The sequence below is a fragment of the Enterococcus sp. DIV0213h genome (assembly GCF_051711285.1).
Lineage (GTDB): Bacteria > Bacillota > Bacilli > Lactobacillales > Enterococcaceae > Enterococcus_D > Enterococcus_D casseliflavus.
In genome coordinates this window covers 3,685,685-3,727,500 of record NZ_JBIOMH010000001.1, presented here as the reverse complement: position 1 = coordinate 3,727,500, position 41,816 = coordinate 3,685,685, and the positions used below count along the sequence as shown (strand labels likewise).

Below are 41,816 nucleotides of genomic sequence, written 5' to 3'. Positions count from 1 at the left end.
TCGTTATAAGAATTACGTGCAATTTTTAGAAGAGATTGAAAACCGACGTCCGGTTTATAAAAAGAAGAAAAAGTGAGGGAAAAGCATGATAAAACTAGCACCATCTATTTTAAGTGCCGATTTTGCAAATCTTCAAAGAGACATTGAGCTGGTAGAGCGCCATGGCGCAGATTATATTCACGTAGACGTGATGGACGGTCATTTCGTCCCTAATATTACCTTAGGCCCAAACATCGTTAAAGCGATTCGCCCAGTTACCAAACTGCCGTTGGATGTTCACCTAATGATCACCGAACCAGAAAAGTATATCCATGCCTTCGCAGAAGCTGGGGCAGATATCATTGGGATCCACGCGGAAGCAACACCTCATATCCATCGTGCGATCCAAATGATTGTGGCAGAAAATGTCAAAGCAGAAATCGTCATCAACCCAGGCACACCAGTATCAGCCATTGAACATGTTTTATCCATGTGTGATCAAGTGTTAGTCATGACGGTCAATCCAGGGTTTGGTGGGCAATCCTTTATTGAAGAATCACTAGAAAAAATTGCGGTACTGGCTGCTTTAAAAGAAGAAAAAGGCTACCATTATGATATCGAGGTAGATGGCGGGATCGTTCCTGAGACAGCCAAACGTTGCTTGGAAGCAGGTGCAAATGTCTTCGTAGCAGGAAGCTATATTTACGATGCCGATGAACCTGCAGCACAAATCAGAGCCTTGAAAGAAGCTTTGCAATAAATGAAGATTTTGTTAGCAGCAGGGGGGCGCCCTGAAAATTGGCCACCGCTGATGACGTATGACAAATACATTGGGATTGATCGCGGGGCACTGTTTTTGCTTCAGCACCAACGGCCAGTCGATCTAGCGATTGGTGATTTTGACTCTTTGACCGCAGGCGAACTGCAAGCAGTCAAACAACAAGTCAACACAGTGATCCAAGCGCCTGCTGAAAAAGATGATACAGATACCCAATTGGCATTGGTGGAGACGTTGCGTCGCTATCCAGAAGCGCAAATCGACTTGATTGGTGCAACAGGAGGACGTCTCGACCATCTTTTAGCCAATCTATGGCTGCCTTTGGAAGATCGGTTTCGTCCATTTGCCCCAAATCTGCGTTTTTTAGATCGTCAAAATGTCGTTCAGTTCTTTTTACCAGGCACCTATCAATTGGAAAAAGAACCCGAGATGCAGTATTTGGCGTATTGCTGTTTGACGCCGGTAACAGATTTGACGTTGACAGGTAGCAAGTATTTATTAGAAAACGTCCAAGTGCCGTACCCAACTTCTTATGCCAGCAATGAATTTCTGACACAAACAGCAGGTTTTTCCTTTAGCAGCGGGATGATAGCAGTCATTCAAAGTTGTGATTAAGAGACGGAACGTCTCTTTTTTTTGTTGAAAATTTCAGAAACTTAATTACAAAAAAAACATTAAGACGGTCAACTTAGCTTTTGTTTGCAGGGTATTAATGGTAAAATTGGAACTACAGTTTGGAATTATTTGAGGTGTCTTTGTGAAAAAGTTTAATCCTAATAAAAATATTATCATCACATTGATTATTGTGATTTTAGTTGTCACCGTATTAAGCGTGACGATCGCCCGCAGAGCTGCGGGAAACTCCACCAGTGTTGTGCAATCAACGGTCAATGACTCCGTTGGCTTTATCGATAAAGTGATTACGGCGCCTTTTCGTTGGATCGAAAATGGTGCGAATTCAGTCAAAAACTTGTTTGTGACGTATGAAGAAAATGAACGTTTAAAAGAGAAATTGGACAGTTTTGATGAATTGGAACAAGCGAAGGACAATGCGCAAAGAGAAATCGATGCCTTGAAAGAAGAGCTAGAGCTGAATGCGACCTTGACGAATTATGAACGGATCTCCGCCAATGTCATCAATCGGTCACCTGATACTTGGCAAGATATGCTGATCGTGGATCGAGGCTCAAGAGACGGCGTTGAGGTCAACATGGCGGTCATGTCGCAAAAAGGCTTGATTGGTCGTGTGATAGAAGTCAATGCAGCTTCTTCTAAAATTGAACTTTTGACTTCTGAAAACCAGAATTCTAACCACTATCCGGTTCGGATCAGCGGCGAAGATGGGTCAAACTTTGGGATTCTAAGTAGTTACGATCAAAAAGAACGTTCCTTGGTCATTACCCAGTTGACAGGGGACAATGAGCTGAAGGAAGGCGATGTCGTGCAGACCTCTGGATTAGGAGGAAACTCGCCTGCCGACTTAGCGATCGGAACAGTGATCCGTACCACCAAAGATGAGTTTGGTCTTGACACCCAAGTGTTTGTAAAACCGTATGCCCAAATGTATGATATTCAAGCAGTAACGATTATCAAACGCTTGGCAGGTGAGGAATAGCCATGAAAAAGCATGACTACATCAAATACCTGGCAGCGGGCGTCTTCTTTTTGATGATGTTGGCAGATGGACAACTGACGCGTTTTTTAGAAAAATGGACCCAAGACAATTATATCGCCAGTGCGCATCTTTTATTGATCGCCCTTTTATGTGGCGCGAAGTATTTGCCGAAAAACTTTTTGATCACAACGGGGCTTGTGATCGGTTGCCTTTATGACGTGTATTATGTCGGTGTGATCGGCATCTACACGGTGGCGTTTCCCTTGATCGTGTGGATCATGTATATTTTGAAAAATACGCTTTATCAAAATGTATTTACCATGTTTTTCGGAATGATCATCTTTGTTACAAGCTTAGAAGTTGTGACGTTGGGCGTCCAGTTGCTATTTAAGATCGCCTCAGTTAGCACGTCATTCTTTGTTTCCCGCTTTTTAGCACCAACGCTTTTATTGAACATCATTTTGTTTATCCTTTTAGTCGTTCCATTCATGAAGCTATTCAAAGACGAATAGCTTCATTTTTTTTGCGTTTGACTGTATAAAAATAACAGCGATTGAAATGTTTTTGTAATATTCCTTTTATCTCTCTGACATACGGCTGTGTTACAATCACACTATCGTGAAGGACTTTAGGTATTCTTAAGCATTTATACATAAAAAAACCATATTAGGGGAAGCAACAGCCGGAGGAATGAAGAGTGAAAAAGCGAATTTTATCTTTATTGTTAGTAAGTTCAATTGTTCTTACTTCTGCAGCAGCACCGACACTTGTCTTTGCATCAGATTTTGACAATAAAATTGAAGAAAAAAATAAAGAGATCTCTGACTTGCAAAACCAGCAAGCGAGCATCAAGTCACAAGTAGCAGCACTTGAAAGCGACGTGGCAGCAATCAATGAAAAAGCCCAAACTTTGTTGCAACAACAAGGTGATTTGCGTGCGGATTCTGAAAAGTTGAAGCAAGAAATTGCTGATTTGAAAGTCAGAATCGAAAAGCGTGAAGAAGCGATCCAAAAACAAGCCCGTGACGTTCAAGTCAATGGTCAAAGCACGAACTTTATTGATGCAGTATTAGAAGCTGACTCTTTAACAGATGCTATTGGCCGTGTGCAAGCAATGACGACGATCGTCAATGCTAACAAAGATCTTGTGGATCAACAAAAGGCAGACCAAGAAGCAGTTGAAGCGAAAAAAGCGGAAAACGACGATAAATTGGCAGAAATCGCAGCGAACCAATTTGAGCTAGAAACACAATTAGGGGATCTACAAGCCAAACAAGCCGATTTAAATGTTTTGCAAGCGGAATTGGCTGTTCAACAAGCATCTAAAGAAGATGAAAAAGCTGATTTAGAAAAACAAAAAGAAGAATACGAAGCAGAACAAGCACGCATCGCTGCAGAAGAAGCGGCGGCGGCAGCAGCTCGTGAACAAGCAGCACAAGAAGCAGCGGCTCAAGAAGCGGCAGCAGCTGAAGCAGCTACTCAGGAAGCAGCATCAAGCGAGTCTTCAACGTCGAATTCAACGACATCAAACTCAACAACAAATTCTAGTACGACGACTGATACTACGCAAGGCAGTTCATCACAAGGTGGCGGTTCAACAAATACGACACCATCGACTCCTGCCAACAATAACAATAGCAATAACAACCAAGGATCGAACAATAGCGGCAATGGTGCAAGCAATACTCCTGCACCCGCACAAACGGTCAACGGTTCAGCAATCGTAGCAGAAGCAATGAAATACATTGGTACTCCTTATGTATGGGGTGGTACGACACCAGACGGCTTTGACTGTTCTGGCTTTACACAATATGTATTTGCTAAAGTTGGGATCTCATTACCACGGGTAACTTACGCACAAGAATTTTCTGGTACGGTGATTTCGATCAATGAAGCAAAAGCTGGTGACTTGTTATTCTGGGGTAGCCGCGGAAGCACACACCACGTGGCGATCGCTATGGGTAACGGACAATACGTTCATGCACCAACACCAGGTCAAAATGTTTCTGTTAGCAGTTACTCTTATTATTCACCAGATTTCGCGGTACGCGTAAACTAAATCAATTGAAGCTATTTCAAAAGCTGGCGTTTTACGTCAGCTTTTTTTGATTTCTGTTTTAAAAAACGTATGCTTTTTTTGTTTTCAGTCTTGCCAGAACATCTTATAATAGAGAAGAGAAAGGAAGCGGATAAAATGAACAAGACCTCGTCTTCCAGAGAAAAAATGATAACGGTTAAGTTTTATACGAATTATCTTTCTCGCATGATGATGCCGAATTTAAGTATTTTTATTGCGTGGATGCTGATTTCATTCCTGCTGCCTTTTTTCTCAGTCGATCAACAAGTGATCCAGCAAATGGAACAAGGGGTCTTGACTGTGCTGCTGCCCCTCATGATCGCCTATACAGGTGGGCAGATGTTGGCGCCTGAACGAGGTGGGGTCGTAGGAGCAGTGGCGGTCTTAGGGGCTATTCTCGCAACGGATATTCCCCAGGTCTTTGGGGCGATGCTGCTGGGGCCGCTAGCGGGCTGGCTATTGTACCGCAGTGATTCGATCGTGAGCAAAGTCAAAAGTGGCTATGAGATGCTGGTGCGCAATTTTATTGCAGGTGCGTTTGGCGGACTCCTCTTTTTAGGCAGTTACTTCCTATTGGCGCCGCTTTTTAATTGGTTCAGTCTCGGCAGCTATCAGCTTGTTGATTATTTTGTTCAGCAAAACGTTTTGCCCTTTATTCATATCATTGTAGAACCATTGAAGGTTTTGTTTTTTAATAATATTGTCAACCATGGTCTATTTACACCGCTAGGGATCGAAGCAGCGGCACTCAATGGTCAGTCGGTTTTATTTTTGATCGAGGCCAACCCCGGTCCAGGATTAGGGGTCTTAGCGGCGTATCTTTTTTTTGGTTCAAAGCGAAACCGAACGAATGCCGCAGCATCCGTTTTTGTGCAGGCTATTGGTGGGATTCATGAAGTGTATTTCCCGTTTGTTCTGCTCGATCCTTGGGTGTTGCTCGGTCCGATCATTGGTGGTTTCAGTGGCACGCTGATCTTCCAATTTTTAGGGGTAGGCTTAAGAGCGCCTGCGTCTCCGGGCTCGATCTTAGCGATTTTACTCAATACACCGCCGTCTATGATCCTAGGTGTCTTAGCTGGGATTGTCGTCAGTACGGTCGTATCGTTTGCGATCGCTAGTGTGCTGTTAAAACGGAAGTCCAATACAGAAAATGAGGAGCGTAAGATGCCGAAAATGAAGAAAGTCACGGAGATCGTCGTGGCCTGTGACGCAGGGATGGGGTCCAGTGCGATTGGTGCCAGCATACTAAAAAAACAGTTACAAGAAGCCCAGCTAACGTTTCCTGTCCGCTATCAATCGATTTATCGTGTGATCGATGATCCCGCGCTTTTGGTGATCACCCAACGGGAATTAGCAGCTATTGCCCAAAAGCAGACACCACACGCACAGCATTATGTGTTAGATAATTTTTTGGCGGCTGATGAGTATGCCCCGCTGATCCTAGAATTACAAAGAAGAGAACAGGGTCCGCAAAAATCGCTGCAAACCGAGGCAGCAAGTTCGTTAGGATTTTCAACGATCATCTTTTTGTATACTGGAAAAAAACGCGGTTCACAAACGATGGCAGTGGAGATACTAAGCAAAATGGCCCGCCAACAAGCGCTGTCTTTGACCATCAAAAAAATGGCGTATGAAGGACAAGCTCTTGACCCTACGGCAGTCTATATCCTCCCGAAAGAACTTGCAGAAAAGTGCCCGATCCCAGATGTTCCTTTGCTGGTGGTGGATGATTTATTGACGACAGATGCGTATCGTCAGTTACTGACAGAAGGAGTCGACTATGTTTTTGACCAATCGTGAAACACTTTTATTAACGGAATTGATGAATAGTACCGGTCCAGTTTCTTTAGATCGCATGATGCAAGTCTTAAAAGTCAGTAAACGAACGGTGTACCGTGAACTGGCTAATCTAGAAAAATCGCTGGAAACAGTAGGAGCTACCTTAGAGAAGGTCGGTCGTGGTCATTTCCAAATTTTTGCATCAGAAACGAGCATTCGCCAATTGCAAGAAGCCATTATGGCAGATACCGATCAAGAATTCGCAGCTAGTGAGCGACAACATCGTATTTTGCTGCAATTGACTACCGCCACGAAGCCTGTATCTAGTCATTTCTTCTTGGATCGCTACCAAATCAGCAATACGACGTTTTTTTCAGATATCAAACAGCTAGAAGAAAGTCTCGCACGGCTGCCGTTAAGGATCGTGCGCAATCAAGGGTATGAGATCGAAGGCTCCGAAAAATATCGGCGGTTGATCACAGCCAATACACTAGTGATGGAGATCAATGAGTACCAATTTTTCCATTTACTGGAAACCGATGATGAAGCCCCGTTTATTTTTCAATTTCTGTCCCGTGACCATCTATTGCTAGCCCAGCGGCTGATTCGAGAAACCATCGAGCCGCAGTTCAAGGAACTTAGTGACCGCAAATTGGCGTTTATCGTCTTGATGCTGGCGCTAGCCATGGATCGGGTAGCTTTGGGCTACACGGTGGAAGAAGAGACGTACCCGAGTCAGATCAACAAAGACTTGCTGAAGGTGGCGAAAAAAATTTTTGCTCAGATCGCCGAAAAGACGAAACTGCTTTATTCCATTAACGAAATCGTCTTTTTTGCCGTGTTACTAGGTGATTTTGCCAATTCCTTTGATCGTGATTTTTTTGATGACAATTTTGATACTGACTTGGCTTATCGTGTGAAACGCTTGATCGAATTGGTCAGTGAGCAAACGGAAGTGGCGTTTTATGAAGATACGAACTTGTATAAAATGCTGCTGACCCATATCTCAGGAGTGATGACGCGGGCGATTTTAGAAGAAGATCATTTGAACAACCCTATCCTAGAAAAAATCATGAACCAGTATGTCGAGATCGCCAGCGGGATTCGTAATCATCTGCCGCAGGTCTTTCCGCAGCAGCAGTTCTCGGAAGAAGAAATCGCCTATATGGTCCTGCATTTTGCCAATTCGTTGGAAAAAAATCCGAAAGTGTTAGAAGTCAATATTGCAGGGATCTCTCCTAGCGGATTAGCCTCCATCAGTTTATTAGAGATGCAGCTGCGGAAACATTTTCCCTTTATCAATCAAATCACCTTCTTTCGAGTGGGAGATGTCAAACGGGAAAATATCGAGGAGACCTATGACTTGGTGATCTCGACTTCCTTGCTGCCAGGGTATCAAGGAGAGTACAAACTCGTTTCACCGATCCTGCTAGAAGAAGATATTCAAGAGTTGAAGAAGGCCTTCCAAGCCATTAGTCAGAAAAAACGTTCCGCAAAAAAGGCACCCTCTGCTTTGGTCAAAGAGGAATCCTATGAAGCGGTCTTGGCTTTTATCGAAGCCATTAACCAGCTATTGGCGCTGTTTCAAGTGCAAGCCATTGATAACCCAGCGGACTTGGAAGAAACGTTACAGCTGGTACTGACGTCTTTTGATGAACATGTTGTTTTGGATCGTGAGAAAGTCGTTGATCGTCTCTTACGGCGCTACTTCCAAGCGCCAGTGGGCATTCCTGACACTCACTTTGCCTTGTTTCACGCGGCGAGCTCGGCGATCCTGCAACCAGTTTTTCGTATTTTCGACTTGAAACAACCTTTGCCTCTTTTAGCGATGGATAAAAAAGAAATCGCTGTTACCCGTTTATTAGTCATGCTTGCGCCGTATCCTATCAATGAAACAAGCTCTCAGATGTTAGGAAAAATCAGTGGTTCGATCATTATGAATGATCTAAATACGGAGATTTTTAATTCGGGCAATGATTCGATTATTTATCAGTTACTCTCTTCGCTCTTGATTGAAGAAGTAAAACAATAGGAGGGATCAGCGATGTATATTCCACAGGAGCGTATTTTGTTGGATCAACACTTTACCGATGCCACAGAGGCCCTGAAAAAAATTGGCGAGTACTTAGTCAACCAGGAGATCGTTTCCTTGCCCTATGTCAAAAGCCTTTTGCGGCGCCATCAAAAAACAGGTGTTTACATCGGCAACTTTGTGGCATTGCCCCATGCGGAAGAAGAAGCCCAGCAATGGATCAAGGAAGAAGGACTCTTTTTGATCCAAGTGCCTGATGGCGTCGACTTCGGCACGAAGGAGCAGGCTAAAATCGCTACGATCCTTTTCGTAGTCGTCCTAAAAGAGCAGCAATTAGCTGTTTTGCAAGAAATCGCCTTTTTTTGTTCTGATATGCAGAATGTTCGGGTGCTTAGTGATGCCGAATCGGTTGAAGAGATCCAACAGATTTTGTTAGCAGAAGAATAAGCGATCAGCAGCAGACTGGCTTGCAACAAGAGCAGCGAACGAAATAGATGAATGAGCTGCCTCCGTGTACTTGCTCTTTCTACCTTGTGTAGAAGGAGCGGGTACACGTTTTTTTTGTGTTTTGGCAAAATCCAAAAAAATGCTTCACGTGAAACATAACGAAAATAAGCGAGTGCAGGGGCTGCTCGCCTTTTTTTGTTCTATCCGTTTGGCTACAAGTTTTGGCACAGTTTTTTGTGCCAAAGTACGACTTTCGAGCTTTTTGGGAAGCGCCTACAATAAGGGTGTAAGCAGACGAGAGGAGAGAAAGAAATGGAACAGACACAAAAAGCAGCCAAATCATCAGTCAAAGCAAAAGTTCAAAAATTAGGCAGTACGTTGTCGAGTATGGTGATGCCGAATATCGGCGCATTGATTGCATGGGGTGTATTAACGGCATTATTTATTCCAGATGGGTATTTACCAAATGAAGCCTTTGCAACGATGGTCGGTCCAATGCTAACGTATTTGATCCCAATCTTGATCGGGTATACTGGCGGGAAAGTGATTGCTGGTGACCGCGGAGCCGTGGTTGGGGCGATCGCAACGATGGGGGTCATCGTCGGAACGGATATCCCAATGCTATTGGGTGCGATGATCATGGGTCCTTTAGGCGGTTGGGTCATCAAGAAATTTGACGAGATCTTCCAAGACAAAGTTCGCGCTGGCTTTGAAATGTTGGTCAACAACTTTTCATCAGGTTTGATCGGTTTTGCCTTAGCATTACTGGGCTTTGTAGCAATCGGGCCAGTTGTGAACACCTTGACAGAAGCAATGGCAGCAGGGGTCGAAGTGATCGTCAATGCCCACTTGATTCCATTAGCCAATATCTTTATTGAACCAGCAAAAATCTTATTCTTAAACAATGCTATCAACCATGGAATTTTGACACCATTAGGTACTGAGCAAGTCAGCGAATTTGGGAAATCGATCCTTTACTTATTAGAAGCCAATCCTGGACCTGGTTTAGGAGTCTTGCTAGCCTTCACTTTCTTCGGAAAAGGAGCAGCGAAATCTTCGGCACCTGGAGCGATCATCATTCACTTTATCGGTGGGATCCATGAGATCTACTTCCCATACGTCATGATGAAACCATTGATGTTCTTAGCCGTGATTGCCGGCGGTGTATCAGGAAGCTTTACCTTCCAATTGCTAGGTGCAGGCTTACGGGCACCTGCTTCACCAGGTTCGATCATTGCGATCTTAGCAATGACGCCATTCAACTCAGTGATGAGTGTCGTTTCTGTCTTAGCCGGAATTGCCGTAGGAGCAGGCGTATCCTTTATCGTCGCTGCCGCGATCTTGAAAGCGGATGCGAAGGATACGGTGGATAATTTTGAAGAAAAAGTACAACAAACGCAAGCAGCAAAACTTAGCTCAAAAGGCTTGGCGGCTCAACCAATGACTGGCATCAATCGTATCATCTTCGCATGTGATGCAGGCATGGGCTCCAGTGCTATGGGGGCATCGATCTTACGTAAAAAAGTCAAAGAAGCGGGTCTTCCACAAAATGTTTCTAATTCCGCCATCAACAATTTGACGGACGATGCCAATACGCTGATCGTCACTCAAGAAGAATTGCAAGAACGTGCCAAACAAAAAGCGCCAAATGCGACCTTTGTCGCGGTTGAGAATTTCCTGAACTCTCCACGGTACGATGAAATCGTAGCCACATTGTCAGGGACTAAGACAGCGGGGGAGTCAGCAAAAAAGTCTGAAGCAGGCAACCAGGTAGATGTTCCTTCCGCCAATGACCTTAAGCAAGTCAGCGAAATCATTTTGGCCCACGATGATCGCAAAGGTTCGGCAACGATGGCTCAGAAAGTCTTCCAAGATCTTTTAGCCAAAGAAGCTCTGACGATGCCGATCAGAAAAAGCCATATCAATGATCTCCATGCCAACGCCTCTTCACTGGTGATCACAAAAGAAGCCCTAACGCCGCAAGCGCAAACGTCAGCGCCAGAAGCGATCCACCTATCTGTCAATAATTTGATGGGAACGACGAACTATCAACGGATCGTGGCATCGATCAAAGCAGCAAATTAAGAAAGGATGAGCCGAATGCAAGTATTAGAAAAAGACATGATTGAATTGAACAAACAATTTGCGACCAAAGAAGAAGCCATTCGTTACTGTGGTGAAAAATTGCTGGCGGCAGGTTGTGTGGAAAAAGAATACGTCGATGCCATGCTTGAGCGTGACGAGATGCTCTCAGTCTATATGGGGAACTTTATTGCGATTCCTCACGGCACGGATGAAGCCAAAAAATACGTCAAAAAATCAGGTATCTGTATCGTGCAAGTACCTGATGGCGTGAATTTCGGTACAGCGGACGAAGAAAAAATCGTCACCGTCCTTTTCGGCATCGCGGGCAAAGGGGAAAATCATCTGCAATTGGTCCAACAAATCGCCCTCTTTTGCAGCGATATCGATAACGTTGTCGAATTGGCGGATGCCTTAGATAAAGAAGAAATCGCCCAAAGTTTGACCGTAGCATAAGGATTTAAGGAGGAGACAAGACATGAAGGCAGTTCACTTTGGTGCAGGTAATATTGGTCGCGGCTTTATCGGCGAGATATTGGCTGCCAACAACTTTGAAATCACATTTATTGATGTCAATGAAACGATCATTGACGCCTTAAAAGCAAGACAAGGGTATACCATCGAATTAGCCGATGAGTCCCAAGAACAGATCCACATCGAGCATGTGACGGGATTGAACAATGCCAAAGAACCAGAAGCGGTGATCCAAGCGATCGCCGAGGCAGACATCCTTACGACCGCCATTGGTCCCAACATTTTGCCGCATATCGCTGAGCTGATCGCCAAAGGCTTAGAAGCACGTCAGCAACACCCAGACAAGCCAGCCATTGATGTGATCGCTTGTGAGAATATGATCGGCGGATCGACCTTTTTAAAAAGCGAAGTGCAAAAATACGTTGCGGATTGGTCAGCATTGGAAGCGACGGTTGGTTTTCCAGATGCAGCGGTGGACCGTATCGTACCGCTGCAGCACCATGAAGATCCTTTATTCGTTCAAGTAGAACCTTTTTGCGAATGGGTGATCCAAGAGTCAGGGATGAAATCCTCGATCCATCTGCAAGGGGTCCATTATGTGGCGGACCTGGAACCGTATATTGAACGGAAATTATTCAGTGTCAATACGGGTCATGCCACGGTAGCGTACACAGGCGCCCTCCAAGGCTATCAGACGATCGATGAAGCGATGCAGGACCATTTAGTGGTGATCCAATTAAAATCCGTTCTCGAAGAAACTGGGCGGCTTTTAATTGAGAAGTGGGCTTTTGATCCTGAAGAACATGAACGGTATATCGAAAAAATCATCCAACGCTTTAAAAACAAACACATTTCCGATGCTATCACACGGGTGGCACGGACACCTGTCCGCAAATTAGGAACTGAAGAACGCTTTATCCGACCAGTCCTTGAGTTAGAAAAACGCAACATGCAGCCAGATCATCTCTATGAAACGATCGGCATGATCTTCAACTACAAAGACCCTGAAGATGAGCAAAGCCAACAGTTACAAGCACTTTTGGATGAAAAATCACTACCGGAAGTTATTGCAGAAATCACTGGCTTACAAGATGAAGACATGATTGAAACGATCCGACAAAACATTGAAAAATATGCGTATGTTGCCGCATAAAAACGAGTAACACACAGAACAAGCAGATAAATTGCCGCATCCGTAAAAGCTAGCCCAACAAGCGAGCTTTTGCGGATGTGGCAATTTCTTTCAACGCTTGTTCTGTGTTTTTTTGCTCACCGATTGACCTTTGTTGCTAACTTGACGATAATAAGAAAAGAAATGAGGGAGAGCGATGGAACGATGGTTTGAAGAAGCCCAGCTTCAAGTAATTGAGTTGCCGATCGAATGGCTGGAAAACCGCCCCGTCTATCGGGCCTTTATCCGTGAATTGCCGACGATCCAAGGGGAAGGAACTTCGCGGCAAGCTGTTTATCGGCAGTTGGCAGAAGCCTACGCGGCTTACCTTGCCCAACTTCGAGAGGCCAATGAGGCACAGGAAGAAATGACGTCTTCCTTATTATCGACGGAAGAGTTATTGCGCTATTACGATGGCGAGACTTTCGATGGCTTTGAGTTGCCCTCTGACGAGTAACGGGAAACGAGCTATTCACTGAAAACTGAAAAGCTACGCAAGAAAAAACCGCTCAGCTGCAGCTCGATCGATACGAAGGATCAAACGCTGCAATTGGCGGCTTTTTTTCTCTAAGAAACCAAGTCTTATTCGTGGTTAGTTCAATGCCTCGGTAATGGCTTGATTGAAGGCATCTAAGTCATCTGGGTTTCGGCTGGTGATCAACCGATAGGTTTCGTCGATCACGACAGGCTCATCTTTGACGGTGGCACCTGCGTAGGCTAAATCTGGTCGCACAGAATCATAAGCCGTCAAGGTCAAATCTTTTGTCAGTCCTGTTTGGATAAACAGTTGTGGGCCGTGGCAAATGGCAAAGACGGGACGATCAGATGTCAAAAAGTCTTTCGTCAATGACACATAGCGCTCATCGGTCCGTAATTGGTCAGGGGAGAAACCGCCTGGGATCAACAAAGCATCAAAACTTGCAGGATCGATCGTATCAATGGCCGCATCGACGGTAAATGTTCCACCTTGTTTGCCTTCGACGGTCTCGGCGCCTTCATTACTAATAACGACTACTTCGTGTCCAGCCGCTTCCAGTGCTTCTTTTGGTGACGTCAACTCAACATCTTCAACTAGATCAGTGACAATAACAGCAACTTTACTCATTCGATCTCCTCCTTATTACTTGATGAACAATTTGTTCACCTGCTATTATTTATGCTAACGAAGATTTTCGCTGTTGACAAATCATCTGTTTGTCCGCAGCTTGAAAAAGAAAGAAGGCAACGCCATGGCAACGATCCAACTATTTATCTCTGATACCCCCCTTTGCTTTGAAAAAGCGGAATTCACTTTTATGGAAGAATCATTTGTCATCGAGAAACAGCAATTATTTGAAAAAGTTGATGCAGTGATGCATCAAGAGGTATCCTCGGCCTTGGTTTCATTGGTAGAAAAAGCCCTTTTGACGCTAGAAGCGATCGGGGAAGAAGAGGATTATTTCGACCTGCTTTATTTGACCTATGAGAATACCCGCCATTCCCTCAGCGGACAGCAATTACTCGCGCAGCCGTTTCCAGCTGTAGAAGCAGCCTTGCAGCCAGTCTTTGATGAGTTGGCAGAACCGATCGTAGAAAAGTTTTATGAGGAGCTGACCAATCAGCTAGAAGAAGTTGCTGATGATGAACTGTTTAGTTCTTATTATCTGGATGAGGAAGAAGCGGTGATCCAAATCGATGCCCCGATCCAACATGAAGAAGTGATCGCTTTGCCTACCCTTTTACGGGATTACCATGGCACGTTGCGGCTGACCTTTGAAAAGTTTTATGAATACCTTGTGTAGCGGCGGCAACTGCCGTCGTTGTTTTTTTGTGAAAACAGTTACATGTTTAGTTTTTTTTTAAATCCTGCGACAGAAGCCTCTGGAATCTTGACCCTTTTGTCAGAAACGATTATAAAGGTAAGAAGAGGCTGAAGGAACCGAGGCTGCCAATGGGCAACACCGGGTAAGAAAAGGATGAGAATCATGCGAAAAGTCCCGCCTATTTTAAAACCAATTGCACTTTTAACGATATCAACGATCATTGCCACTGCTACCGGCGTGGTGAATTCAGGCAGCTACCGCCAACCAAGTCGTGCGACGGAAACAACAGAGACGACGGAAACGACCGAACAAGCACCAAGTGAAAGCACACCCTCTTCGATGACAGAAGACAGTCAAAATCAGACACCTGCTAGCACGGACTCACAACCGACGAACGATGATCAGCAGACAACACCGTCATCCAGCAGTGAACCAACAACACCAGCAACGACTCCGTCTTCTTCGGTGCCTGCAGAAACGACGCCATCAAGCGATGCCAATGTTTCACCAGCACCATCGGAAAACAATCAGGAAACACCTTCTTCAAGTGAAGAGACCACGCCAGATCCACAAGGGATCATGGATGAGAATCAAGGAAATGAGTAGGTGAGAAAATGACGCTTATTTTAGATTTAATCAACGGCATCCATAAATTTTTGGGCTATCTCGATATCAGTCCTAAATACTTGAACCGTGCCTATACCATCCTCAGTATCATTCCAACGGCGTATATTTTGCGGATCGTCTACGGGATGTTTGCGAACCAAAACTATTTTCAAGCGATCCTTTATACGGTCGGCTTTTTGGTCTTAGTCTACTTCTGGGTACTGAATATCTTCTATTATTTCTTAAACAAAAATATGAAGTTCGATGTCACTCAGGCCTTTGTCAAAGTTTTACCAGACGAAGTCTTCAATATTGAAGGAGAAACCATCAGCACCACCGACATTGATCGTTTGACGACTGAAAAAGCGGTGATCCATTTTGAAGAAGACTATCAGCTGGTATTGGCGAATCATTTGCAGACCTTGATCGCTCAAGAAGAATTGGCGATCAAACCGTCATCCAACGGCTTTACGATCCCGAAAAACACCTTGTATCCTTACTATTTTGTCAAACAGCAAGGGGAAAATGAGTACGCATTGCAGATCGGTACTAGCTACACGGAGATGACGAAAGTCGGCACGATCCAATGGACAGGCAAACAGCCCTTAGAGCCAGTGGGCTTATTTATCACTGGCGGTGATTTTATCAAAAATGATGTGAAATACCATGAACCATACAGTTTGAAATTGTACGTCAAAAAAGAGATTTCTGAAGAAGAACCACAGACCTCAAGACAGGCGTATCGACGACAAGCACGCAAATAAGAAAAGGCAGTTCCCCCAGAGCGTTCTCTGAAGGGACTGCCTTTTTGGTATCTCGGTTATTCGATCGGGATATTTTTTGCGGGTGCATCTTTGTAGCTGGCTTTTGGTAACGTCAGGGTCAATACGCCGTCTTCAAACACTGCTTTAATGGACTCGTCATCAATGTCTGTGATGGTGAAGGTCCGTTGATAGGCACTGCTAGAGCGTTCTTTGCGCAAATAATGTCCGAAATCCTCCTCGGTTTCCGTGGTCTCTGTTTGAGCCGCTGAAATCGTCAGCGTGTTGTTGACGTAACTGACGCGGATGTTTTCTTTCTTGATGCCGGGTAAATCTGCTTGAACGAGATACTTGTCTTCGTACTCTTTAATGTCCGTATTCATTTGCCGTTCTTGCCAAAAACTGTTCATTAATTTGCCTAATAGTTCTTCGCCGCCTGCGAAATCTCTTGGAATCAAATTTGCCATGTGGTTCCCCCGCTTTCTTTTATCTATTGAGTTGGTACTTCTATTTTACGAGGAACCAAGCCAAAGGGCAACCAAAATGGCAACAATCATAAAAACAAGAGAAATCACTCAACTATCTTATAAGAATCTGCTATGATAGAACTAAATAACTATCAGATGATTGGATGAATGAAGATGGAGATTATTGAAAAAGCGCCAGCTAAGATCAACCTCGGTCTCGATGTGTTAGAGAAAAGAACAGACGGCTACCATGAGTTGGAAATGGTGATGTCTAGTGTTGATCTAGCCGACCGTCTGATAATGGAAGAGATAACAGAAGATAAGATCATTATAGAAACCAACAAAGCCTTTTTGCCGATCGACAAACGCAATAATGTCTATCAAGCCGCCAGTATCTTAAAAAAACGCTACGGCATAAAAAAAGGCATCCGTATCCGCATCACCAAGAATATCCCGGTGGCAGCTGGGTTAGGTGGGGGCAGTACGGATTGTGCGGCAGCGCTGCGGGGGATGGTTCGCCTCTGGCATTTAGACCTTTCCATGGCAGAGCTGATCGATATTGGTATGGAAGTCGGCACCGATGTTCCCTATTGTCTTTATGGGACCACTTCCCACATTGCAGGAAAAGGGGAGCTGGTGACGCCGCTGCGGCCGATGCCGCAATGTTGGGTCATCTTGGTTAAACCTCGTTTGAGTGTTTCAACGGGGAAAATCTTTCAAGAAGTTGAGCTAGACCAACTGCACCATCCAGATATCGCGGCATTGTCGGCCGCCGTCTTAGCCGAAGATTATCCAGCAATGATCGCTGCCATGGGCAATAGCCTAGAAGCCATCACGATCCCGAAGTATCCGATCGTCCAACAGATCAAAGATCGCATGATGAAATACGGCGCAGATGTTGCCTTGATGACCGGCAGCGGACCGACTGTCTTTGCTCTTTGTCAAAAATATTCGCGGGCACAGCGGGTCTATAATGCCTTAAAAGGATTCTGCGATGAGGTTTATCTTGTACGTACATTGAAATGAATGAGTCAAGGACACAGGCTGAATTCGCCTGTGTTTTTTTGTATGCCTTCTATTTCAATAGTAAAGAAAAAGGCAGCTGAAGTGGGGAAGGAAGCATCTAGAAGCTGCCCTACAAAAAAGTCCCCGACGAAAATAAGGCGTCGGGGTCTGATTCTTTACGTAAAGCAAAGGCTATTCTTTTTGGTGCTGCTTCTTTGCGGATTTTTTCTTTTTGTCTTCTTCATACAATGGTTTGTCGATCGTTTTGCGGATTTCTTCGGTTTGCTGCGATGCAGGATCTTCTGGTAAGACGATTCGAGTCAACAAGTCGCTGTTGTTTACAGTTGGCGGCACAGTTACAAATTCGTTCATCTTCGTTTCCTCCAAGTGCTTTTAGGTTATTATCCTACATACTCTCTAATTTTTCAAGCTGGTACAGCAGGGGCGCATGGCGAATGGCGTAAAATATGGCTAAGTTCCTGAGAGAAGAAGCCGCTTCAAATGAACGTTTTCTCCTATGTTTTCCGATTTATCTCGAAATAAAAGTTTTAAATCGTAAAACGTACGATTTGTCTTGACGAACCGGAAATCATTTGATAGAGTAACTTTTGCTAACAAAACGGAGTTGTTCCGTTTTAAAATAAAAAGAAGAGCCAGCAAATGGAAGGGGAAAGCCCGATGAAAAAAATCTTACTTACTACAGCACTCCTTTTAGGGGGCGTGCTTCTTGGCGCTTGTGGGCAGCAAGAAGCGACAAGTCAATCGAGTGACACAGAGAAGCTGTCGATCGTCACGACGTTTTATCCAATGTACGAATTTACGAAAGAAGTCGTAGGCGACGCAGCAGAGGTCTCCTTGTTGATCCCTGCAGGAACTGAACCCCATGACTATGAGCCAAGTGCCAAAGATATGACCAAAATCATGGATGCAGATGCCTTTGTCTACAATAGTCCTGAGCTAGAAACTTGGGTCGCTAGTTTGACGGATTCCGTCGATCCTGAGCAAATAGCCGTGATCGAAGCGGCCAAAAACATTCAGTTGGTGGAAGGCACAGAGGAGGAAGATCATGACGCGCATGATCACGAAAGCGAAGACAGCCATGAAGGCCATGATCATACGTACGATCCTCATGTTTGGACCGACCCAGTCTTAGCGATCCAAGAAGTAGAAACGATCCGCGATGACTTGATTGCGAAGTTTCCTGAGCAAAAGGCAACTTTCACGGAAAATGCAGCTGCCTATATCGAAAAGCTTTCTGCTTTAGATGAAGCCTACCAAGCGGCGTTAAAGGATGCGACCCAACGAACCTTCGTTACGCAGCACGCAGCCTTTGGCTATTTGGCACGGCAGTATGATTTAGTCGAAGAATCGATTTCGGGCATTTCACCCGATCAAGAACCAACGCCAAGTCGGTTGGCTGAGCTGAAAGAATATGTAGAAGAAAAACAAGTCAAAGTTATCTATTTTGAAGAAAACGCGTCATCGAAGGTGGCTGAGACCTTAGCGTCTGAAACAGGAGTGGAACTGGCGGTCTTGAATCCATTAGAAAGCTTGACGCAAGAGCAGATGGATAACGGCGAAACATACCTGTCTGTAATGGAAGACAATTTGGCAGCATTACAAAAAAGTATTCACTAAGGAGGCGCCTGCGTGCGTTATATCGATGTAAAAGATTTGACCTTTTATTATGATGATGAGCCCGTCTTGGAAGACATTTCCTACTTTGTCGAAGACGGCGAATTCGTGATTTTGACTGGCGAAAATGGGGCGGCAAAATCTACTTTGATCAAAGCAACCCTTGGTTTGTTGAAACCTTCTAAAGGAGCAGTCACCTTGGCGACCAAAAATGCTGCTGGTGAAAAATTAAGCATCGGCTACATTCCTCAGCAGATTGCTTCCTTTAACGTCGGGTTCCCCAGCACCGTTTTGGAATTGGTCCAATCGGGCCGCTACCCAAGAGATCGCTGGTTCAAGCGCTTGACGAAACGAGACCATGAGCATGTCCGCCGTGCATTAGATGCCGTCGGGATGTGGGACGTGCGTCATAAACGGATCGGCGAGTTGTCCGGTGGCCAAAAGCAGCGGATCAGCTTGGCACGGGTCTTTGCCACGGACCCTGATTTATTTATTTTAGATGAACCGACTACGGGGATGGATGAACAATCCCGCAATCTGTTTTATGAACTGCTACGGCACAATGCTCATGACCACGGCAAGTCGATTTTGATGATCACCCATGATCACGAAGATATCAAAGAATACGCGGACCGTCAGATCCGTTTAGTGCGGAAGGAGGATTCACCATGGCGCTGCTTTCATATGAATTCATGAGAAGAGCTTTTCTTGCGGCGATTTTTATTGCTGGTATCGCACCGATGCTGGGGGTCTTTCTAGTGATTCGGCGACAGTCATTGATGGCTGATACGCTGTCCCATGTCTCTTTAGCAGGGGTGGCACTAGGCTTCTTTCTAAATCTAAATCCGAGTTTGACGACGCTATTGATCGTAGTCATTGCCGCAATCATTTTGGAATACTTGCGAACACTGTACCGCAGTTATTCAGAGATCTCGATCGCCATTTTGATGTCTGGCGGCTTAGCGTTAGCCCTCGTCTTGATGAACCTTAGCGGGGGGAACTCCGCAACGAGTATCCAATCGTATTTGTTTGGGTCGATCGTTACGATCACACAAGAACAAGTCTGGATCTTAGGCTTTTTGTTTTTAGCCGTTTTTGCTTTATTCTTCTTATTCAAACGGCCCATGTACATTTTGACCTTTGATGAAGATACCGCTCATGTCGATGGCTTGCCTGTGCGAGTGATGTCGATGCTCTTTAATGTCTTGACGGGGGTGGCAATCGCCATGATGATCCCGATTGCGGGTGCATTGTTGATCTCTGCGATCATGGTTTTACCAGCTGCCATCAGTATGCGTTTAGGCAAGAGCTTCAATGCCGTGATTTTGATCAGTGTCGTGATCGGCATGATTGGGATGATGTCTGGTTTGACCAGTTCCTTTTATTTGGACACACCACCGGGAGCGACGATCACGCTGGTTTTTATCGCTCTTTTCTTAGTGATCAATTTGATCAAACGCATCGTGATCCTCGTGCAACGAAAACAACGCCTAAAATAAAGGGCTTTATGAAAAAGAAACGAAGAATTTTCGTTTCTTTTTTTTAAACTCTAATCAAAACCGAACAATATAAGCAATATTTTAGATAATGCTCGCATTTATCCCGAAAAAGCCTTATAATAAGGCGAATAAACTAAAGGAGTTGTCCGGTGTGAAAATACGTCGAAGTGAACGACTGATCGATATGACACATTACTTGTTGAATCATCCCCATGAATTGATTTCATTGTCCTTCTTTTCTAAACGATATGCCTCTGCAAAATCATCGATTAGCGAAGATTTATCTATTATCAAAAAGACCTTTAAAGAACGAGGAACAGGCATTCTTGATACCGTGCCAGGCGCTGCTGGCGGTGTTTTTTTTGTGCCTGAAATTTCTGAAGAAGAAGCGTATGCGTACGTCGAAGGGCTGGCAGAACGCTTGTCTGAGCAAGACCGTTTGTTGCCTGGCGGCTATGTTTATCTATCTGACTTATTAGGCGAACCGGAATTGCTGCGCCAAGTCGGCCGCATCATCGCTTCCAAATATTTAGGCGAACAAATCGATGCGGTGATGACCGTTGCTACTAAAGGAGTGCCGATCGCTCAAGCAGTCTCTTACTACTTGAATGTTCCCTTCGTGATCGTGCGTCGTGATTCCAAGATCACTGAAGGCTCGACCGTGAGTGTCAATTATGTCTCTGGTTCTTCAGAGCGCATCGAAAAAATGGAATTATCCAAGCGCAGCTTAAAGCGCGGCTCTAGAGTATTGGTGGTCGATGACTTTATGAAAGGCGGCGGCACGGTCAATGGGATGAAGAGCTTGATTGAAGAATTTGAAGCCGAATTAGTCGGTATTACGGTTTTTGCCGAAACGAAATTCAAAGGCAAGCGGGCCATCAGCGATTACAGTTCTCTGCTGTATGTTGAAGATGTCGATACCCAGACCAAAACGATCTCGGTAGTACCGGGAAATTACTTTGAGAAAAAAGCCTGATTTTTTGTGGCTCTTAGACTGGCGCAAGCAGCTGTTTTTTAAACGGCGGCCGCCAGTCTTTTTTTGATTGGTCTAGGTGGGGATTCCTTAAATCGTTGAAATTTACAAGTACTTGGGCTAAACTGTTTATAGGAAATTCAATGAACAAAAATCGTTCAGATTGATAGGAGTGGAATACGTGGACGCACGTTTTGCAATAATTTTAGCGGCTGGAAAAGGCACGCGCATGAAATCGAAGTTATATAAAGTGTTACATCCTGTTTGTGGCAAACCAATGGTGGAGCACATCATGAATCGAGTGGTGGAAACCAATCCTGAAGAGATCGTGACGATCGTCGGTCACGGGGCAGAAATGGTCAAAGAGCAACTGGGGGATCGCACCAACTATGCCTTACAAGCCGAACAATTGGGTACTGGCCATGCTGTCGTTCAAGCCGAATCATTTTTAAAAGGCAAAAAAGGGACGACCTTAGTGATCAGTGGGGATACACCGTTATTGACGACGGAAACCTTGAATAACTTGTTCGACTACCACCAAGGGAAAAATGCGTCGGCGACGATCTTAACGGCGCAAGCGGCAGACCCAACAGGCTATGGCCGAATCGTGCGGGATCGTGTCGGTATCGTGGAGAAAATCGTTGAGCAAAAAGATGCATCGATCGAAGAAGCGCTGATCCAAGAAATCAATACAGGGACGTATTGCTTCGACAATGAATTGTTATTTGACGCCTTGGCAAAATTAGATACGGACAATGCCCAAGGGGAGTACTACTTGACTGATATCATCGAGATCTTAAAGGAAGACGGCAAAATCATCGCTGCTTATCAAACCGAAGATTTTCATGAATCATTAGGAGTCAATGACCGCATCGCCTTAGCCGAAGCCAATCGCTTGATGCGTCAGCGGATCAATCGTCAGCACATGCAAAATGGCGTGACCTTGATCGATCCGGCAACGACTTATATCGACGAAGGTGTTGTGATCGGCTCAGATACTCTGATCGAAGCCGGTGTCACCATCAAAGGGAAGACGACGATCGGAGAAGACTGTGTCATTACGGCAGCTTCTGAAATAGAAGACAGCAAGATCGGCAACCAAGTGACGATCAAGGCATCGACGATCGAGGAGAGCATCATTCATGATGGCGCCGATGTCGGTCCCAATGCCCATCTTCGTCCTAATGCGGAAATTTTGGCCCATGCCCATATCGGGAACTTTGTGGAGGTCAAAAATGCGACGATTGGTGAAGGCACCAAAGTCGGACACTTGTCTTATGTTGGCGATGCGACCTTAGGCAAAAACATCAATGTCGGTTGCGGCGTAGTCTTTGTTAATTATGACGGCAAGAGCAAATTCAAAACGACTGTCGGCGACAATTGCTTTATCGGCTCTGGCTCCAATCTAGTTGCACCATTGACCATCGAAGAGGAAACGATGATCGCTGCTGGCTCAACGATCACCAAAGATATTCCTAAACACAGTATGGCGATTGCCCGCGCCCGTCAGGAAAATAAAGCGGATTACGCGAAAAAGTTGCCTTATCTAAATTAGAAATAGCGAAATGACTTGATTTCTTAAGGAAAAATGACTACTATTTATTAGGAAGAAGATTCTAGTAAAAGGAGTCATTTTTTTCTAGATGAACGCAAAGAAAGTGGAGGTTCTCATGTCAAATCATTATTTTGATCCAAGATTGAAGATTTTTTCTCTGAACTCAAATCGTCCTTTGGCGGAAAAAATCGCAGCTGCAGTAGGTGTTGAATTAGGTAAGTGTTCAGTCAAACAATTTAGCGATGGTGAAATCCAAGTGAATATTGAAGAAAGTATTCGTGGTGCCCACGTCTACGTGATTCAATCAACCAGCAGCCCTGTAAACGATAACTTAATGGAATTGCTGATCATGATCGATGCTTTGAAGCGCGCCAGTGCGAAGACGATCAATGTAGTAATGCCTTATTATGGTTATGCAAGACAAGACCGCAAAGCGCGATCAAGAGAACCAATCACCGCAAAACTTGTAGCAAACATGATCGAAAAAGCCGGTGCGAACCGCATGGTTACACTGGATTTGCATGCCTCACAGATTCAAGGGTTCTTTGATATCCCAGTTGACCACTTGATGGGTGCACCATTGATCGCCAACTACTTCTTGGAAAGAGGCATTCAAGGCGATGACGTCGTCGTCGTTTCACCAGACCACGGGGGCGTGACTCGTGCCCGTAAATTAGCTGAGTTTCTTAAGTCACCAATCGCGATCATCGACAAACGTCGTCCGAAAGCCAACGTAGCAGAAGTCATGAATATCATTGGTCATGTTGAAGGCAAAACTTGTGTCTTGATCGACGATATGATCGATACTGCTGGTACCATCACATTGGCTGCGAATGCGTTGAAACAAGCAGGTGCTAAAAGTGTTTACGCCTCATGTACCCACCCTGTCTTGTCAGGACCTGCCTTGGAACGGATCGAAGATTCTGCCATTGAGCATCTAGTTGTGACAGATTCGATTCACTTGCCAGAAGACCGCAAGTCGAAAAAAATCGATGAGATCAGTGTCGGTGCTTTGATGGGCGAAGCGATCAAACGAATCCATGAGAACAAACCAGTCAGTCCACTGTTTGAATCAAAATTATCAATTTAATCGTGTCTCATAAGCATGAGAACAACAGCCAATGGTCGGTCTTTAGCCCGTCATTGGCTGTTTTTTTCTGAGGAGTTTCAGGATGTTTTTAGAAAAAACGATCGCAGTCATGTTTCTTTTCACTAATTTATGGTATTCTTGAAAGTGACTTGCGAAATGCAAGCAAAAAATAAAATAGAATCTAATCACAAAGGGGAGTCTGCAAAGGCTGAGAATGAGAGTACTCTAAACCCTTCGTACCTGTTTCGATCATGCGAACGTAGGAATTGTGACGAGTTGAAGTGTCCAACACTTCTCCTTTGTGAATTGTGATGATTCTAAAGGAGGAGTTTTTTTTGAAACGAAAAATGTCGCTGCAGGTCTGGACGGAAGGAACGATGATCGCTGCAATTGGGGTCGTCTTGTCGTATATCCCGATCCAGACAGCCAATTCCAGTATCGACTTGTCTCTAGGTCTCGTGCCCTTGGTCTTGTATTCGTATCGTCGTGGGGTGCTGCCGGGAATGACAGCTGGATTTATGTGGGGCTTGCTGAATATCTTGATTGGTAGCGCCATGCGTAACTTTATCACCGTTCCACAGATCATCTTTGAATACCCCTTTGCCTTTGCTTTTGGCGGGATGGGCGGCTTGTTTGCTAATAAAATCCAGCAAGCGATCCGTCAAAACAGCAAAACCGTTACGTGGTATGTCGTCTTAGGGGGCATCGTGGCGGTGATCAGCCGTTGGTTTTGGCATTATTGGGCTGGGGTCTTTGTCTGGGGAATGTACGCACCGCCAGGACAAAGTCCGTATCTGTATTCCTTGATCTTCAATGGGACATCGGTCATTATCAATATCGTTTATGTAGGGGTCGTCCTAGGTCTCTTAGTCAAGGCAGCCCCGAAATTATTTGTCCCGAAAGCTTAGTTTTTTAGAAATGAAATCATAAAAAATGTCTTGATGCGCTTTGAGAAAGAGAAGCATCAAGACATTTTTTTGTCGATAAAGCCAAACGCTAGATCTTCTTGGTCGATTTCCAACGACCAGCTTTTTTTGCTGGCTGAATAGCGTAAAACAGCGATTTGATCCAGCTCTTTTTGATTGACCAGCGTGTTTTTTAAGCCAGCATCTTCTGACAGATAGATCGGGATCGTATAGGTTCTGTCGATCAATTGTTCTTGTGTCAGACAAAAGACGATGCCTTCTTGCATGATTCCCCGCAATTCTTTCAGCAAATTAAAATCGAGCTTTTCCACCGGTGTTGCTTTTTTAAAAAAGGAGAGGCGATCATTGATTTTTTCTAAGACGATGCGGGTGATCCGATCCGCCAAGATCCGATAATATTCATCTAAATAGCGATAATAAACGCGGGAACGTGCATCTTTTAAGTCAAAGAAAACAAAGTTATTTTGCAGTTTGTAAAAGAAAGGGGAGTGGAGGTGTGTCTTCATGTGGCCAAAATATAACAACTCGGAGATCTCTAAAGGCGTCAATTCTTTGACCATCTCGTAATCATTAAAATCGATCCACTTCATTTCTTCGGCAACACGACCTTTGTTGATCTGCTGAAAAAACAGTTGGACGTCTTCCATTCCGCGTATCACTTTTAAGCCCGTATGACCGTCGAATTCGCCGAAATCACTGGAAGGATCAAGCAAGAGCAAATTCTTGGGCTGATGGACAATGCTCTTGTTAAAATCTTGGGGGGCAAGCCCGCGGGTCAAGACGGCATTGCTGGTTGTATCAATATGTACGTAAATCGTGTTAGACATGCCGATCGATCCCTCCTATATACTAAGTTCATTCTACAACAAAGCGCTGAAAATTGCTTGTATCTTTTCGTTTAAAGTTATATTACAAAATAACAGAAAAAACAATTTTTAAGTTCCCTTTTTCGACAAAAAAAGGCAAATCTTGTCTTTTCGTAAAAAAACTGGCCAAAATTGGCGTCTTTATGAGGATTTTGGTATGATAAAAGAAGAAACTAATGGAGACGAAAACCTATGAGAAAAAAGAAACGCAGACTTTCAAATTGGCTGAGCAATCTCTTTTTGCTTTTGCTGTTATTGATTGGTTTAGCATTGATTTTTAATAATCAAATCAAAAATTATTTTATTAAACAAACGGGTGAAGCTTACGCAGTCGGCACCATTGATCGCAGTGATGTGGAAAAAAATATGGAAGCGGAAGCGACCTTTGATTTTGATGCCGTGGAGCCGGCGAGTTCAGAAGCAGTCTTACGGGCGCAGCTGAGCAACAAAGCCTTGCCAGTGATCGGCGGCGTGGCGGTTCCTAGTGTGGGGATCAATCTGCCGATTTTTAAAGGCTTGGCCAACGAGGCCTTGCTGTATGGTGCTGGTACGTTAAGTCCCACCCAAAAAATGGGGGAAGGCAATTACGCACTAGCCAGCCATCGCGCTCAATCGCCAGAGCTTTTGTTTACGCCATTGGATGATGTCGCCATCGGGGCGGCTATCTATGTGACCGATCTGGAAAATATTTACACGTATACCGCGACTTCTTCTGTGCGGGTCGACCCGACCGATGTCTATTTGCTTGACGAAGTGGAAGGCCGTAAAATGATCACGCTGATCACCTGTGGCGAAATGGGCGGTGTCACCCGTCGTGTGATCCAAGGTGATCTGGAATCTGTAACGCCTGTCGACGAAGCAACGGATGAGATGCTGGCGGCATTCAACATGGCACAACGAACATTTTAATCAAAAGAATAGCTCGAGTGGTACGGCAGCTGGCGTGTCATTCGTCTATTCTTTTTTGCTTGAGGAGGCGTCTTGATGAAAGTGAAAAAACTGACTTCGATCGATTTTCTTGCACAAAGGGCAGGATTTCAAGAAAGCCGACTCGTCTTTTCCTTTTTTGAGTCGCATTCAAAAGCGCGACGAGCCTTTCTAGCCGATATAGCGCAGCAGGGCTGGCAGATCGACAGCCGTTACGGACGTTTTTACCTTGCTGGGCAGTTTGATTTTGACCAAAAGACACTGACTATCACCAATCTGCTGGTGGAAGCAGCCGCCGATTTTACTTGGAAACAACTGCTAGCCGTGACAGAAAGCTTTGCCCGCAGTCGTTTTGTAGCAGCTGTCTTGTGGCAGCTTCCTCATCGAACCCCCTTGGCTGAGTGGTTTATCCAGCAAGGGTATCAGGTGATCCCTCAAGGGTATCAAAGAGCGCTAGCTTATCAGACGGCGCTGGTTTTAGGCGGTGGCGGTGCTCACGGGGCGTATCAAATCGGTGTTTGGCAAGCGCTGCAAGAACGGGGCATCACCTTTGAATGGATCACGGGAACTTCCGTCGGTGCCTTGAATGGCGCCTTGATTTTAATGAACGATGTGGAAGCGGCCGTCGATTTATGGGCAAATATCTCTAACGAGCAAGTATTGCACTACCCGCTTGCTTCGGTACGTGCCCAAACACTGCGAGATTTGATGAATCAAGCCAATTCACTGGTCCGCGAAGCGGTCAAAAGCAACGGTGCCAGTACCGAACCGTTGGCAAAGCTTTTGCAAAAGACCTTTGATCAAGAAAAATTCAGCCAAACTGCTTGTCGTTTGCTGATCTGTACGACTCGTCTGCCCGATTTCAAGGAGACGGTTTATGCCTTTGATCCATCCGCAGTAGAGGAAAATCTGCATTGGTTGTTGGCATCCGCTTCATTTTATCCAGCGATGCAGGCGCAAAAAATTAACGACGCTTATTACATCGATGGCGGCTATCGCAACAACCTGCCCATCGATGTCGCTGTCCAGCAAGGGGCAACGGAATGTATCACCGTGGATGTCCAAGGACCTGGCATCAATAAAAGGACGGTTGTGACGGAAGAAACTGCGCAGCTTTCGTTGGGGTCTCCTTGGTCCTTAGGCAGCTTTTTGGTTTTTGATGCCCAGCGTTCGCTGGATAATATGACCTTAGGCTATTTGGAAACCTTGAAAGTGTTCGGCAAATACCAAGGCCATTGGTATACCTTTGAAAGGACGGTTGATTTTCAGCCGTTATGGCGGGGCTTTTTGAAAGAGCTGCGCCAGACAGACCCGCTGCTTTATCAGGAACTAAAGAAAAAAGAATTTTGGAAAAAAATGCGTAAATTCTATCAACAGGATGTGCCATTTGAGCAGTGGGGGCGTATACTGATAGAGTGTACCGCGAAAGTATTGTATCTAGCGCCTACAGTGATTTATGAGCAGGAAACGATTCTAACGGCTTTAGCTGAAAAAATTGCGCTAAAGGCAGTGGAAGAAGCCGATGCCTGGTCGATCACCGAGTGGCTGAGCTATTATCGCGACCGTTTTTTTGTCTTGTCCGAGCAAAACCGCTTTTTCTTTTTTTATCGGACGCAGCAATTGAATCTGCCCGCCCTTCAGCAGATTCGGCGGCGTTACCCGCTGACTGCTTTAATGGCAGCGTATAGTCACTATCTTTTGAAAGGAGCAGAAAATGGATAAATTTTCGTATGAAATCGTTGAAGAGATCGCCGTGCTTTCGGAAAATCAAAGAGGCTGGCGCAAAGAATTGAATTTGGTGAGCTGGAATGGGCGTCCGCCAAAATTTGATCTGAGAGATTGGGGCCCAGAGCACGAGAAGATGGGCAAAGGCGTGACCTTATCCAATGAAGAATTTGCAGAACTTAAAAAAGCCCTGCTTTCCATGTAAGAAAGCAAAACGGTGAGGAGTGATCAAATGAAAAGTATGACTGGTTTTGGCAAAGGCAGTGCAGAAACGCCAGATGTGCAGATCGAAATTGAGATCAAAAGTGTCAATCAGCGCTTTTTGGACCTGCAGCTGCGAATGCCCAAACAATTGAATCCTCTTGAAGGTGCTTTACGGCAGTCGATCAAGCAGACCCTCCAGCGAGGACGAATCGAATTGTATGTGACGTTAAAAGAAAAAACCACAAATACGAAACAGATCGAGATCCAATGGGACTTGCTGGAACGTTTCATGCAGGAGATCGATACCGAAGCCAAAGACCGTTTTGACCTAGCAGAGCTGCCCAAAGCAGCATTGCTGGAACAATTCCTGCTCCATGAGGCCTTTCTAACGATCTCTGATCAAGAGCCAGAAGAAAGCACCTTGGCCGATGGCGTGATGGAAGCATTAGATCAAGCGCTGGCAGCGATCGATCAAAGCCGCTGGGTGGAAGGGCAAGGTATTCTGCAGATCTTGCAAGAAAACCAGCGACAGCTGCAGGAAAAGCTGACAGAACTCAAACAATTCGTGGCCCTCTATGAGGCGGACTACCAAGAACGCTTTGAAAAGAAACTGACTGCTTATTTAGGGGAAGAAGTCGATCGCGATCGTTTACTGACAGAGTTGGCGATTTTATTAGAACGCGGCGATATCCACGAAGAACTGGATCGTTTAAGTATCCATTTAACGACGATGACGGAGCTGCTGGCAGCTGAGACACCGATAGGTCGAGAGCTGGATTTCTTGATCCAAGAGATGAACCGAGAAGTCAATACGATTGGCTCAAAATCAAGTCCGATCCAAATCAAAAACAGTGTCGTCCAAATGAAGACGATCATTGAAAAAATCAGAGAACAAGTTCAAAACATCGAGTAGGAGGAATGAACCAATGAAATATTACGATATCACCTTTCACGAACTAAGCGGAAAAAATGTCATCAAGCGCAGTATTCCTTCTGACAAAGAGAATTTCTCTGCGTGGGAAGATGCTTGCGTAGCCATCGAGCCAGATTTTCTCCATCTATTAGTTGATGGCGTAGCTGTTTCTTTAAATCGTCGGTACATCGTACGTATCGATTGCCAAGAAGTGACGGATCCTACTGAAAAAGCGATCACCGCTAAAGACGAATTGGCAGGGGTCATCAATACCTTAAGCAACATGGGCTTTTAAGAAAGCGACCGAAGTGTAGACTAGCAATTTCATGAAATTCCCATTATAATAAAGTAGTTCTTGAAAGTTGCTGAAAAAAAGTGCAAAATAGACGTTAAGCAAATGTCAGTGAAAGGACGTCATTATGTCAGAGCGAGGATTACTTATAGTTTTATCAGGACCTTCCGGAGTAGGGAAAGGGACCGTGCGCAAAGCAATTTTTGAGAGTGACGACAACGATTTTCAATATTCCGTTTCAATGACCACTCGTCAAAAACGCGAGGGGGAAGTGGAAGGGGTCGATTACTATTTCCGCACGCGTGAAGAATTTGAAGCCTTGATCGAAGCCGGTGAAATGCTGGAATACGCCGAATATGTCGGCAATTATTATGGAACCCCATTATCTTATGTCCAACAGACACTGGATCAAGGAAAAGATGTGTTTTTAGAGATCGAAGTGCAAGGGGCAAAACAAGTAAAAGACAAAGTTCCCGATGGTGTGTTTATTTTTCTGACGCCACCTGATCTGGCAGAATTACGCTCTCGTATTACAGGAAGAGGAACCGACTCTGCCGAAGTGATCGATGAACGGATGCGTGTCGCCCGTGAAGAAATCGAAATGATGGCTTTGTATGATTATGCCGTTGTCAATGATGAAGTACCTAAGGCAGTCCAACGAATTCGCGAAATTATTTCGAGTGAACATTTTCGCGTTGACCGAGTGATCGGAACCTATATCAAAATGTTAGAGGAGCTGTAAGAAATATGATGTTAAAACCTTCAATCGATTCTTTGTTGGATCGTGTCAATTCAAAATATTCATTAGTGATCTTAGCAAGCAAACGGGCGCATGAACTTGATGCCGGTGCGCAAGCAACACTAGAAAACTTTGATTCAGTGAAAAGCGTGGGTCAAGCACTTGAAGAAATCGAAGCGGAATTAGTCGTTAATGATCCGCATCCAGAAATCAAGCGTGCCCGCTTGAAAATGGAACAAGAAGAGCGCAAAGCGCAAAAAGACCAAGAACAAAAAGAATTAGAAGCGCGTATCCGCGACGAACAAAAGCTATAGACAAAAGCAAGCTAGAGCACGCCTGTGTTCTGGCTTTTTCTTTTGAATGATGATGGTTAAATTTTTGTAAGGGGTACAGACAAACCCCCACCCATTTAGTAAAATAGAACCTAAAAGGAGGAGAAGAAATGGCGTACATAGCAGAAGTGATCGTGGATGTTCCCACGATGCAGACCGATCAGCCTTTTACCTATCTGATCCCATCAGAATTACAAGCCGCCATTGAGACAGGGATGCGGGTCGAAGTGCCATTTGGAAAGGGCGACCGCCATATCCAAGGGTTCGTCGTCGGCCTTTCAGAAGTTGCCGAACCGCAGCAGACCTTAAAACCAATCGTTCGTTTGTTGGATTTGTCGCCTGTCGTCAATGAAGAACTTCTCCAATTAGCCGACTACATGAAGGAAACGACCTTTGCCTTTAAGATCACTTGCTTGCAGACGATGCTGCCTAGTGTGATGAAAGCCGAGTACCAAAAGCAGATCGTTTTGCTGGAAGGAAATCATCCCATCAAAGAATATTTTCCCGAAAACGGCATCCTCAGCTGGCAAGACGCCGAAAGTGCAGGGCTGTTGCCGCAGTTGAAGCCTTTGCGGGAAGCCGCAGTAGTTGAATTGCAGTATCTCGTGAAAAATAAAAACAAAGCGAAAATGACCCGTTACATTGAACGCAAGATCGATCCAGCAGAAATCCCCGCCGTCCAGCAACAGCTGCGCAAAGGAGCCAAACGCAAGCTGGAAATCTTACAGATTTTGACAGAGGAAGCCCGCTTGCCGGTTTCCTTTTTTACCGAACAAGGGATTTCCACCGCGGCTTTGAACCAAGCGCAAGAAGCTGGTTGGCTGACCTTTACGGAAGTTGAAGCCTACCGTGATCCTTACAAAGACCGTCAATTTCAAAAAACGGTCCCGCTTGAATTAAATGAAGAACAGGCAGCTGCAGTAGCGCAAATCACTGCTTGTGCGGATGACCAAGAGGCACAGACTTTTTTACTGGAAGGGATCACCGGCAGTGGAAAAACAGAAGTCTACCTGCAAGCGATCGCCCAATTGCTGAAACAAGGCAAAACCGCGATCATGCTCGTGCCAGAGATCGCGTTGACCCCGCAAATGGTCGAACGCTTTAAAAGCCGCCTCGGCGACGCAGTGGCTGTTTTACACAGCGGCTTGTCCCAAGGTGAAAAATACGATGAATGGCGTAAGATCGAACGTGGGGAGGCGCAGGTGGTGGTTGGCGCCCGCTCGGCGATTTTTGCTCCGTTGAAAAACATCGGGGTCATCATCGTCGATGAGGAGCACGAAGCCTCCTACAAGCAAGATGAAGCCCCTCGTTACCATGCGAGAGATTTAGCGATTTGGCGCAGCCAGTACCATCACTGTCCAGTGGTGTTAGGCAGTGCGACGCCGTCATTGGAATCTCGTGCCCGGGCGCAAAAAGAAGTCTACCGCTTATTGAAATTGAATCAGCGGGCAAAAACCAGTGCGCAATTACCGCAGATCGAAGTCGTGGATATGCGTACCGAATTTGCCAATAAAAAGTATCAAACCTTTTCTCGTCCGTTACAGGAAAAAATTACAGACCGCTTGGCCCGCAAAGAACAGATCGTCTTGCTGCTGAATCGGCGCGGCTACTCTTCCTTCGTGATGTGCCGCGATTGTGGGTATGTTTTGCCTTGCCCAAATTGCGACATCTCCTTGACGCTGCATATGGATACCAAAACGATGCGCTGTCATTATTGCGGACATGAAGAACACATCCCCCATCGTTGCCCCAACTGCAATGCAGACAAGATTCGGTATTACGGAACGGGCACGCAAAAAGTGGAAGAAGAGTTGAAAGAACTGTTTCCCGAAGCGCGGGTCTTACGGATGGATGTCGATACCACCCGCAAAAAAGGCGCCCATGAAAAAATCTTGACCTTGTTTGGGGAGAAAAAAGCGGATATTTTGTTAGGGACTCAAATGATCGCCAAAGGCTTGGATTTCCCTGATATCACACTGGTAGGGGTCTTGAATGCCGATACAGCCTTGAATTTGCCAGATTTTCGTTCAAGTGAACGGACGTTCCAGCTGTTGACTCAGGTCAGTGGTCGGGCAGGTCGGGCGGAAAAAACCGGCGAAGTGGTGATCCAAACATTCAACCCTGAGCACTACGCCATCCAATTGGCGCAGTCGCAAGATTACGAAGATTTCTATCAAAAAGAGATGTGGATGCGGCACCAAAGCGGCTATCCACCGTATTATTTCACCGTCAAAATCACCTGCAGTCATCCCGAAGAGCAAGTCGCAGCTCAGAAGATGTTTGCGATCGCGCGGGATCTGCAGCAGGAGCTGTCACCGCAGAGTATTTTGTTGGGGCCGGCACCCAGTGCGATTTTGCGGGTGAAAAACCGTTATTACTACCAATTGATCATTAAATACAAAAATGAACCGCAGCTACCTGCTTTGTTGACCCGTCTGTTGGATCAAAGTCAAATCGATCAGCGCAAAGGATTGTACGTGTCGATTGACCAAGAGCCGTTGAATTTTATTTAGAGGAGAAAATATGCGTTATCCTATTATTATCACCCCCGATGAACGTCTTCGTCGGCAAGCAAAACCCGTCAAAGTTATTACCGATGAGCTCGTTCAGCTACTAGACGACCTTTATGAAACGATGGTCGCCCACGACGGGATCGGTATTGCCGCACCGCAAGTCGGCAAAAACCTGCAAGTGGCGATCGTGGAAGTCGAAGAAGACGACCGCTTTGAAATGATCAACCCTGAGATCATCGCTTCTTCTGGTGAATCCCTTGATGTGGAAGGCTGCTTGAGTATTCCCCACACCTTTGGGACCGTCAAACGAGCAGACGAGATCACTGTCCGCTATTTCGACCGAGAAGGAGAGGAAATGGAAGTGGAAGCATTCGGCTACTTGGCGCGTGCGATGCAGCATGAGATCGATCATTTAAATGGCGTGCTGTTTGTCGACAAGCTCGTCGAACGCATTCCTGAAGAAGACTTAGAAAAGTATATGGAGGAACATGAAAATGACTAAAATCGTCTTTATGGGTACCCCGGCGTTTTCCGTCCCAATTTTAGAAGGCTTGCTTGAAGCTGGCTATGAAGTGGCAGCAGTCGTGACCCAGCCGGATCGTCCCGTCGGTCGCAAAAAAACCATCACTCCGACCCCCGTTAAAGAAGCGGCGATGAAGCATGGCTTGTTGGTTTTACAACCAGAAAAAATCAGTGGGTCACCAGAAATGGAGCAGATTCAAGCTTTAGCACCTGATCTGCTGATCACGGCAGCTTTCGGCCAATTTTTACCTAGTGCGTTACTAGAAGTACCAAAGCATGGCGCTATCAACGTTCATGCGTCCCTACTGCCGAAATACCGTGGCGGAGCACCTGTGCATTATGCCATCATGGAAGGGGAGCAAGAAACGGGTGTAACCATCATGGAAATGATCAAAAAAATGGATGCTGGCGGTATTTTTGCTCAAGCTCGCTTGCCGATCACGGCCCAAGATGATGTGGGGACGATGTTTGATAAGTTGAGCCTATTAGGCAAAGACTTGCTGCTGGAAACTGTGCCGAAAATCTTGTCGGGAGAGCTGCAGCCTGTCCCGCAAGAAGAAGCAAAAGTCACCTTTTCACCAAATATCAGCCGTGAACAAGAAGCCATCGACTGGCAGAAAACGGCGGTGCAAATCGATGCCCAAGTCCGAGGCATGCGACCATGGCCGATCGCCTTTACGACACAAAATGGCAACCGCTGGAAACTTTGGCAAGTAACACCGCTGGAGCAAACGACGACAGCCCAGCCAGGAACGATCATTGAACGGACGAAAAAAACGTTGCTGATCGCTTGTGGGGAAGGCACGGTATTGGCTATCGATGAATTGCAGCCAGCTGGAAAAGGCCGACAAGACATTGCTGCATTCTTAAACGGCAGTGGACAACAGATTCAAAAAGGGGATCAGGTAGGTACCTATGAAGCGTAATCTTGGAGACATACAATATACAGTGCGTTTTGTGGCACTAGAAGCGTTGTTGCGAATCGAAAAAGGCGGCGCTTATTCCAATCTACTGCTGCGGGAATTGATGAATCAAGGGCGTTTAAATGACAAAGACGGTCGCTTGCTGACTGAATTGGTGTACGGCACCATCAGTCGTCAGCTTTTATTGGATTATTATTTGGATCGGTTTATTAAAAATGCCCGCAAAGTCGACCCGTGGGTCAAAACGCTGCTGCGGCTTTCCTTGTATCAGATGCTGTATCTCGATAAAGTACCCGCCCATGCCATCATTCATGAAGCCGTGGATATTGCGAAAGCCAAAGGCAATCCGGGAACTGGAAAATTCGTCAATGGCGTCCTGCGCACGATCCAACGACAAGGAGTGCCAGACTTGGCATTGATCAAAGACCCAATGGAACGTTTAGCAACGGAAATCAGTTTGCCCCTGTGGCTAACGAAGAAACTAGTCAAACAAATTGGGATCGAAGAAACCAGTGAGCTGGGCTATGCCCTATTTGAACCCAATCATGCCAGTGGTCGTATCGATCTGCAGCGCATCTCGCAAGCAGCAGCGATCGAACGGCTGCAAGAAGAAGGCATCGACGCACGACCAAGTGAGCTTTCCCCCTATGGGGTTGTGGCTGACAAAGGCTTTATGGCGGGCTCGTCCCTTTACAAAGAAGGTTTACTGACGATCCAAGATGAAAGTTCGATGCTGGTTGCCCCCGTTTTACAAGTAGCCCGAGACCATCAAGTACTGGATGCCTGCGCAGCACCAGGAGGCAAAACGACCCATATCGCTGCCTTCTTGTCTGCCGCAGAGGGCGGCAAAGTGACAGCACTGGATATCCATGCCCATAAGGTTAAGCTGATTCAGCAAAATGCCCAACGTTTAGGCGTCGAAGCAGTTGTGGAGACCCGCGTGATGGATGCGCGGGAGACGGCTCAAACCTTTGCACCCGAACAATTTGATCGCATCTTAGTGGATGCCCCTTGTTCTGGATTAGGGTTGATGCGCCGTAAACCGGACATCAAATACAGCAAGACGGAAGCCGATTTCCAACGCTTGCCGCAGATTCAGCGAGAGATTTTGGAAAGTGCCGCCCCAACCCTGAAAAAATCGGGTATAATGGTCTACAGCACATGCACGATTCTAGTGGAAGAAAATCAACAAGTCGTGGCAGCGTTTCTCGCTGACCATCCTGAATTTGAGCAAATGCCTCTTGCGGTAGGACCGCTGGCAGCCGAAGCGGTTCAAGAGGATATGTTGACGATCTATCCGCAAGATTTTATGACAGATGGCTTTTTTATCAGTTGTCTACGCAAAAAGTAACGAGGTGAAAGAAATTGGAGATTCGTTTTCAAACAGATGTCGGCAAACGTCGCAACACAAACCAAGATTTTGCAGCAACCTATGTAAATAAAGCCAATGTGACATTGGCCTTGCTTGCCGATGGCATGGGGGGCCACCGGGCCGGAGATGTCGCTAGCCGTCAAGCAGTCAGTGAGATCGGCACCGCTTGGGAACAGACAGAGCTGACAGACAGTGAAAAAACTGCCCAATGGCTGATCCAAAAAATCCAAGCGGAAAGCCAAGTGATTTTCCAAAAAGGACAAGAACAAGAAGAACTTAGCGGCATGGGTACCACGATCATTGCTGTGGCCTTATTAGGCGACCAGTTTACGATCGCCAATGTCGGGGACAGCCGTGCCTATCTTTTACGCAATCAAGTGCTGACTCAAATCACAGAGGACCATTCACTGGTCAATGAATTGGTGAAGTCGGGACAAATCACGGCAGAAATGGCCTTGAATCATCCTCGCAAAAACGTTTTGACCCGCTCGATCGGTATGCCAAGCGAAGTCGAAGTCGATGTGGCGATCCACTTTATTGCAGACGGGGATTATTTGCTGCTGTGTTCAGACGGATTGACCAACATGGTCTCAGATGAAGAGATCACAGCAACGATCCAAGAAACCCCTGTGCTGGAAGAAGCAGTGCAATCATTGATCGATCAAGCCAACGAACGCGGCGGTGTCGACAATATCACGGTATTATTGATTAAAGTTGGAGGAGAGCGCCCATGATCGAAATTGGGAAGAAGATAAACGGCCGATACAAAATCATCGGCAATATCGGCAGCGGCGGAATGGCAAATGTGTTTTTGGCGCATGACTTGATCTTAGACCGTGAAGTGGCAATCAAAGTGCTTCGTTTTGACTTCCAAAACGACCAAAGTGCGATTCGGCGCTTTCAACGAGAAGCCTTGGCGGCGACTGAGCTGGTTCATCCAAACATCGTAACCGTTTATGATGTCGGCGAAGAAGACGGCATGCAGTTTTTGGTGATGGAATATGTCAAAGGGATGGATCTCAAGCGCTATATCCAAACGCACTATCCCGTACCTTATTTGCAGATCGTTGATATCATCCAACAAATTTTATCAGCGGTGGCATTGGCCCATCAGCACCGCATCATTCACCGGGACCTAAAGCCCCAGAATGTGCTGATCAATGAAGACGGCGTGGTGAAAATCACCGATTTTGGGATCGCGATCGCCTTATCAGAAACATCAATCACCCAAACCAACTCGATGCTAGGCTCGGTGCATTATCTTTCACCAGAACAAGCACGAGGCAGTATGGCGACCAATCAATCAGATATTTATGCGATTGGGATTATCCTCTATGAAATTTTAACGGGCAAAGTACCCTTTGATGGCGAATCAGCCGTAACGATCGCCTTGAAACATTTCCAAGATGAGATCCCTTCGATTCGGATCTATGACAAAAATGTTCCGCAATCGCTGGAAAACGTCGTATTGAAGGCGACCGCCAAAGAACCGGCGGATCGGTACAAAACTGCCGATGAAATGCGAGCGGACCTTGATACCGTGTTGTCTCCTGACCGACTCAATGAACCGAGATGGGAACCTCATGCCCTGATGGATGAAACGAGAGTGCTGACTCCTGTGGAAGCAGCCCAAGTCGAAACGCCGCCAGTAGAAGAACCCGTAGAAGATAAGGTTGCGGATCAAGCTGAAGAACCAGCGCAGCCGAAAAAGAAAAAACGCAAACGGTGGCTGCTGCTGCCTATCATTATGGTGATCGCACTGCTAGGCATAGGCAGTTACTTCCTATTCGGCGGTGGTCGGGGAGATGTGGCAATTCCTGAAGTCAGTGGTCAGACAGAAGCAGCTGCCCGTGCCGAGCTGGAAGCCGCCGGTTTGAAAGTAGCAGACGAGGTGGAAGAAATTGAAGACGATGAAGTCGAAGCAGGCAATGTCGTCAAAACCGATCCCCCAGAAGGCAATGAAGTCAAAAAGAATTCCGTCGTGACTCTTTATATCAGCAGCGGAACCAAGAAAATCACCCTTGATGATTATGAAGGTCGTTCCTTTGATGATGTCAAAAAAGAGTTGATCGATTTGGGCTTTGATGAAGACAGGATCAAAGAAGAGCTAGAGTCGTCAGATGATGTCGACGAAGGAGATATTATCAGTCAATCACCAGCGGCTGGGCGAGAAGTTTCCCCAGCAGAAGACGAAATCACCTTTAAGGTCAGCTCCGGACCAGATAGCTTCGCAATGGACAACTATTATGGCATGACAGAGGCAGATGCACGAGCAGCATTGACTTCTCGTGGGGTAAGCCTCTCACAAATCAATGTCACTTACGAATCCAGTAGCCAACCGGAAGGTACGATCATTGGTCAAGCACCAGCGAGTGGCGAGTCCGTTGTGACTTCCAGAACCATCATTACATTAACTGTCAGCAGCGGGCAAGAAATGGTCAATGTACCAAGAATCGTTGGCAAAAGCCAAGCCGATGCAGAAGCAGATTTGAATGAAGCAGGACTGCAGTATACGATAGAACAAGAATCTGATTATAACGACTCTGTGCCTACTGGAGAAGTAGTGCGCGTTACGCCCGGAGCAGGTACTTCTGTAGCAGTAGGAAGTTCTGTTACCGTGACGGTTTCCAGAGGTCCTCGACCACAGGATTCTTCTTCGTCAAGCAGCTCATCCTCCTCAAGCAGCAGCTCGTCAACGAGTGAAAGTAGTTCAGAAAGTACGCAATAAGACGAACGTTTATGTTAGAAGAACAAGCAGCTCGTCGGGGACCAAAGAATTCTCTTTTTGTTCCCCGACGAGCTGCTTGTTTCTTTTTGTAGCTAAAAAAGCTGAAGCGAGGGATAAGTGTCTTTAAAATTTCCTTTAGACCTTCCTTTTGTGCAAGCGTACATCTTTCCAAGGATTCAAAAATTGGGTATAATGAAGGTCAGAATTAGTCAAGGGAGGGAATGAATTGAGTCATCACAACACTTCCGATTTGATTGAAGCATATTTGAAGAAAATTCTTGAAGACAGTGAAACCATTGAGATTCGTCGCGCAGAAATGGCAAATTTGTTCAACTGCGTGCCCTCACAAATAAATTACGTGATCAATACCCGCTTTACCGTTCAAAGAGGCTATGCGGTTGAAAGTAAACGCGGCGGGGGCGGCTATATTCGGATCGAGAAAGTCAAAATTACTGACAGCCACCACTATTTAAAAGAAATGAATCAACTATTCGATGAAACCATCTCGGAAAAAGATGCGTATGCAATAATCCAGAAACTTTATGAGGAAGGAATCCTGTCCAAGCGAGAAGGCAATTTATTGTTGACCGTCATCGCGAAAACAGTTCTAGGACGTTCTCCTTATGAAAATAGAACACGAGCTGATTTGCTCCATGCAATTCTAGAACGATTAAGTTACGAAGACAGGAAGTGAAAGAGATGGATGAATTATTCACCCAACGCGCGAAAGCCGTTTTGGCTATCGCCCAAGAAGAAGCAAAATACTTTAAGCACCAAGCGGTAGGTTCTGAACATATTCTATTGGCACTGGTCATTGAACAAAACGGGATCGCTGGCAAAACGTTACGGGAAATGAATATCACAGAAAACGATATTCGTGAAGAAATCGAACATTTAACAGGGTATGGCACCGTTCGTCAATACCCAGAAAACGCCTATCTCGCGTATTCACCACGAGCAAAACATACATTTGCTTATGCAGGGGATGAAGCCAAGCGTTTAGGGGCACCACAGATCGGTACCGAACATCTATTATTAGGCTTATTAAGAGACGAAGACATTTTGGCTTCACGAATCATGCTGAATCTCGGCTTGAGTCTCGCGAAAATGCGTCAGCTTTTGAAGAAAAAAATGGGCTTCAATGAAAGCAAAACCAACGGAAGTGCTGGTCGTCGTCGTCCAGCCCAAGCCAAAGCGCAGCAAGGAACACCGACCTTGGATTCCTTAGCCCGTGATTTGACCAAATTAGCCCGTGAAAAACGGCTAGATCCTGTTGTCGGTCGTGCCAAAGAAGTCAAACGGCTGATCCAGATCCTTAGCCGTCGGACCAAAAACAACCCTGTTCTCGTTGGGGAACCTGGTGTTGGGAAAACCGCGATCGCCGAAGGCTTAGCCCAAAAAATCATCAATGGGGAAGTCCCAGAAGACATGCAAAACAAACGTTTGATGATGCTGGACATGGGGGCTTTAGTTGCTGGAACGAAATACCGTGGAGAATTTGAGGACCGAATGAAAAAAATCATCGATGAGATCTATCAAGATGGTCAAATCATCTTATTCATTGATGAATTGCATACACTGATTGGGGCCGGCGGAGCCGAAGGGGCGATTGATGCCTCGAATATTCTGAAACCAGCCTTAGCCCGTGGAGAATTGCAAACCATCGGTGCCACAACGCTAGATGAGTATCAAAAATACATTGAAAAAGATTCTGCGTTAGAACGCCGTTTTGCCCGAGTGCAAGTCGACGAACCAACACCAGAAGAAGCGGAAGAAATTTTGCGGGGCTTGCGTCCTCGTTATGAAGAACATCATGGGGTGGAAATTTCTGATGATGCGTTACACGCCGCTGTGCAATTGTCCGTACGTTACATCAATTCGCGCCAATTACCAGATAAAGCCATCGATTTGATGGATGAATCAGCAGCCAAAGTGCGTCTAGACAAAACCGATGAAAGTTCGGAATTGGCAGATCTACAAAACGAGATCGCTAACTTGATCGAAGAAAAAGAAGCAGCCATTCGCCAGCAAGATTTTGAAGCAGCAGCTCGTCTGCGAATCAAGGAAAAGAAATTGACCCAACAACTGACGGAAGTGGCGTTTATGGAAGTCAAAGAAGCGTCAGGCTATGCCGATAGTGTTACTGCAGAAGATGTTGCCACGGTCGTTTCCCAATGGACTGGTGTACCTTTGCAACAGATGGAGAAAAAAGAAAGCGAACGCTTGTTGGATCTTGAAAAGATCTTGCATCAACGGGTAGTTGGCCAAGAAGAAGCGGTCAAAGCAGTCGCTCGTTCGATCCGTCGTGCCCGCAGTGGGTTGAAAGACCCCAACCGCCCAATTGGTTCCTTCATGTTCTTAGGCCCGACTGGTGTCGGGAAAACCGAGCTTGCCAAAGCCTTAGCGGAAGCGATGTTTGGTAGTGAAGATGCCTTGGTTCGTGTCGATATGTCCGAATTTATGGAAAAATACAGCACGAGCCGTTTGATCGGTTCACCGCCAGGCTATGTCGGCTATGACGAAGGTGGGCAATTGACGGAAAAAATCCGTTCAAAACCTTACTCCGTCATCTTATTGGACGAGGTGGAAAAAGCCCATCCCGATGTCTTCAATATCCTCTTGCAAGTGCTAGATGATGGACATTTGACGGATGCCAAAGGTCGGAAGGTCGATTTCCGCAACACGATTTTGATCATGACTTCTAATATCGGTGCCCAACAAATCCGCGAAGAAAAAAGCGTTGGATTCAATGTCACTGATTTAACGAAAGATCACCAAGCGATGCAAAAACGGATCTTAGAAGAGCTGAAAAAAGCCTTCCGTCCAGAATTCTTGAACCGTGTGGATGAAACAGTGGTCTTCCAATCCTTAGGTGAAGGGGAGATCCACGAAATCGTGAAGATTATGAGCAAAGCGATCATCAAACGGTTAAGCAACCAAGACATCCAATTGAAGATCACGCCATCTGCCATCGATGTGATCGGTAAAGCTGGTTTTGATCCAGAAT

Annotated in this window: 43 protein-coding genes and 1 riboswitch (2 of these 44 running past the window's edge); of the genes, 39 read left to right on the top strand and 4 right to left on the bottom strand. The window is 45.7% G+C overall.

Going from position 1 to position 41,816, the window contains the following annotated elements; genetic code table 11:
• From rsgA to IGI77_RS17340, 13 genes are all read left to right on the top strand, one after another.
• A protein-coding gene (rsgA, locus tag IGI77_RS17400; protein WP_213357248.1) for a ribosome small subunit-dependent GTPase A crosses the window boundary here: on the top strand, positions 1 to 76 show its 3' end. The gene continues 809 nt to the left of window position 1, outside the view; the window shows 76 of its 885 coding nt (coding positions 810-885); the start codon falls outside the window, past its left edge; it ends in the stop codon at positions 74 to 76.
• A 9-nt stretch (positions 77 to 85) separates the two neighbouring features.
• Positions 86 to 739: a ribulose-phosphate 3-epimerase gene (gene rpe, locus IGI77_RS17395; protein WP_015510634.1), complete on the top strand. Its 654-nt coding sequence runs from the start codon at positions 86 to 88 to the stop codon at positions 737 to 739.
• Complete coding sequence (locus tag IGI77_RS17390) at positions 740 to 1,372, top strand: thiamine diphosphokinase (RefSeq protein WP_005230235.1); 633 nt, start codon at positions 740 to 742, stop codon at positions 1,370 to 1,372.
• A 142-nt stretch (positions 1,373 to 1,514) separates the two neighbouring features.
• Positions 1,515 to 2,372, top strand: coding sequence for a rod shape-determining protein MreC (gene mreC / locus IGI77_RS17385; RefSeq protein ID WP_438770471.1), 858 nt, complete (start codon positions 1,515 to 1,517; stop codon positions 2,370 to 2,372).
• A 2-nt stretch (positions 2,373 to 2,374) separates the two neighbouring features.
• Entirely contained in the window at positions 2,375 to 2,884 is a 510-nt protein-coding gene (mreD, locus tag IGI77_RS17380) for a rod shape-determining protein MreD (protein ID WP_438770470.1), read from the top strand.
• A gap of 185 nt (positions 2,885 to 3,069) precedes the next feature.
• Positions 3,070 to 4,431, top strand: coding sequence for a C40 family peptidase (locus tag IGI77_RS17375; protein ID WP_438770468.1), 1,362 nt, complete (start codon positions 3,070 to 3,072; stop codon positions 4,429 to 4,431).
• Positions 4,432 to 4,500: 69 nt separating this feature from the next.
• A complete protein-coding gene (locus IGI77_RS17370) occupies positions 4,501 to 6,249 on the top strand; it encodes a PTS sugar transporter (RefSeq protein ID WP_438770466.1) in 1,749 nt (582 codons plus the stop codon).
• Positions 6,230 to 8,260 carry a BglG family transcription antiterminator gene (locus tag IGI77_RS17365; protein ID WP_005230244.1) on the top strand — a complete coding sequence of 677 codons (2,031 nt, stop codon included), beginning with the start codon at positions 6,230 to 6,232 and terminating at the stop codon, positions 8,258 to 8,260. Before IGI77_RS17370 ends, IGI77_RS17365 begins: the two co-directional genes overlap by 20 nt.
• 12 nt (positions 8,261 to 8,272) lie before the next feature.
• On the top strand, positions 8,273 to 8,707 hold the full coding sequence (locus IGI77_RS17360) for a PTS sugar transporter subunit IIA (protein ID WP_438770464.1): 435 nt from the start codon (positions 8,273 to 8,275) through the stop codon (positions 8,705 to 8,707).
• 312 nt (positions 8,708 to 9,019) lie between these two features.
• On the top strand, positions 9,020 to 10,792 hold the full coding sequence (locus IGI77_RS17355) for a PTS mannitol transporter subunit IICBA (protein ID WP_005230247.1): 1,773 nt from the start codon (positions 9,020 to 9,022) through the stop codon (positions 10,790 to 10,792).
• 15 nt (positions 10,793 to 10,807) lie between these two features.
• A complete protein-coding gene (locus IGI77_RS17350) occupies positions 10,808 to 11,245 on the top strand; it encodes a PTS sugar transporter subunit IIA (RefSeq protein WP_438770462.1) in 438 nt (145 codons plus the stop codon).
• 22 nt (positions 11,246 to 11,267) lie between these two features.
• On the top strand, positions 11,268 to 12,416 hold the full coding sequence (locus IGI77_RS17345; RefSeq protein WP_438770460.1) for a mannitol-1-phosphate 5-dehydrogenase: 1,149 nt from the start codon (positions 11,268 to 11,270) through the stop codon (positions 12,414 to 12,416).
• A gap of 175 nt (positions 12,417 to 12,591) precedes the next feature.
• Positions 12,592 to 12,891 carry a hypothetical protein gene (locus tag IGI77_RS17340; RefSeq protein WP_194185564.1) on the top strand — a complete coding sequence of 100 codons (300 nt, stop codon included), beginning with the start codon at positions 12,592 to 12,594 and terminating at the stop codon, positions 12,889 to 12,891.
• A 135-nt stretch (positions 12,892 to 13,026) separates the two neighbouring features.
• Here IGI77_RS17340 and IGI77_RS17335 read toward each other — a convergent pair whose 3' ends face one another.
• Complete coding sequence (locus IGI77_RS17335; RefSeq protein ID WP_005230261.1) at positions 13,027 to 13,539, bottom strand: type 1 glutamine amidotransferase domain-containing protein; 513 nt, start codon at positions 13,537 to 13,539, stop codon at positions 13,027 to 13,029.
• Positions 13,540 to 13,663: 124 nt separating this feature from the next.
• Here IGI77_RS17335 and IGI77_RS17330 point away from each other — a divergent pair, with 124 nt between their 5' ends.
• The 3 genes from IGI77_RS17330 (at position 13,664) to IGI77_RS17320 (ending at position 15,606) form a co-directional block, all read left to right on the top strand.
• Entirely contained in the window at positions 13,664 to 14,215 is a 552-nt protein-coding gene (locus IGI77_RS17330; RefSeq protein ID WP_332283202.1) for a hypothetical protein, read from the top strand.
• 183 nt (positions 14,216 to 14,398) lie between these two features.
• Positions 14,399 to 14,842, top strand: a complete 444-nt coding sequence (locus IGI77_RS17325) for a hypothetical protein (RefSeq protein WP_142973477.1) — start codon at positions 14,399 to 14,401, stop codon at positions 14,840 to 14,842.
• 8 nt (positions 14,843 to 14,850) lie between these two features.
• Entirely contained in the window at positions 14,851 to 15,606 is a 756-nt protein-coding gene (locus IGI77_RS17320) for a DUF6681 family protein (RefSeq protein WP_005230266.1), read from the top strand.
• A gap of 56 nt (positions 15,607 to 15,662) precedes the next feature.
• Here the strand turns inward: IGI77_RS17320 and IGI77_RS17315 are convergent, their stop codons facing one another.
• The gene (locus IGI77_RS17315) at positions 15,663 to 16,070 is read right to left on the bottom strand and encodes an Hsp20/alpha crystallin family protein (RefSeq protein WP_005230267.1); all 408 of its coding nucleotides are present in this window, start codon (positions 16,068 to 16,070) and stop codon (positions 15,663 to 15,665) included.
• A gap of 174 nt (positions 16,071 to 16,244) precedes the next feature.
• On the opposite strand from IGI77_RS17315, the gene ispE reads away from it, so the two are divergent.
• Complete coding sequence (gene ispE / locus IGI77_RS17310; RefSeq protein ID WP_438770457.1) at positions 16,245 to 17,096, top strand: 4-(cytidine 5'-diphospho)-2-C-methyl-D-erythritol kinase; 852 nt, start codon at positions 16,245 to 16,247, stop codon at positions 17,094 to 17,096.
• 171 nt (positions 17,097 to 17,267) lie between these two features.
• On the opposite strand, the gene IGI77_RS17305 is transcribed toward ispE, so the two are convergent.
• Positions 17,268 to 17,447 (bottom strand): hypothetical protein, encoded by a 180-nt coding sequence (locus IGI77_RS17305; RefSeq protein ID WP_005230269.1) that lies wholly within the window; start codon positions 17,445 to 17,447, stop codon positions 17,268 to 17,270.
• Between the two features lie 306 nt (positions 17,448 to 17,753).
• Between IGI77_RS17305 and IGI77_RS17300 the strand changes: the two genes are divergently transcribed.
• From IGI77_RS17300 to thiT, 7 genes are all read left to right on the top strand, one after another.
• Positions 17,754 to 18,713 (top strand): metal ABC transporter substrate-binding protein, encoded by a 960-nt coding sequence (locus IGI77_RS17300; RefSeq protein ID WP_438770456.1) that lies wholly within the window; start codon positions 17,754 to 17,756, stop codon positions 18,711 to 18,713.
• A gap of 12 nt (positions 18,714 to 18,725) precedes the next feature.
• Positions 18,726 to 19,406 (top strand): metal ABC transporter ATP-binding protein, encoded by a 681-nt coding sequence (locus IGI77_RS17295; protein WP_005232967.1) that lies wholly within the window; start codon positions 18,726 to 18,728, stop codon positions 19,404 to 19,406.
• Complete coding sequence (locus tag IGI77_RS17290; protein ID WP_015510624.1) at positions 19,379 to 20,209, top strand: metal ABC transporter permease; 831 nt, start codon at positions 19,379 to 19,381, stop codon at positions 20,207 to 20,209. The genes IGI77_RS17295 and IGI77_RS17290 overlap by 28 nt, the downstream gene beginning before the upstream one ends.
• Before the next feature lie 151 nt (positions 20,210 to 20,360).
• Positions 20,361 to 21,185, top strand: coding sequence for a pur operon repressor (gene purR, locus IGI77_RS17285; protein WP_005230273.1), 825 nt, complete (start codon positions 20,361 to 20,363; stop codon positions 21,183 to 21,185).
• A gap of 178 nt (positions 21,186 to 21,363) precedes the next feature.
• Complete coding sequence (glmU, locus tag IGI77_RS17280) at positions 21,364 to 22,737, top strand: bifunctional UDP-N-acetylglucosamine diphosphorylase/glucosamine-1-phosphate N-acetyltransferase GlmU (RefSeq protein ID WP_086295788.1); 1,374 nt, start codon at positions 21,364 to 21,366, stop codon at positions 22,735 to 22,737.
• 115 nt (positions 22,738 to 22,852) lie between these two features.
• Positions 22,853 to 23,827 (top strand): ribose-phosphate diphosphokinase, encoded by a 975-nt coding sequence (locus IGI77_RS17275; protein ID WP_005230276.1) that lies wholly within the window; start codon positions 22,853 to 22,855, stop codon positions 23,825 to 23,827.
• Positions 23,828 to 24,008: 181 nt separating this feature from the next.
• Positions 24,009 to 24,110, top strand: a riboswitch (TPP riboswitch).
• Positions 24,111 to 24,162: 52 nt separating this feature from the next.
• On the top strand, positions 24,163 to 24,735 hold the full coding sequence (thiT, locus tag IGI77_RS17270) for an energy-coupled thiamine transporter ThiT (protein WP_280517189.1): 573 nt from the start codon (positions 24,163 to 24,165) through the stop codon (positions 24,733 to 24,735).
• 56 nt (positions 24,736 to 24,791) lie between these two features.
• Here the strand turns inward: thiT and IGI77_RS17265 are convergent, their stop codons facing one another.
• Entirely contained in the window at positions 24,792 to 25,580 is a 789-nt protein-coding gene (locus IGI77_RS17265; RefSeq protein ID WP_005230281.1) for a hypothetical protein, read from the bottom strand.
• Between the two features lie 231 nt (positions 25,581 to 25,811).
• Between IGI77_RS17265 and IGI77_RS17260 the strand changes: the two genes are divergently transcribed.
• The 15 genes from IGI77_RS17260 to IGI77_RS17190 form a co-directional block, all read left to right on the top strand.
• Complete coding sequence (locus IGI77_RS17260; RefSeq protein WP_005230283.1) at positions 25,812 to 26,528, top strand: class A sortase; 717 nt, start codon at positions 25,812 to 25,814, stop codon at positions 26,526 to 26,528.
• A 75-nt stretch (positions 26,529 to 26,603) separates the two neighbouring features.
• A complete protein-coding gene (locus IGI77_RS17255) occupies positions 26,604 to 28,268 on the top strand; it encodes a patatin-like phospholipase family protein (RefSeq protein WP_438770453.1) in 1,665 nt (554 codons plus the stop codon).
• Complete coding sequence (locus tag IGI77_RS17250) at positions 28,261 to 28,476, top strand: YdbC family protein (RefSeq protein WP_005230288.1); 216 nt, start codon at positions 28,261 to 28,263, stop codon at positions 28,474 to 28,476. Before IGI77_RS17255 ends, IGI77_RS17250 begins: the two co-directional genes overlap by 8 nt.
• Before the next feature lie 27 nt (positions 28,477 to 28,503).
• Entirely contained in the window at positions 28,504 to 29,388 is an 885-nt protein-coding gene (locus IGI77_RS17245) for a YicC/YloC family endoribonuclease (protein WP_010748861.1), read from the top strand.
• 13 nt (positions 29,389 to 29,401) lie between these two features.
• Entirely contained in the window at positions 29,402 to 29,683 is a 282-nt protein-coding gene (locus IGI77_RS17240) for a hypothetical protein (protein WP_005230307.1), read from the top strand.
• 124 nt (positions 29,684 to 29,807) lie between these two features.
• Positions 29,808 to 30,422, top strand: a complete 615-nt coding sequence (gmk, locus tag IGI77_RS17235; protein ID WP_005230308.1) for a guanylate kinase — start codon at positions 29,808 to 29,810, stop codon at positions 30,420 to 30,422.
• 5 nt (positions 30,423 to 30,427) lie between these two features.
• Positions 30,428 to 30,733, top strand: a complete 306-nt coding sequence (gene rpoZ, locus IGI77_RS17230; protein ID WP_005232977.1) for a DNA-directed RNA polymerase subunit omega — start codon at positions 30,428 to 30,430, stop codon at positions 30,731 to 30,733.
• Positions 30,734 to 30,861: 128 nt separating this feature from the next.
• Entirely contained in the window at positions 30,862 to 33,264 is a 2,403-nt protein-coding gene (gene priA / locus IGI77_RS17225; protein WP_438770451.1) for a primosomal protein N', read from the top strand.
• Positions 33,265 to 33,274: 10 nt separating this feature from the next.
• Positions 33,275 to 33,766 (top strand): peptide deformylase, encoded by a 492-nt coding sequence (gene def / locus IGI77_RS17220; RefSeq protein ID WP_005230314.1) that lies wholly within the window; start codon positions 33,275 to 33,277, stop codon positions 33,764 to 33,766.
• Positions 33,759 to 34,712, top strand: coding sequence for a methionyl-tRNA formyltransferase (gene fmt, locus IGI77_RS17215; protein ID WP_010748863.1), 954 nt, complete (start codon positions 33,759 to 33,761; stop codon positions 34,710 to 34,712). The genes def and fmt overlap by 8 nt, the downstream gene beginning before the upstream one ends.
• Positions 34,702 to 36,060 carry a 16S rRNA (cytosine(967)-C(5))-methyltransferase RsmB gene (gene rsmB, locus IGI77_RS17210; RefSeq protein WP_438770448.1) on the top strand — a complete coding sequence of 453 codons (1,359 nt, stop codon included), beginning with the start codon at positions 34,702 to 34,704 and terminating at the stop codon, positions 36,058 to 36,060. Before fmt ends, rsmB begins: the two co-directional genes overlap by 11 nt.
• 14 nt (positions 36,061 to 36,074) lie before the next feature.
• Positions 36,075 to 36,815 carry a Stp1/IreP family PP2C-type Ser/Thr phosphatase gene (locus IGI77_RS17205; protein ID WP_005230317.1) on the top strand — a complete coding sequence of 247 codons (741 nt, stop codon included), beginning with the start codon at positions 36,075 to 36,077 and terminating at the stop codon, positions 36,813 to 36,815.
• Positions 36,812 to 38,809 (top strand): Stk1 family PASTA domain-containing Ser/Thr kinase, encoded by a 1,998-nt coding sequence (gene pknB / locus IGI77_RS17200; RefSeq protein WP_438770446.1) that lies wholly within the window; start codon positions 36,812 to 36,814, stop codon positions 38,807 to 38,809. Before IGI77_RS17205 ends, pknB begins: the two co-directional genes overlap by 4 nt.
• Before the next feature lie 226 nt (positions 38,810 to 39,035).
• Entirely contained in the window at positions 39,036 to 39,503 is a 468-nt protein-coding gene (locus IGI77_RS17195; protein WP_438770444.1) for a CtsR family transcriptional regulator, read from the top strand.
• A gap of 5 nt (positions 39,504 to 39,508) precedes the next feature.
• Positions 39,509 to 41,816: the 5' portion of an ATP-dependent Clp protease ATP-binding subunit gene (locus IGI77_RS17190; RefSeq protein WP_010748867.1), read on the top strand. It continues 173 nt past the right edge of the window; 2,308 of the gene's 2,481 nt are visible here — the first part of the coding sequence; the start codon lies at positions 39,509 to 39,511; its stop codon lies off the right edge, out of view.

What these genes read in the sequence shown, in the direction of transcription:
- mreD (WP_438770470.1), top strand. Translation starts at nt 2,375, where the DNA reads ATGAAAAAGCATGACTACATCAAATACCTGGCAGCGGGCGTCTTCTTT.
- IGI77_RS17290 (WP_015510624.1), top strand. Translation starts at nt 19,379, where the DNA reads ATGGCGCTGCTTTCATATGAATTCATGAGAAGAGCTTTTCTTGCGGCG.
- def (WP_005230314.1), top strand. Translation starts at nt 33,275, where the DNA reads ATGCGTTATCCTATTATTATCACCCCCGATGAACGTCTTCGTCGGCAA.
- gmk (WP_005230308.1), top strand. Translation starts at nt 29,808, where the DNA reads ATGTCAGAGCGAGGATTACTTATAGTTTTATCAGGACCTTCCGGAGTA.
- priA (WP_438770451.1), top strand. Translation starts at nt 30,862, where the DNA reads ATGGCGTACATAGCAGAAGTGATCGTGGATGTTCCCACGATGCAGACC.
- IGI77_RS17365 (WP_005230244.1), top strand. Translation starts at nt 6,230, where the DNA reads ATGTTTTTGACCAATCGTGAAACACTTTTATTAACGGAATTGATGAAT.
- IGI77_RS17325 (WP_142973477.1), top strand. Translation starts at nt 14,399, where the DNA reads ATGCGAAAAGTCCCGCCTATTTTAAAACCAATTGCACTTTTAACGATA.
- IGI77_RS17340 (WP_194185564.1), top strand. Translation starts at nt 12,592, where the DNA reads ATGGAACGATGGTTTGAAGAAGCCCAGCTTCAAGTAATTGAGTTGCCG.
- fmt (WP_010748863.1), top strand. Translation starts at nt 33,759, where the DNA reads ATGACTAAAATCGTCTTTATGGGTACCCCGGCGTTTTCCGTCCCAATT.
- IGI77_RS17315 (WP_005230267.1), bottom strand. Translation starts at nt 16,070, where the DNA reads ATGGCAAATTTGATTCCAAGAGATTTCGCAGGCGGCGAAGAACTATTA.
- IGI77_RS17275 (WP_005230276.1), top strand. Translation starts at nt 22,853, where the DNA reads ATGTCAAATCATTATTTTGATCCAAGATTGAAGATTTTTTCTCTGAAC.
- rsmB (WP_438770448.1), top strand. Translation starts at nt 34,702, where the DNA reads ATGAAGCGTAATCTTGGAGACATACAATATACAGTGCGTTTTGTGGCA.
- IGI77_RS17255 (WP_438770453.1), top strand. Translation starts at nt 26,604, where the DNA reads ATGAAAGTGAAAAAACTGACTTCGATCGATTTTCTTGCACAAAGGGCA.
- IGI77_RS17265 (WP_005230281.1), bottom strand. Translation starts at nt 25,580, where the DNA reads ATGTCTAACACGATTTACGTACATATTGATACAACCAGCAATGCCGTC.
- pknB (WP_438770446.1), top strand. Translation starts at nt 36,812, where the DNA reads ATGATCGAAATTGGGAAGAAGATAAACGGCCGATACAAAATCATCGGC.
- ispE (WP_438770457.1), top strand. Translation starts at nt 16,245, where the DNA reads ATGGAGATTATTGAAAAAGCGCCAGCTAAGATCAACCTCGGTCTCGAT.
- IGI77_RS17355 (WP_005230247.1), top strand. Translation starts at nt 9,020, where the DNA reads ATGGAACAGACACAAAAAGCAGCCAAATCATCAGTCAAAGCAAAAGTT.
- IGI77_RS17300 (WP_438770456.1), top strand. Translation starts at nt 17,754, where the DNA reads ATGAAAAAAATCTTACTTACTACAGCACTCCTTTTAGGGGGCGTGCTT.
- IGI77_RS17320 (WP_005230266.1), top strand. Translation starts at nt 14,851, where the DNA reads ATGACGCTTATTTTAGATTTAATCAACGGCATCCATAAATTTTTGGGC.
- rpoZ (WP_005232977.1), top strand. Translation starts at nt 30,428, where the DNA reads ATGATGTTAAAACCTTCAATCGATTCTTTGTTGGATCGTGTCAATTCA.
- IGI77_RS17245 (WP_010748861.1), top strand. Translation starts at nt 28,504, where the DNA reads ATGAAAAGTATGACTGGTTTTGGCAAAGGCAGTGCAGAAACGCCAGAT.
- IGI77_RS17240 (WP_005230307.1), top strand. Translation starts at nt 29,402, where the DNA reads ATGAAATATTACGATATCACCTTTCACGAACTAAGCGGAAAAAATGTC.
- IGI77_RS17360 (WP_438770464.1), top strand. Translation starts at nt 8,273, where the DNA reads ATGTATATTCCACAGGAGCGTATTTTGTTGGATCAACACTTTACCGAT.
- IGI77_RS17350 (WP_438770462.1), top strand. Translation starts at nt 10,808, where the DNA reads ATGCAAGTATTAGAAAAAGACATGATTGAATTGAACAAACAATTTGCG.
- IGI77_RS17370 (WP_438770466.1), top strand. Translation starts at nt 4,501, where the DNA reads ATGCTTTTTTTGTTTTCAGTCTTGCCAGAACATCTTATAATAGAGAAG.
- rpe (WP_015510634.1), top strand. Translation starts at nt 86, where the DNA reads ATGATAAAACTAGCACCATCTATTTTAAGTGCCGATTTTGCAAATCTT.
- IGI77_RS17390 (WP_005230235.1), top strand. Translation starts at nt 740, where the DNA reads ATGAAGATTTTGTTAGCAGCAGGGGGGCGCCCTGAAAATTGGCCACCG.
- IGI77_RS17335 (WP_005230261.1), bottom strand. Translation starts at nt 13,539, where the DNA reads ATGAGTAAAGTTGCTGTTATTGTCACTGATCTAGTTGAAGATGTTGAG.
- IGI77_RS17345 (WP_438770460.1), top strand. Translation starts at nt 11,268, where the DNA reads ATGAAGGCAGTTCACTTTGGTGCAGGTAATATTGGTCGCGGCTTTATC.
- IGI77_RS17260 (WP_005230283.1), top strand. Translation starts at nt 25,812, where the DNA reads ATGAGAAAAAAGAAACGCAGACTTTCAAATTGGCTGAGCAATCTCTTT.
- IGI77_RS17305 (WP_005230269.1), bottom strand. Translation starts at nt 17,447, where the DNA reads ATGAACGAATTTGTAACTGTGCCGCCAACTGTAAACAACAGCGACTTG.
- IGI77_RS17330 (WP_332283202.1), top strand. Translation starts at nt 13,664, where the DNA reads ATGGCAACGATCCAACTATTTATCTCTGATACCCCCCTTTGCTTTGAA.
- IGI77_RS17250 (WP_005230288.1), top strand. Translation starts at nt 28,261, where the DNA reads ATGGATAAATTTTCGTATGAAATCGTTGAAGAGATCGCCGTGCTTTCG.